Origin of the sequence: Kocuria varians (genome assembly GCF_006539885.1) — a bacterium.
Classification (GTDB): Bacteria; Actinomycetota; Actinomycetes; order Actinomycetales; family Micrococcaceae; genus Kocuria; species Kocuria varians.
Genome location: NZ_BJNW01000023.1, coordinates 1 through 45,582 on the forward strand (window position 1 = coordinate 1; position 45,582 = coordinate 45,582).

The 45,582-nt window shown below is 67.6% G+C and carries 32 protein-coding genes; 13 read left to right on the top strand and 19 right to left on the bottom strand.

Features of this window, described 5'->3' with window-relative positions; all coding sequences use genetic code 11:
• Both KVA01_RS11165 and KVA01_RS11170 read right to left on the bottom strand, forming a co-directional pair.
• Window positions 1–804, bottom strand: an 804-nt coding sequence (locus tag KVA01_RS11165) for a DUF8611 domain-containing protein (RefSeq protein ID WP_174805724.1), incomplete at its 3' end; no start/stop codon positions are given.
• A 336-nt stretch (window positions 805–1,140) separates the two neighbouring features.
• Complete coding sequence (locus KVA01_RS11170; RefSeq protein ID WP_082810281.1) at window positions 1,141–1,410, bottom strand: hypothetical protein; 270 nt, start codon at window positions 1,408–1,410, stop codon at window positions 1,141–1,143.
• A 233-nt stretch (window positions 1,411–1,643) separates the two neighbouring features.
• Between KVA01_RS11170 and hutU the strand changes: the two genes are divergently transcribed.
• From hutU to KVA01_RS11210, 8 genes are all read left to right on the top strand, one after another.
• Window positions 1,644–3,362, top strand: a complete 1,719-nt coding sequence (hutU, locus tag KVA01_RS11175) for a urocanate hydratase (protein WP_068468411.1) — start codon at window positions 1,644–1,646, stop codon at window positions 3,360–3,362.
• 113 nt (window positions 3,363–3,475) lie between these two features.
• A complete protein-coding gene (gene hutI, locus KVA01_RS11180) occupies window positions 3,476–4,639 on the top strand; it encodes an imidazolonepropionase (protein WP_068468578.1) in 1,164 nt (387 codons plus the stop codon).
• Window positions 4,640–4,730: 91 nt separating this feature from the next.
• On the top strand, window positions 4,731–6,050 hold the full coding sequence (locus tag KVA01_RS11185; RefSeq protein ID WP_141270324.1) for a YjiH family protein: 1,320 nt from the start codon (window positions 4,731–4,733) through the stop codon (window positions 6,048–6,050).
• 73 nt (window positions 6,051–6,123) lie between these two features.
• On the top strand, window positions 6,124–7,677 hold the full coding sequence (hutH, locus tag KVA01_RS11190; protein WP_068468415.1) for a histidine ammonia-lyase: 1,554 nt from the start codon (window positions 6,124–6,126) through the stop codon (window positions 7,675–7,677).
• Between the two features lie 270 nt (window positions 7,678–7,947).
• Window positions 7,948–8,241: an FmdB family zinc ribbon protein gene (locus KVA01_RS11195; RefSeq protein ID WP_068468416.1), complete on the top strand. Its 294-nt coding sequence runs from the start codon at window positions 7,948–7,950 to the stop codon at window positions 8,239–8,241.
• Between the two features lie 68 nt (window positions 8,242–8,309).
• Window positions 8,310–9,566 (top strand): formamidase, encoded by a 1,257-nt coding sequence (gene fmdA, locus KVA01_RS11200; protein ID WP_141270326.1) that lies wholly within the window; start codon window positions 8,310–8,312, stop codon window positions 9,564–9,566.
• A 571-nt stretch (window positions 9,567–10,137) separates the two neighbouring features.
• Window positions 10,138–10,467, top strand: a complete 330-nt coding sequence (locus tag KVA01_RS13250; RefSeq protein ID WP_371858586.1) for a RelA/SpoT domain-containing protein — start codon at window positions 10,138–10,140, stop codon at window positions 10,465–10,467.
• Between the two features lie 7 nt (window positions 10,468–10,474).
• Entirely contained in the window at window positions 10,475–11,020 is a 546-nt protein-coding gene (locus KVA01_RS11210) for a hypothetical protein (RefSeq protein WP_141270328.1), read from the top strand.
• 97 nt (window positions 11,021–11,117) lie between these two features.
• On the opposite strand, the gene KVA01_RS11215 is transcribed toward KVA01_RS11210, so the two are convergent.
• Genes KVA01_RS11215 through KVA01_RS11225 form a run of 3 tightly spaced genes read right to left on the bottom strand, consistent with a single transcriptional unit; the run spans window position 11,118 to window position 13,173 of the window.
• Window positions 11,118–11,681, bottom strand: coding sequence for a DUF3349 domain-containing protein (locus tag KVA01_RS11215; RefSeq protein WP_068468420.1), 564 nt, complete (start codon window positions 11,679–11,681; stop codon window positions 11,118–11,120).
• On the bottom strand, window positions 11,678–11,938 hold the full coding sequence (locus tag KVA01_RS11220) for a hypothetical protein (RefSeq protein ID WP_226905803.1): 261 nt from the start codon (window positions 11,936–11,938) through the stop codon (window positions 11,678–11,680). The genes KVA01_RS11215 and KVA01_RS11220 overlap by 4 nt, the downstream gene beginning before the upstream one ends.
• Window positions 11,939–11,949: 11 nt before the next feature.
• Window positions 11,950–13,173 carry an inorganic phosphate transporter gene (locus tag KVA01_RS11225; RefSeq protein WP_068468422.1) on the bottom strand — a complete coding sequence of 408 codons (1,224 nt, stop codon included), beginning with the start codon at window positions 13,171–13,173 and terminating at the stop codon, window positions 11,950–11,952.
• A gap of 138 nt (window positions 13,174–13,311) precedes the next feature.
• Here KVA01_RS11225 and KVA01_RS11230 point away from each other — a divergent pair, with 138 nt between their 5' ends.
• The gene (locus KVA01_RS11230; protein ID WP_141270330.1) at window positions 13,312–14,877 is read left to right on the top strand and encodes an MFS transporter; all 1,566 of its coding nucleotides are present in this window, start codon (window positions 13,312–13,314) and stop codon (window positions 14,875–14,877) included.
• Window positions 14,878–15,055: 178 nt separating this feature from the next.
• On the opposite strand, the gene KVA01_RS13180 is transcribed toward KVA01_RS11230, so the two are convergent.
• From KVA01_RS13180 to KVA01_RS11245, 3 genes are all read right to left on the bottom strand, one after another.
• The gene (locus tag KVA01_RS13180) at window positions 15,056–16,510 is read right to left on the bottom strand and encodes a YeeE/YedE thiosulfate transporter family protein (protein WP_068468426.1); all 1,455 of its coding nucleotides are present in this window, start codon (window positions 16,508–16,510) and stop codon (window positions 15,056–15,058) included.
• 192 nt (window positions 16,511–16,702) lie between these two features.
• Window positions 16,703–17,116 (bottom strand): hypothetical protein, encoded by a 414-nt coding sequence (locus KVA01_RS11240; RefSeq protein WP_068468428.1) that lies wholly within the window; start codon window positions 17,114–17,116, stop codon window positions 16,703–16,705.
• The gene (locus KVA01_RS11245) at window positions 17,117–18,067 is read right to left on the bottom strand and encodes an NAD(P)H-binding protein (protein WP_231860594.1); all 951 of its coding nucleotides are present in this window, start codon (window positions 18,065–18,067) and stop codon (window positions 17,117–17,119) included.
• Between the two features lie 187 nt (window positions 18,068–18,254).
• Here KVA01_RS11245 and KVA01_RS11250 point away from each other — a divergent pair, with 187 nt between their 5' ends.
• Window positions 18,255–18,491 (top strand): hypothetical protein, encoded by a 237-nt coding sequence (locus KVA01_RS11250; protein ID WP_055085169.1) that lies wholly within the window; start codon window positions 18,255–18,257, stop codon window positions 18,489–18,491.
• 93 nt (window positions 18,492–18,584) lie between these two features.
• Here the strand turns inward: KVA01_RS11250 and KVA01_RS12655 are convergent, their stop codons facing one another.
• The 3 genes from KVA01_RS12655 to KVA01_RS11260 all read right to left on the bottom strand — a co-directional run bounded on the left by KVA01_RS12655 (window position 18,585) and on the right by KVA01_RS11260 (window position 22,215).
• Window positions 18,585–18,746, bottom strand: a complete 162-nt coding sequence (locus tag KVA01_RS12655; RefSeq protein ID WP_164497787.1) for a hypothetical protein — start codon at window positions 18,744–18,746, stop codon at window positions 18,585–18,587.
• 84 nt (window positions 18,747–18,830) lie between these two features.
• The gene (locus tag KVA01_RS11255; protein WP_233438868.1) at window positions 18,831–20,987 is read right to left on the bottom strand and encodes a bifunctional anthranilate synthase component I family protein/class IV aminotransferase; all 2,157 of its coding nucleotides are present in this window, start codon (window positions 20,985–20,987) and stop codon (window positions 18,831–18,833) included.
• 208 nt (window positions 20,988–21,195) lie between these two features.
• Entirely contained in the window at window positions 21,196–22,215 is a 1,020-nt protein-coding gene (locus tag KVA01_RS11260) for an NADP-dependent oxidoreductase (protein WP_141270332.1), read from the bottom strand.
• Window positions 22,216–22,420: 205 nt separating this feature from the next.
• Between KVA01_RS11260 and KVA01_RS11265 the strand changes: the two genes are divergently transcribed.
• From KVA01_RS11265 to KVA01_RS11275, 3 genes are all read left to right on the top strand, one after another.
• Window positions 22,421–23,593, top strand: a complete 1,173-nt coding sequence (locus KVA01_RS11265; protein ID WP_141270334.1) for an MFS transporter — start codon at window positions 22,421–22,423, stop codon at window positions 23,591–23,593.
• A 2-nt stretch (window positions 23,594–23,595) separates the two neighbouring features.
• Window positions 23,596–26,112, top strand: a complete 2,517-nt coding sequence (locus tag KVA01_RS11270; RefSeq protein WP_141270336.1) for a glycoside hydrolase family 3 protein — start codon at window positions 23,596–23,598, stop codon at window positions 26,110–26,112.
• A 64-nt stretch (window positions 26,113–26,176) separates the two neighbouring features.
• Complete coding sequence (locus tag KVA01_RS11275) at window positions 26,177–26,809, top strand: TetR/AcrR family transcriptional regulator (RefSeq protein WP_141270338.1); 633 nt, start codon at window positions 26,177–26,179, stop codon at window positions 26,807–26,809.
• Window positions 26,810–26,952: 143 nt separating this feature from the next.
• Here KVA01_RS11275 and ykgO read toward each other — a convergent pair whose 3' ends face one another.
• The 8 genes from ykgO to KVA01_RS12660 all read right to left on the bottom strand — a co-directional run.
• Complete coding sequence (ykgO, locus tag KVA01_RS11280) at window positions 26,953–27,075, bottom strand: type B 50S ribosomal protein L36 (protein ID WP_039100650.1); 123 nt, start codon at window positions 27,073–27,075, stop codon at window positions 26,953–26,955.
• Between the two features lie 159 nt (window positions 27,076–27,234).
• Window positions 27,235–27,846 carry a YdhK family protein gene (locus KVA01_RS11285; RefSeq protein ID WP_141270341.1) on the bottom strand — a complete coding sequence of 204 codons (612 nt, stop codon included), beginning with the start codon at window positions 27,844–27,846 and terminating at the stop codon, window positions 27,235–27,237.
• Window positions 27,847–27,876: 30 nt separating this feature from the next.
• Window positions 27,877–28,518, bottom strand: coding sequence for a DUF4396 domain-containing protein (locus KVA01_RS11290; protein ID WP_174805726.1), 642 nt, complete (start codon window positions 28,516–28,518; stop codon window positions 27,877–27,879).
• Between the two features lie 33 nt (window positions 28,519–28,551).
• Entirely contained in the window at window positions 28,552–35,328 is a 6,777-nt protein-coding gene (gene proA, locus KVA01_RS11295) for an anti-phage protein ProA (protein WP_141270343.1), read from the bottom strand.
• Window positions 35,329–35,381: 53 nt separating this feature from the next.
• Window positions 35,382–36,467 carry a restriction endonuclease gene (locus tag KVA01_RS11300; RefSeq protein WP_068468440.1) on the bottom strand — a complete coding sequence of 362 codons (1,086 nt, stop codon included), beginning with the start codon at window positions 36,465–36,467 and terminating at the stop codon, window positions 35,382–35,384.
• A complete protein-coding gene (locus KVA01_RS11305) occupies window positions 36,464–38,791 on the bottom strand; it encodes a 3'-5' exonuclease (RefSeq protein ID WP_068468442.1) in 2,328 nt (775 codons plus the stop codon). The genes KVA01_RS11300 and KVA01_RS11305 overlap by 4 nt, the downstream gene beginning before the upstream one ends.
• 4 nt (window positions 38,792–38,795) lie before the next feature.
• Entirely contained in the window at window positions 38,796–45,293 is a 6,498-nt protein-coding gene (locus KVA01_RS11310; protein WP_141270345.1) for a DEAD/DEAH box helicase, read from the bottom strand.
• Window positions 45,290–45,582, bottom strand: a 293-nt coding sequence (locus KVA01_RS12660; RefSeq protein WP_170221160.1) for a hypothetical protein, incomplete at its 5' end; no start/stop codon positions are given. The genes KVA01_RS12660 and KVA01_RS11310, both read right to left, overlap by 4 nt.

The window sequence follows — 45,582 nt, forward strand, 5'->3', positions numbered from 1 at the left end:
AGCAACATCGTCATTTGGGTCAGCTGTATAAGTGACAGGAAGTCCGCCCTTCTTGACAAAACGCACCTCCACACTAAGCCCCTCCCCCGAGCTCATTGATGAAACTCTGGACAATTTGGGAAAGACTTGACCCCGCTCCTTGCCTTCTCGAACGCCTCGGACAATGCGATTTACGTCTGACTCGCTAATTTCCACCGCATCGGGGTCTGAGAGCGCTTCAGTGGCTAGCAGAGTGCGGATTCTTCCTTTAGCCTCTGCCGTGGCTTTCCTGCCAGGCTTTAGAAGCTGGGCGATCCGCTCATATTCTTGATCTACTAGAATATCCAAATCCTGTGGGGGCTCGGCACTGAGAGGCAAAACGCGAACGAGTACATAATCAGCTAGTCTAAATTTCCACACGCGATGCAATAGGTCATCAAACAGAGTAACGGCTGCCCGCGCATGAAGATACAGCATTCCCTCTTCGACTATCTGATGCCAATGTTGCTCCCCGTCGCGTAGGTTGTCAAGTACTCGGATTGTACCGGCTTCTTCATTTGTTAGTTTAATGGAGCTATTTTGTATGCACCGCTTGACAGAGGCTTCCATGCCAATCGCCATGCGTTTTTTCTTATCAAAGACTGTTTTATCCCCGCTGGCAAGCAACGCGGATTTCAACAACATTTCAAAAGCGTGCTGCAGATGAAGGAGTATGCGAGTTACACGCGCGTCGTCGTCCAGGCCGTTGAAAGCGACGACTCCCGTACGTAGAGAAGCAACAGCTTTGGCGCGAAGGGTGCGCACATCATAGGACTCTTTGGGCATGGTTGGATATTACCTATGATCGGGCCCGAGCGAGTCTGAAGAGACGTGATGCGCCCGTAGCTTGGAGTAAGAAAGGTGATGACACGGCAACGATTTTGCGGGGCGGTCAAGCAAGAGGCTCAGCAAGCACCCTGCACCGTGGGAGCCTTGCGCTTGAGCTGGCCAGCTCCATAAAACATCTTGCAATAAAGAGCAAAGCGTGCACCTGATGGACCTTGAAGCACTTATAAGAGATAGACGCAGTATGGACTCCAAGCGGGCGATCTGCAACCTAACCATGCCACGACACGCCCCAGATATAGAAGTCATGACGTTGCTGGCCCTCGATTACCTCATTCAGGCTACATGTCGCGTGTACCGTTGCCGAGCTGCCTCACCGGTCGTTCCAACGAAGGCTCCAATTGCAGCCCATGACATGCCCGCGTGACGAGCCGCCCGCACGGCGTCGATGACGTGACGTTCCGCAGCGGACTGTTCGGCAATGGCCGCACGCAGAGCCGTGATCGCATCTACGTCCAGCTCGTCCTCGGGTCGCGGCTCGTACTGCTCGAAGCGCGCCGCCAGCTCATCGGCGTGAGCAAGAATTTCCTCGACGGTACGGGGCATAGCTATCGCCTCCGAAATCGACAGCGGATTAACGCAGGAACACCCAGTTCCACCTGCAAGTCATCTTGCACCTCGACACGGCACCAAGGAACTGCCACGACGCCCCCTGTCTGGCATCCCAGACACTACCCCCTCCAGAACCCGTGACCCTCATCACCCCCCGTGGTCCCATGGACTCATTCACCGTCCCCGGCCTCCCACGCCCAGGACTGAACCGCACCAGGAGGACCCTCATGGCACTGCCCAACGCCCGCCCCGTCCGCGCTCCCCGCGGAACCGAGATCAGCGCCAAGAGCTGGCAGACCGAGGCTCCCCTGCGCATGCTGATGAACAACCTGGACCCGGAGGTCGCGGAGCGCCCTGACGACCTGGTGGTCTACGGCGGCACGGGCCGCGCGGTCCGCAGCTGGGAGGCGTTCGACGCCATCGTGAAGACCCTCAAGGAGCTGGAGGACGACGAGACCCTGCTGGTCCAGTCCGGCAAGCCCGTGGGCGTGTTCCGCACCCACCAGTGGGCCCCGCGCGTGCTGATCGCCAACTCCAACCTGGTGGGCGACTGGGCCACGTGGCCCGAGTTCCGCAAGCTCGAGGACGAGGGCCTCATGATGTACGGCCAGATGACCGCCGGGTCCTGGATCTACATCGCCACGCAGGGCATCCTGCAGGGCACCTACGAGACGTTCTACGCCGTCGCCCGCAAGCTCTATGAGGAGGGCCGCCTGCAGGAGCCCACGCTCGCCGGCACCCTGACCATCACGGGCGGCTGCGGCGGCATGGGCGGCGCCCAGCCGCTGGCCGTGACGCTCAACGGCGGCGCGTGCCTGGTGGTGGACGTGGACGAGTCGCGGCTGCGGCGTCGTCAGTCCAAGCGCTACCTGGACGAGGTCGAGACGGACCTGGACACCGCGCTCGCCAAGGTCAACGCCGCGAAGGCCGAGTGCCGCGCACTTTCGGTGGGCTACGTGGGCAACGCCGCGGACGTGTTCCCGGAGCTGCTGCGCCGCCACCGCGCCGGTGAGATCACCGTCGACGTCGTCACCGACCAGACCTCCGCGCACGACCCCCTGTCCTACCTGCCCACCGAGTTCACCGTGGAGCAGTGGGACGCGGAGGCCAAGGCCGATCCCGTGGGCTTCACCAAGAAGGCCCGCGAGGCCATGGCCGCCCAGGTCCAGGCGATGGTCGAGTTCCAGGACGAGGGCGCCGAGGTCTTCGACTACGGCAACTCGATCCGCGACGAGGCCCGCCACGCCGGCTACACCCGCGCGTTCGAGTTCCCCGGCTTCGTCCCGGCGTACATCCGCCCGCTGTTCTGCGAGGGCCTCGGCCCGTTCCGCTGGGTCGCGCTCTCCGGCGACCCCAAGGACATCGAGGTCACGGACGCCGCCATCAAGGAGCTCTTCCCGGACAACAAGCACCTGCACGAGTGGATCGACGCCGCCCAGGAGCACGTGGAGTTCGAGGGCCTGCCCGCCCGCATCTGCTGGCTGGGCTACGGGGAGCGCCAGAAGGCCGGCCTGCTCTTCAACAAGCTCGTGGCCGAGGGCAAGGTCTCCGCGCCCATCGTGATCGGCCGTGACCACCTGGACTCCGGTTCGGTGGCCTCCCCGTACCGCGAGACCGAGTCCATGAAGGACGGTTCGGACGCGATCGCGGACTGGCCGCTGCTCAATGCCCTGACGGCGGCGTCGTCGGGCGCCACCTGGGTCTCCATCCACCACGGCGGCGGCGTGGGCATCGGCCGTTCCATCCACGCGGGCCAGGTCTCCGTGGCGGACGGCACGGACCTCGCGGCGGAGAAGCTCGAGCGCCTGCTGACCAACGACCCCGGCATGGGCGTGATCCGCCACGCGGACGCCGGCTACGAGCGCGCCATCGAGGTCGCAGACGAGCGCGGGGTCAACATCCCCATGCACAACGACCTCGCGACCACCCGCCAGGCGGACCAGTGACCGGGCCCGCCCCCGCAGGCCGGGACGACGACGCCGCACGCAGCCACCACGCCGGCGGTCACCCGGGCGCGCAGGCGCCCCGGGCGGCGTCGTCCGCTGACGGGTCCGAGCTCATCACCGGGATCGGCGAGCTGCACACCGTGGACCCCGCGCGGGGTGAGGACTCCGTGCTCACGGACGCGGCCGTCGTCGTCGAGGACGGCGTGGTCGCGTGGGTGGGCCCGGCCGCCGAGGCTCCTGCCGCGGACCGCGCGGTGGACGTCGAGGGGCGCGCCGCGCTGCCCGGCTGGGTGGACTCCCACACGCACCTGGTGTTCGCCGGGGACCGCTCCGCCGAGTTCGCCGCCCGCATGGCCGGGCAGGACTACGCCGCCGGCGGGATCGGCGTGACCACGCGGGCGACCCGTGAGACGGACGACGAGACCCTGCGCGGGCTCGTCGCCGGTCGGGTCGCGGACGCCGTGGCCGGGGGCACCACCTACCTGGAGACCAAGACGGGCTACGGCCTGGACGTGGAGCAGGAGCTGCGCGCCGCGCGGATCGCCGCCGACGCCGCGGACGAGGTCACCTTCCTGGGCGCCCACCTGGTGCCCGAGGGCATCGACGCCGAGGCGTACGTGGACCTCGTGTGCGGGCCCATGCTCGACGCCGTGCGGCCGTACGTGCAGTGGGCGGACGTGTTCTGCGAGCGCGGGGCGTTCACCCCCGAGCAGTCGCGCAGGGTGCTGGAGGCCTGCCGGGACGCCGGTCTGGGGCTGCGCGTGCACGGCAACCAGCTCGGTCCGGGCGAGGGCGTGGCCCTGGCCGTGGAGCTGGGCGCGGCGTCCGTGGACCACTGCAACTTCCTCTCGGAGGAGGACGTGGCGGCGCTGGCGGCGTCGGACACCGTGGCCACCGTGCTGCCGGCGTGCGACCTCTCCACGCGCGCCCCGCTGGCCCCGGCCCGCGAGCTCGTGGACGCCGGTGCGACCGTGGCGATCGCCTCCAACTGCAACCCGGGGACGAGCTACACCACGGCCATGAACTTCTGCGTGGCCACCGCGGTGCTGCAGATGAGGCTGACGGTCGAGGAGGCCATCCGCGCCGCAACGCTCGGCGGCGCGAAGGCCCTGCGCCGCGACGTCTCCACCCCGGGACGCCCCGCCGTGGGACACCTGGCCGTGGGGGCCCGCGCGGACCTGCACGTCCTGGACGCCCCCTCCGCGATGCACCTGGCCTACCGCCCCGGCATGCCCCTCACGTGGGGCGTGTGGCGGGCGGGCCGCCGGGAGGTCTGACGCACACCCTCCGTGCCCGGCAGAACGTGCCGGGCGCGGAGGCCCCACCGGCGCCCGCGCCCCGACGACCCACCAACCACGAGGACACGACATGAGCAGACTGCAGGCAACCGTGCCCACCAGACGCGGTGACGTGCTGCGCTTCGTGCTGTACAGCGCGGTGGGCATCTTCATGTTCTTCGTGCCCATCACCCTGGGGGGCCTCAGCACCATTCCCCTGGACCACATCGTCACGTGGCTGCGGAACAACCTCACCGAGGTGGTGCCGTTCTACGCACTGGCCCTGATCGTGGCCGGCACGGTGGTTCCTTTCGTCACCGGGCGGTGGCGCGCCTCGCCGGTCAAGATGGCGTTCGCGCTCCTCAACGTCCTGGGGCTCGTGGTCGGCTTCGCCATGGTGTTCCACGTGGGCCCGGACTGGCTGATGGCCAAGGACATGGGTCCGTTCCTATTCAACTCGCTGGTGATCCCGGTGGGCCTGATCGTCCCCATCGGCGCGGTCTTCCTGGCCCTGCTGATCGGCTACGGCCTCATGGAGTTCATCGGGGTGTTCCTGCAGCCGGTGATGCGCCCCGTGTGGCGGACCCCGGGCCGCTCGGCCATCGACGCCGTGGCCTCCTTCGTGGGCAGCTACTCGCTCGGCCTGCTGCTCACCGACCGCGTGTACCGGGAGGGCCGCTACACCTCCCGCGAGGCCGCCATCATCGCCACAGGGTTCTCCACGGTCTCCGCGAGCTTCATGGTGATCGTGGCCAAGGCGCTGGACCTCATGGACCACTGGCTGCTCTACTTCTGGCTCGCCCTGGTGGTGACGTTCGCGGTCACCGCCATCACCGTGCGCATCCCGCCGCTGAGCCGCATGCCGGACGAGCCCTACCCCGGGGTGGAGCACCAGCCGGAGACCCTCGTCACCGGGCACCGCTTCCACCACGCGTGGTCGGACGCCCGCGAGGCCCTTCACGCCGCCCCCGGGCTCGGTCGCAACATCTGGGAGAACCTGCGCGACGGCCTCCGGATGGCCACGTCCATCCTGCCGTCGATCCTCTCCACCGGCCTGCTCGGCCTGGTGATCGCGCGCTACACCCCGATCTTCGACTGGATCGGATACATCTTCGTGCCGTTCGCGTGGGTCGTGGGACTGCCCGAACCGCTCCTGGCCGGCAAGGCCTCGGCCACCGGTATCGCGGAGATGTTCCTCCCTGCGGCCCAGGTGGCCGGGCAGGACTCGCTCACCCTGCGTCTGGTGATCGCCATCGTGTGCGTGTCCGCCATCATCTTCTTCTCCGCGCTCGTCCCGTCCATCCTGGCCACGGAGATCCCGGTGACCATCCGGTCCCTGGTGGTCATCTGGTTCGAGCGCGTGGCCCTCACCATCCTCATCGCCACTCCCCTGGTGAAGCTGCTGACCTAGCAGCGCGATCCAGCACCATCACGCTCGAGACCCGCCAGGGCGCTCGCACCACCGAACGGAAGGAACCCTTCTCATGACCACCGCCGCTCCCGCCACCGTGTGGCTCTCCGACCACGGGACCACCGTGGGGGACGTCATCGCCGTCGCCCGGGACAACGCCCCCGTGCAGCTCACCGAGGAGGCGCGTGCCCACGTGGCCCGCGTGCGCCGCCACATCGACGAGCTCGCCGCCTCAGAGATCCCCGCCTACGGCATCTCCACCGGCTTCGGCGCGCTGGCCAACAAGCACATCCCGCAGGAGAAGCGCACCCTGCTGCAGAAGTCCCTCGTGCGCTCCCACGCGGCGGGCACCGGCCCGGTGGTGGAGCGCGAGGTGGTGCGCGCCCTGATGTTCCTGCGCGCCAAGACCCTGGCCTCCGGGCACACGGGCATCCGGGTGGAGACCCTCGAGACCATGCTCGCCGTGCTCAACGCGGGCATCACCCCCGTGGTCCACGAGTTCGGCTCGCTGGGCTGCTCCGGTGACCTGGCGCCGCTCGCCCACTGCGCGCTCGTCCTCATGGGCGAGGGCCGCGCCGTCGGACCGGACGGCACCGAACGCCCCGTACCCGAGCTGCTCGCCGAGGCCGGGATCGAGCCCGTGACCCTCGCCGAGAAGGAGGGCCTGGCGCTGATCAACGGCACGGACGGCATGCTGGGCCAGCTCATCATGGCGCTCGCGGACCTCAAGGACCTGCTGACCGCCGCGGACATCACCGCCGCGTTCTCCGTGGAGGGCCTGCTGGGCACGGACCGCGTGTTCGTGCCGGAGCTGCACGAGCCGCTGCGCCCGCACCCGGGCCAGGCGGACGCCGCCGCGAACATGCTCAAGGTGCTGGAGGGTTCCGGGATCGTGGCCTCCCACCGCGTGGACGACGACCGCGTGCAGGACGCCTACTCCCTGCGCTGCGCACCCCAGGTGGCCGGCGGCAGCCGCGACACCGCGAACTACGCGCTCTCCGTGGCCCAGCACGAGCTGGCCGCCGCGGTGGACAACCCCGTGGTCCTCGACGACGGCACCGTGAGCTCCAACGGCAACTTCCACGGCGCCCCGGTGGCGTACGTGCTGGACTTCCTGGCGATCCCCATCGCGGACCTGGCGTCCATGTCCGAGCGCCGCACCGACCGCATGCTGGACCCGGCCCGCTCCAACGGCCTGCCCCCGTTCCTCGCGGAGGACCCGGGCACGGACTCGGGCCTGATGATCGCGCAGTACACGCAGGCCGGCCTGGTCTCGGACATGAAGCGCCTGGCCGTTCCCGCCTCCGTGGACTCGATCCCCAGCTCCGCGATGCAGGAGGACCACGTGTCCATGGGCTGGCACGCCGCCCGCAAGCTGGGCAAGTCCGTGCAGGACCTCACCCGCGTGCTCGCGATCGAGCTGCTGAGCTCCACCCGCGCGATCGCCCTGCGCGCGCCCCTGCAGCCGGGCGCCGCCGCTGCCGCCGTGCTGGCCGACCTGAACGGCACCGTGGGCGCCCCCGGCCCGGACCGCTTCATGGCCCCGGAGATCGAGGCCGCCGAGCAGTACGTGGCCTCGGGCCGCCTCGTGCGCACCGTGGAGTCCGTGACGGGCCCCCTGCGCTGATCGGTAGGCACGGCAGGACGACGCCGCTCTGGCACCGTCCTGCCGTGCGTTCCGCGCACTTGCGGGGCCGGGGACGACGCCGCCGCCGCGGGTCCCACGCCCGGGCCACCCGGCGTCGTCGTCCCGTGAATCCCAGGTGTAGAAGTACCCGCCCGGCGGCACGTTGTCGTGGCAGATCTACACCTCAGAGTGCGGGGGACAGGCGGCAGCGCCCCCTGTCCTCCGCACGTCGCCGGTTGTATCGTGGCTCACACGCGAAGGGAGCGGCACATGCCCGTCTACGAGTTCCGGTGCGAGGCCTGCGGGCCGTTCGACGCCCACCACGCCATGGCGCAGGTCCCCCGCTCCGAGCGGTGCCCCGCGTGCGGCGCGGACGCCCGGCGCGTGTTCTCCGCCGTGGGACTGTCCCGCGCGAACTCTCCCCGGGCACGCGCCGTCGACGCCGCGGCCCGCACGGCGGAGGCGCCCGACGTCGTCCGCTCCGTGCCCCGCCAGGGCGGTGCCCCGCGCACGTCCACCGGGGTGAGTCGAGACCCGCGGCACCTGAAGCTGCCGCGCCCGTAAGTGTCCCCGCAGCACCCGCCCGGCCGCGCGGGAACCACCCGCGGGGCCCACCAGAAAGGCTCCGGACCATGCCAGAAGTGATTTTCCCGCTCGACTCGAGCAAACCCTTCACGGACCAGAAGCTCACGGGCCACAACCGCTGGCACCCGGACATTCCCGCCGTGGCCACGCTCAAGCGCGGGGAGAGCTACCGGATCGACTGCCGCGAGTGGTTCGACGGTGCGATCGTCAACGACGACTCCGCGGACGACATCCGGGACGCTCCCCTCAACAAGGTGCACGCGCTGTCCGGGCCGTTCCGGATCGAGGGTGCGGAGCCGGGGGACCTGCTCATCGTGGACATCCTGGATGTGGGGCCCATCCCGCAGGAGGAGGGTCCGCTCGCCGGTCAGGGCTGGGGCTACACCGGCATCTTCGCGCAGAAGAACGGCGGCAGCTTCCTGGTGGACCAGTTCCCGGACGCGTACAAGGCCGTGTGGGACTTCCGGGGCGGCGAGTGCACGTCCCGGCACATTCCCGGCGTGAAGTTCACGGGCATGGTGCACCCGGGCCTGATGGGCACCGCACCGTCCGCGGAGCTGCTGAAGAAGTGGAACAAGCGCGAGGGCGACCTGATCGCCACGGATCCGCACCGCGTGCCCCCGCTGGCCCTTCCGCCCGAGCCGGACTCCGCGATCCTGGGCTCCCTCACCGGCACGGAGTTCGACCGCGTGGCCGGGGAGGCCGCCCGCACCGCGCCCCCGCGCGAGAACGGCGGCAACCAGGACATCAAGAACTTCACCCAGGGCTCCCGCGTGTTCTACCCCGTCTACGTCTCCGGCGGGCACCTGTCCATGGGCGACCTGCACTTCTCCCAGGGCGACGGCGAGATCACGTTCTGCGGCGGCATCGAGATGAGCGGGTTCATCGACATCCACGTGGACGTCATCAAGGGCGGCATGGACGCGTACGGCGTCACCGAGAACGCGATCTTCATGCCCGGGCGCAACGGGCCCGTGTACTCCGAGTGGCTCGCGTTCTCCGGAACGTCCGTGACCCTGGAGGGCGAGCAGCGCTACCTCGACTCCCAGCTGGCCTACCAGCGGGCGATCCTGCACGCGATCGACTACCTCGCCAAGTTCGGGTGGTCCAAGGAGCAGGCGTACCTGCTGCTCGGTGCGGCGCCCATCGAGGGGCGGTTCTCCGGGGTCGTGGACATCCCCAACTCGTGCGCCACGGTGTACCTGCCCACGGAGATCTTCGACGTGGACATCCGCCCCTCCGCGAACGGACCCGCACAGGTGGACCCGGGCATGGGCGCACCGCGGGCGATGAATCCGGGCTAACCCCGCTCCGCCTCCCAGCGTGAGGGGCCCGACGGCGCTCGTGGGCGCCGTCGGGCCCCTTGCCGTCCCCGTCAGTTCCGGGAAGATGAGAGCGTAAGTGACCAGCCGGTCCCGGCATGGTTGTTGCCCCCAGTCGATGATGGCCGCAGGCGGTGGAAACATACGGGGCCGGCAGTGGTTCACAAGGGCAGCCGTGAAAGGGATCATCACTCACGTAAGGCTTTTAAACGTAGGTACGAGCGAGTGGACCTGCTGGTCACCTCACGGCTTGCACGTGTGCGCAGAGAAAGTGACCCCGTCTAAACTACTAGATCATCTCGAGATCGACGTTGCTAAATTCAGACAGCTCGCTGCCGCGATCACCGTGGAATGTAATGCCGTTCATGACATCCCCCTGCCCCAGCCCAAACCCAGGATTCGAGGCCTGCTGTAGAAGCAGCAATCTGAGCTCGTTGTAGTTATAAAATGTTTAAATCGTTACAAATTTATAGAATGATGAGCTGCGGCTCTTGTAAGAATGCCGCTGGTCAACTATTATTTATTATTCAGTTCATGGATGAGAGCTCTCAGGATGCATGTTCAAAATAAAGTCAAAGATGTCGCCCCCCAGGCCGTTATCGCTCGGCGCCTCAAACGTCTTCCCACCATTCTAGACAAGCTTGAGAGACATCCCGCCATGGACGCCTCCCGAATGCAACACTTAGGAGGCTGCAGAGTGATTGTACCTTCCGTTGGGGAGGTCTACAGAATTCTAGATGAACTCAAGTCTGCTCATAGAGCGAGAAATAAAATTGTAGAAGTTACTGATTATCTAGGCGAGCACCCAAAACAGGACGGCTACCGTAGGGGTACACGTCGTCTACTCCTACGGTGCCACCAAAGAAGAGTATCACGGTCTTAAAATCGAGGTGCAGCTACGAACAGAGCTACAACATGCGTGGGCGACAGCAGTAGAAACAATGGATTTGTTTTCGGGTAGCCGGCTAAAATACGATGATGCCGACGACGCTTTAGTAAAATTTTTTGCGATCGCTAGCTCTCTTATGGCAGACCATGAAAATACTGCTCCTATTCCTGGGGTAGATGGCTCGAAGTATGACATGCGGTGTGAGCTCGAAAGTCTGAACTCTCAGACAAGAGCATTGGCCCGCCTTAACGAGTACTCACAGCTCGTTAAATCGCATTCCAAAGACCCTAACACCAAAGCCGTCATTCTCAAGCTAGATATGGAAACGCAGAATTTGGAAACTACCCCATATTCATCCATGCGCTCTGCGGAAAAGAATTTAGCGGAACTGGAAGCCGATGCGTCGGACTCTATTGATGTTGTACTAGTGCAAGTACAGAAAATACACCAGCTCAGAAGAGCATACCCGAACTACTTTGCCGACACAGAACAATTTAGCAAATTTATTGCAAGTCAGTTAGATTTTGTGAATTCAGGGAGGAGGTAAATCTTGTCTTCAATTTCATCTTAGGTATTCATCAGAATACGTCCTTCTGCCCTCATGGATTTCGGATCCCCCCAACAGATTGGACGTGCTCCGGCCCCTACTCCCCCTCGAACGGCCACCCGTGCGCCGCGAGCATTGCGCGGACGCGCTCCAGCTCCTCGGGCTTGGGCTCGTCCTCCGTGGCACGGTGGATCGCCTCGCGGGCGTCGGCCTCGGACGGCGCCACACCGTGGGCGCGGGCGTCCTGCGCGAGCTGCTCCGCGATGGCGGCCATGTCCTCCTCCGCGAGCTGCGGGCGCAGCACGGCGAGCACGGGCAGGTAGTCCTGGGCGGGCACCCCGTTGGGGTAGTCGGCGCGCAGCCAGCTCATCACCCGGGCCACGTACCCCGGCTGCCGGGGTGCCTCGTCCTGACTGGCCCCCACGAGGGGCCAGCCGGCGCGCGCGAGCTCGGCGGCGACGTCGCCCAGCTGGGTCTCCGAGGCCGCCGCCGGTCCCAGGAGGTCCCCCGCCGGGAGCCCCAGCGTCTCGAGCAGCCGCTCGGTGCGGTGAGGGCCCACCGTGCGGGCCAGCAGCTCCGCGAGCGGGGCGTGCTGCTCGCGCGGGACGCCGTGGGGGTAGGCGGCGCGAATGTGGTCGAGTGCCGCGTCGAAGGTCATCATCCGAACACCGAGATCCCTAGGTAGTGGTCCAAGCTCTTGCGGGTGATCCACAGGACCCCGATCACCACAGCAGCGAGCACGATCGCAAAGCAGAGTACCGCCCCGGCGAGCGCCAGCGGTTTGCGGCGGGCAACGCCGTCCGGGCCGGGCTCGGGGGTGGCCCGGCTCCACAGGGTGATGCCCACCGTGAACAGCGCGGGCAGTCCCGCCCCGAAGCACAGCCCGGCGAGCAGCACGGCGAGGACAGATCGGGCCATCTCGACAATCATCAGCGGGCCACCTCCTGGGCGTCGGCGCGGTCGGAGTCGGCGGGGACCACGGAGTGCGTGTCCTCGTCCCAGTCCGCGTTCACGTTGTGGCGGTCCACCTTCTGGTGCCGGGACCGCGCGAAGATCACGGCGGAGGCCACCACCAGGAGCAGGAAGATCACCACGGCGCCGGGCAGGCCGCCCACGGCGTGGGCGAGCACGAAGCACACGGCGCCCACCACGGCGGCGGCCGGGAGGGTGAGCAGCCAGCCCACCACCATGCGCCCGGCCACGCCCCAGCGCACGTGCGCGCCGGGCTTGCCCACGCCCGAGCCCAGGATGGAGCCCGTGGCCACGTGGGTGGTGGACAGGGCCATGCCGAAGTGGCTGGAGGTGAGGATGATCGCTGCGGAGGACGCCTCCGCGGCCATGCCCTGCGGGGGTTCGATCTCCACGAGGCCCTTGCCGAGGGTGCGGATCACGCGCCAGCCGCCCAGGTAGGTGCCCAGGGCGATCGCCACGGCACACGAGACGATGATCCACGGGGGCAGGCCGTCGTTCTCGATGCCCTGCACGCTCAGGCTTCCGTGGGCGATCAGGGCCAGGGCGATCACACCCATGGTCTTCTGCGCGTCACCGGTGCCGTGGGCCAGGGAGACCAGCGACGCCGTTCCCACCTGTCCCCAGCGGAACCCCCGGTCCCGGTGCGCCTGGGACGCCGCGCGGCCGATGAGGTAGACCAGGGCGGTGCCCACGGCGGCCACGCACCCGGCGATGAACGGCGCCAGCGCGGCCGGGACGAGGATCTTCTGGACCACACCGGCCCAGTTCACGCCGGCCGCGCCCAGGGAGGCGAGCCCGGCCCCGATCAGCCCGCCGAATAGCGCGTGGGAGGAGCTGGAGGGCAGCCCGAACAGCCACGTGGCCAGGTTCCAGAGGATGCCCCCGATCAGCCCGGAGAAGATGAGGGTCAGGGCAATGGTGGGGTCCAGCCCGGAGACGAGCCCGCCGTCCGGGGTCTGGATGAGCAGCACGTCCTTGGTGACCGTGGTGGCCACCTCCACGGACAGGAACGCGCCTACCAGGTTCAGCACCGCGGACAGGGCCACCGCGGTGCGGGGCTTGAGCGCGCCGGTGGCGATGGAGGTGGCCATCGCGTTGCCGGTGTCGTGGAATCCGTTGGTGAAGTCGAAGGCCAGAGCGGTCACGACCACCAGGCCCAGGATCACCAGTTCAGCTGTCATGGTCCCAGGATGACGGCCCCGGGCGCCGCACACCAAACTCGCCCCCAGGACGGCCCAGAGGAGCATGTGACGGGCAACCAGTTCATGCACACGAACAGGAGCGTTGGGCGCGTCTGAACCCGGGAGCATACTCTCCCCATGACCTCTGACTCCCACCACGGACCGGGCTCCGGCGAGACCTGGCACGAGCGCTCCCCGGCCACGGGAACCGGCGAGCTGCCCATCCTCAGCCCGCGTCCGGATCCCCAGACCCACCGGGGCTACGCCCACGGCACGGATCCGCGGCGGTGGCGGATCCTGGCGGTGCTGCTCGTGGCCATCTTCATGTCCCTGGTGGCCGTGAGCATCATCAACGTGGGGCTGCCCTCCATCCAGGAGGGGCTGGGCGCCTCCGAGTCCCAGCTGCAGTGGATCCTCTCCGGCTACGCACTGACCTTCGGGGTGGTCCTGGTGGCGGGTGGCCGCGCCGGGGACGTGTTCGGGCGCGGGTTCCTGTGGATGCTCGGGGTGGCCATCTTCACGCTGTCCTCGATCGCCGCGGGCCTGGCCCCGGATCCCACCATGCTGATCGTGGCGCGCTTCGTGCAGGGGGTGGGCTCCGGGCTGCTCAACCCTCAGGGCGTGGCCATGATCCAGCAGTACTTCAAGGGAGCGGAGCGCGGGAAGGCGTTCGGCATGCTGGGCAGCGCCGTGGGTGTCTCCGTGGCCATCGGCCCGGTCCTGGGAGGTCTGCTGATCCAGACGGGCGGCGCGTCCGAGGGGTGGCGGTGGCTGTTCGTGGTGAACGTCCCCGTGGGCGTCGTCGCGCTTGTGCTCGCGTTCCTGTGGTTCCCCCGCCCGCTGCTGCGCGGGCCCGAGGGCACCACCATCCGCCACGCCCTGCGGGAGATGGACCCCACGGGTTCGGTGCTCCTGGGCATCGCGCTGCTCGCCACCCTGCTCCCGTTCATCGAGGCCGGCTCCCCCGGCACGAGCCCGTGGGTGTGGGCCCTGCTCGCGGTCGCCGCCATGTTCCTGGCCCTGTGGATCGCGTGGGAGAAGCACTTCAAGGCCTCTGGGCACCAGCCCATGGTGGACCTGGACATCTTCAGGGTCAGCAGTTTCCTCAACGGCACCCTGCTGATCTCGTTGTATTTCCTGGGCATCACGAGCGTGTGGGTGCTTGTCACCCTCTACATGCAGAAGGGGCTCGGCCACACCGCGCTGGCCGCCGGCTGCGTGGGCCTGCTCAATGCCTTGGCGAGCGCGGTGGCCTCCAACCTGGCCGGCAGCCGCGTGAACCGGATGGGCCGCAAGATCGTGGTGCTCGGCATGCTCAGCGTGGTCGTGGGCCTGCTGCTGAGCATGGCGGTGATCCTGCTGCACGACTCTTGGCACATCAGCGAGTGGTGGCTCGTGCTCACCCTGGGCTTCGTGGGTTTCGGCCAGGGCGCCGTGGTGAGCCCCAACCAAACACTCACGCTCGCGGAGGTGCCACTCGAGTACGCGGGCAGCGCCGGTGGCGTGATGCAGACCGGCCAGCGCGTGGGCACCGCCGTGGGCATCGCCATGATCACCGCGGTGGCCTACGGTGTGGTCGCCGCCCAGGGCTGGTCCGTGGGCATCGCGGCGGGACTGGGCGTTGTGGTGCTCGTGGTGCTCCTCGCCCTGGCCGTGGCCCTGCGGGACATGCGCCACCGCGCCCGGAAGGACTCTCGCGCCTGAGTCACGGGGCGCACACCACGACGCCTCCGGAGCGCTCGCCCCCCGGTGGGCCCACGCTCCGCACTGTTCCGGTGGTACGACGACGCCGCCGCGCCCTCCCTGCCTCGGCCCCCGGCGTGCGGGGTCCATGGAACGCAGAGGTGGCGCGGCGGTGTCGTGAGCGGGGACTCTGAGTGGATCAGCCCTTCTTGAGGGTGATCTGCCAGCTGGCGTCGCCCTTCTCCACGAAGTCGGTGACCTCGTGGCCGTCCGTGGCCGCCCACTGCGGAATGGCCTCGGTGGCCTGGGTGCAGTCGAAGTCGATCACCAGGTGCTCACCGGTCTGCAGGGTCTGCATGACATCCTTGGCCTCGATCAACGGGAACGGGCACACGGCACCGAGCGAGTCCAGGGCATAGTAGCCGTCCCCCAGGCCTGTGAGCTTCTTCGACGGTGCACCTGCCGGGTCCTTGACCATGAGCGCGGCGGGTGCCGCGGCGAAGCCCGAGAACACGTTCGCACCCGAGGTGCGGGGAGCCCCCGCGGTGGGAGCGGCGTCGATCGAGTTGTCGTCCGGTGCGGTGGCGCCCACCGTGTGGTCCAGGCTCTGAGCAGTGGAGTAGGTGCCGTCTTCGCCGGTGGCGGGCTGCGTAACGGTGGGCTTGAGCCAGATCCTGGTGGCCACGGCCACGCCCAGGGCGATGAACAGCAGCGCGACCCAGCCCTGGAACGTGAACAGGCTGGTCTGGACCATGCCGTTGCCCACTGTGCAGCCACCGGCCAGGGCCGCGCCCACACCCATGAGCAGGCCGCCCGCGATGGATCGCACCGTGGTGGTGGCGTCCGGCACGCGCACGCGGAACTCACCCGTGGACTTGGCGGCGATGAACGAGCCCACCAGGATGCCGAGCACGAGCATCACACCCCAGTCCAGCTTCCCGTCCGCTCCGGTGACCAGGAAGTTCAGCAGGTTGGCGGTGGGGGTGGTGATGCCCAGACCGTCGTTGCGGCCGGTCGCGGCGGACAGCGGCCACGCGATGACGCCGAGCAGACCCACGAGCGCGCCGGCAGTGTAGACGTGCAGGGGCTTCTTCCATGCGGGACGGCCGTTCAGCCGTGCGGGCTTCCCGGTGTTCTTCTCGCGGTTGAGGAAGTGGCGCACCATCACACCGGTGACCGCTGCCAGGACGATCACGAACAGCCACGGGGAGACGCCCAGGGCACTGGGGATGGTGGTGAGCCCGGTGTCCCACTGCTTCATGCCGGAGTTGAAGCCCTTGAGCACGCCGGTCTTCATGGCGGACGCGGACAGCGCGTACATGGCCAGCGCGATCCACGAGCCCACGAGGCCCTCGCCGGAGCGGTACCACGTGCCGGAGGCGCACCCGCCGGCCAGGATGATGCCGATGCCGAACATGAATCCGCCCACGATCACCGCGAGGGGCGCGAAGGAGGGGTAGTTGGGGGAGATGACGCCGGCGGAGGTCAGGGCAGTGAGACCGATGGCGTGCACGGAGATCACCACGAGCAGCGCGGCGAAGGTCCGCCACGACTTCTGCAGGAAGATGTCCCGCAGCATGCCGGTGACGCAGAAGCGGCCGCGCTGCATGACGATGCCCAGCAGCGCGCCGATGACAAGTCCGGTAAGGATCATAGGTGAGTACCAGTTTCCCGCGCACCGGAAAGAGGGCGCATTCGGAGGAAGGGACGATGAGATGAGGGATCGAAAAAGACTCCGTATACTCAACTCCTCACCCGGGGGCAACGTCCAGTTTGTCGTCACAAAGTGTCACACTTCCCGGAAACGCCCCGAAGTACCTACTCGTGAGGTACTAGCGACATTGCGTCACGTTGCCCGGCGCGATACCGCCCGCAGCGCCCCGACGGCACCCTCCCCCGCCCGACTCACGGACATGGGCACCTGCCCGAAAACCTCCCGCGGGATCGGGGTCCGGCACAGCTGCGCGGTCCGCTCCACGTCCCAGTCCACGAGCACGAACCACTCATCGCCCTCCCGCACGACTTCCCGCACGGCGCCCGTGGCGCACAGCTCCTGCCGCTGGGACAGGTAGGCCCAGATGGTGTCCCCCGCCGTCATGGTTCGGTAGCCCGTGCGCAGGCACCACCGATCCGCGGGCTGCGAGCGCCCGATCGCCTCCCACACCGCCGTGGCGTCCTGGCGGGTGCGCCAGTCGGCGGGCATGTGCTGCCCATGAGCGGCCGGGTTGATGGGAAGCAACCAGTGGGTCTCCGCGGCCATTCACGCACCTCGCGATTCGGTCGTGGCGTTCGACGTCGCGCCCCGCCCGGTCCAGGCGTCACACTCGGCGGCATCGCCGGAGGCTCGCCCGGCGTCGGCGTCGCGCTCCTCCGGCGACGACGCTCCCAGCAGCGCGTCGTACCCTTCCCGGAACGTGGGGTAGCGCCACCGGGATCGAGGAACCAGGGAGTGCACGAGCGCCCCGTCGATGATCTTGCCGAGCGGCCCCTCCCCCGCGGGCGAGTCGTCCGGGGGCACCGCGACACCCAGCCGCGCCGCGAGGTGCGTAACGACGTCACCCAGCTGAGCGGCGTCATGATCCACGGCGCACAGCAACCGCGGCGGCTGGGGAGCGTCGAGCACGGTGGAGAGGACCGTGACGAGATCGTCCCGGTGGATCCTGTTGGTCACGCGCCGGTGGGTGACAGGCGTGGCCGTGCGGACCCGCTCGATCAGGGACGCGCGGCCGGGCCCGTAGATCCCCGCGGGGCGCACGATGACCAGGTCCGGGAAGAGATCGGCGGCGAGCTCCTCCGCGGCGAGCAACACATGGGCGGTGGCGCGCTGAGGGTTGGGCGGGGTGGCCTCGGTGACGACCCCACCGTCGGTGCCGCCCAGGACGCCCGTGGAGGACACGAGCACCACGCGCGGCGCGGCGTCGGACGGCAGGGCCAGGTGCAACCCGCGCAGCGCACCCAGGTAGGTGCGTTCGTAGGCGGTCGCGTCGCGGCCGTCGGCGGTGAGGGTGACCACCACGGCGTCGGCCACGGGAAGGACGGCCTCCCCCGGGTCGGTGAGGTCCAGAGAGACCGGCTCGATGGGCTCGGGCAGCGCGTCCGCGCGGCGCCGCACGCCCACCGCGCGCACTCCGCGTTCGGCGAGGCGCAATCCCAGGGCGGTCCCCACGTCCCCGCAGCCGGCCAGGAGCACTGTTGCAGCGGAATCATTCATGGCACCAGCCTGTCATGTCCGCGCGACGGCGCGTGGCCCGGCTCGCTAAGGGAAAGGAACGGTGCCATGACCGGGCAGAACCCGATCCATCACCCCCCTTATTATTTGGCCCTCCGGCATCTACGGTGGAGGTACCCAGCCCTGCTTCACCACCACTTGCTCAGCAGAGCAGAACGGAGATCACACCATGATCATGAAGACCCTGCACGACGCCGGTATCCGCTCTGAGTACGCCTACACCGCAGGCATGGGCTCGATCGCCCTGTCCTTCGTGTCGTGGGGAATCTCGCGTCTCAAGAGCGACGACTCCAAGGCCCAGTCGGACCGCTGGGGCATCTTCGTGGGCCACTGGGCGCCCACCTTCATGAGCGTGGGCCTGGCTCTCGCCCAGTACGAGCAGACCCTCGAGAACAAGAAGAAGTAGCCACCGACCCCGCAGCCACTCGGCGCAGAAGAACCGCCCCGCACCTTATTGGTGCGGGGCGGTTCGCCTGTCAGCGGCTGCCCGGTGCGGTGCTCAGTGCCCGTAGCCCTGGGACTGCTCCTCCGTGCCGGCCTGCTCCTCGAAGAACTCCTGCTGCTCCTGGGTGTTCGCCTGCTCGGCGGCCTTCTGGCGCTGCTCGTCGGTGTCCACCTGGCTGACCGACTCGGTGTTCTCGTCCTGCGGGTTCTTGCCCATGGCTGCGCTCCTTCGCGGTTACGTGGTGCGCCGCCCCGAGCTCCGCGGCCCGGACGACGGCGCCGTGCCCCGAGCATCCTCACCTCACCGGGTCGTGTCAATGGGGGCGATGCCGCCCGTTCGCCACGGGGCGTCCGCGAGCGCGCGCTGCACCCACACCGTCACAGACCCAGGGGCCCACGCACCCACACCGTGGATCTCCCCCACGGGCCGGGCACCCCGCAGGGCGTTGGTCACGAACACCTCCGACGCCCCAGCGATGTCTGCGAGAGTGATGTCCTGTTCACGGACCTCGTACCCGGCGGCCCGCAGGCTCGAGAGCACCCGGGCGCGCATCACCCCGGGCAGGATCCGGCCGTCAACGGGCGGGGTGGTGACCACGCCACCGCGCACCACGAACACATTTGCACGCCCGGTCTCCAGCACCGTGCCGTCCTGGTCCACCAGCAGCGGATCGCACACCGGGGACCACGGACCGGGTGTCGTGTCCAGGGCGCGGCGGTCCGCCCACTTGTGGCGCCCCCACCCGCCGGGCACCACCACCGGGCGCAGCACCCACGGAGCCACGGGAGGGGCCGCGCCGGGAGGGTTCAGCGGGGCGTGGGTCATCTCGAGACACAGACTCCCAGCGTCCAGAACTGCCGTGACCCGCAGCCGGTGCGGGCCATCCAATCCGGCGGCACGCTGGCGGACCTGCTCTGCGAGCGCGCCCGGCAGCTCATGGGAGAAGCACGCCCGCACGCTGCTCCCGAGTCTTGCCAGGTGCTCCACCAGCTGCTCGGGACGCCCCTCGCGAACGAGCATCGTGGTGAAGACCCCCAGGGAGGGGTCGGGGGTCGAGCGGATCACGGGCGCGTCCCGCAGCGAGGTTGCCGCGCGCGACGGTGCCCCATCGCCTCCCACGCACGCCGGGGTCGCCACCTCCGAGGACTCCGCGTGCTCACGCCACTCCCGGGACAGCTCGGGCCCGAAGCGGGCGCCGACCGCATCCAGCAGCGGGGCGGCCTTCACGAGGGTCTCGAACGCCTCCCCGTCCGGGTCCGAGTCAGCGACGATCCCGCCGCCCACACCCAGGCGCACCGTGGCGCCCGAGAACTCGAACGTACGGATGGCCACGTTCATGGCCAGCCCCGCCACGGGACTCGCGTACCCGATCCCACCGGTGTAGACGCCCCGCGCGGTGGTCTCCAGGGCGTTGATGATCTCGGTGGCCCTGACCTTCGGCGCCCCCGTGCACGAACCGGGCGGAAACGTGGAGCGCAGGAGGGCGGCGTCGTCGAGCCCGGGGCGCAGGGTGCCGTGGACGTCCGCGACCAGGTGGTGGACGCCCGTGTGCGGCTCCACGCGCGGCAGCGCCGGACTCAGCACGGAACCGGGGACGCACGCGCGGGAGAGGTCGTTGCGCATGAGGTCCACGATCATCACGTTCTCCGCGCGGTTCTTCGCGGACGCGTGCAGATCGGCGGGATCCGTGTCCGCGGGGGCCGTGCCCTTGATCGGGGAGGTGAGGACGGCGTTCCCCGTGCGGCGCAGGTACAGCTCCGGGGACAGGCTCGCGACCGCTCCCCCGGGCACGCGCAGGAACGCGGCGAAGCGTGGCCGCAGCGCCCGGTGGCCCGCGCAGAACAGGTCCAGCGGGTCGCCGTGGAAAGGGGCCTCCAGCGTTCGGCAGATGTTGGCCTGGAAGATGTCGCCCTCGCGGATGCGCTGCAGGGCGCGCCGCACGGCCCCCGCGTGCGCGGCACCCGTCACGGCGGCCTCGACGGGCCCGCAGCGGTACGGCAGCGCCTCGCCACTCTCGGACGGCGACGACGCCGCGCGGCCTGCGAGCGCCCGCTCCACGATCTCCACCGTGCGGGCAACGCGCGCGGGATCCGTTCCGGGCAGGGCCTCGCAGGCCCAGTGACCGGTGCGCGCATCGTGGACGAGCACGTGGTCGTAGTACGCCAGGTGGTGGTCCGGAAGGCTCCCGGCGCGCGGCGGTGCGGGCGGAAGCGTCTCCAGCCGCTGGGAGAGCTGATATCCCAGGTACCCGATACAGCCGCCGCCGAACGCCTCGCCGCCGTCCACGACGCCCGAGTCCCCGAGCACCTCGAACGGGTCCTCATCGGACCCCACGGTCCGGGCTGGGCGTATGCCGATCACGGCATCCATCCGGTCCGCCCCGTCGATCCAGTCCCCGAAAAGCGCCGCAAGACCGGGCTGGTTCCGCAGGGCCCGCAGCATCCGCTCGGGACTCACCGTCCAGGACAGAGGGGCCCGGGGCGGAGCTGTGCGGGGCAGGGGTGTCCGAGGCTGAGGTGCACGGGGCAACGGGTTCCTTTCGCAGGGCAGGCGCGCGGCGGCGTCGTCCATGGAATACGAAACCGCCGACGGCGGCGACCCGGGGCACGAACGTGCCCCCGAGAAGCCGCCGCCGGGCGGGTGATGCGCGGTGACCCGCAGAGCGTCAGATGCTGACCACCATTTTGCCCGTGTTGGCGCCCTTCATCATGTCCAGGAAGGCATCCACGGCGTGGTCGAGGCCCTCCACCACGGTCTCGTCGTACGCGATCTTGCCAGAGGTGAACCACTCGGTCATGCGGGAGAGGTACTCCTCGGCGATGTCCCAGTGGTCGCCCATGGTGAAGCCCTCGAGCTTGAGGGAGTTCTTGATGAGGTTGGCCATGTTGTCCGGGCCGGGAGTGCGCTCGGTGTTGTTGTACTGGCTGATCGCGCCGCACGCGGCCACGCGACCGTGCCGGTTGAGCACGTCCAGGGCGGCCTCGAGGTGGTCACCGCCCACGTTGTCGTAGTAGACGTCCACGCCGTCCTTGCCCACGGCTTCCGCGAGCTGCTTGCGGATGGGGGCGTCCTTGTAGTTGAGCACGGCGTCGAAGCCGTACTTCTCGGTGAGCAGCTTCGCCTTCTCGTCCGAGCCGGCCGAACCGATCACGTAGGACGCGCCCAGCTGCCGGGCGATCTGGCCCGCGGCGGAGCCCACGGCACCGGCGGCACCGGAGATGAACACGCGGTCCCCCTCCTTGAGCTCCGCGATGCGCGTGAGGCCGGTGTAGGCGGTCATGCCGGTCATCCCCAGGATGCCCAGGTACACGGACAGCGGCGTGCCGGGGATCTCCTGCACGGCGGTGAACTCCTTGGCGGGGCCCTGCGTGAGGTCGCGCCAGCCGTCCTGGTGCAGCACGGGGGTGCCCACGGGCAGGTCCTCGGAACGGGACTCGACCACGCGGCCCACGGCCCCGCCGGTCATCGTCTCGCCCAGCTCGAACGGGGGGACGTAGCTCGGCTCGTCGCGCATGCGCCCGCGCATGTAGGGGTCCACGGAGATGAACTCGTTGCGGACGCGCACCTCGCCGTCCTGCAGGTCGGGCAGCTCCACGGTGACGGTGCGGAAGTCCTCGTGGGTGGGCCAGCCCTCCGGACGGGAGACGAGCTGGATCTGGGTGCTGGTGGAATCGGAAGTAGCCATACCGTCATTGTGGCACGCACGGACGCTTGCCCCCGCAAGGATTCGCGTGGAGCGGAGTCGGCCCGAACCGGGAGTAAATTGGGCACAACCAATCGCCGGAACTCGGCCGGTGTGGCGTCGCCCCTTGTGATCCCGATCACCGCCTGGAATAGTAATATCTCACTATTACGATTCGTCCCGGGCCTTCGCGCAGCTCGCGCTGTACGTGGCCCTGCTGGGACCGGTCATGGTCTCCATGGCCCTGAAGGTCTCCACGCTCACGGACGACCCCACCCAGCGCACGAGCATGGTCGGCGCCGTGCTGGGCGTGGGAGCCATTGCCGCGGTGATCGGCGACGCCCTGTTCGGCCGGCTCTCGGACCGCACGACGTCCCGGTTCGGGCGGCGTCGCCCGTGGCTGATCGGCGGCTCGCTCGTGATGGGCCTCGCGCTCATCGGCATCAGCCAGGCCACGAGCACGCCCATGCTGGCCATCGGATGGTTCGTGGCGCAGCTCGGCGCCAACGCCGCGTTCAGCCCGGACATCGCCACGCTCGCGGACCAGCTGCCCGAGCAGCAGTACGCGAAGGTCTCCGCGACCGTGGGCGTGATGCAGAGCGTGGGCGTCCTGGTGGCCACGTGGTTCGCGTCCCTGTTCGCCTCGAACATGCTGCTGCTCTTCGCCGTCCCGGCGGTCGTGGGCGTGGTGGGGCTGTGCCTCTACGCCGTGATCCTGCCGGATCCGGTCCTCACGCACCGCCCGCCCCGGCTGAGCCTCAAGGAGCTGCTGGGATCGTTCTGGGTCAACCCGCTGCGCCACCGCGACTTCGGCTTCGCGTGGTGGTCCCGGTTCCTCCTCATGCTCTCGAGCTTCATGTTCACCTCCTTGCGCCTGCCGTTCGTCACGGACCGTCTGCACATCACCGCGGCCGACGGCGCCGGCGTCGTCTTCCTGGGCGTGCTTACCTACACGGTCGCGCTCGTCCCGGCCAGCTACCTGGTCGGCTGGTTCTCCGACCGCACCGGGCGCCGCAAGCTGCCCGTGGCCGTGGCCACCGCGCTGTTCGCGCTGGGAACCTACCTGCTGCTGCACGTGGATTCGATCGGCCAGTTCTACATGGTCGAGGCCCTGCTGGGCATCTCGTACGGCATCTACATGAGCGTGGACATGGCGCTCGTGCTGCAGGTGCTGCCCAACCCTGAGGACAACGCCAAGGACCTGGGCGTGTTCAACATGGCCAATGCCATGCCTCAGTCCCTCGCGCCCTTCCTGGGTGCTGCGCTGCTGGCCACGAGCGTCACCGCCTCCGAGCCCAACTACGCCCTGCTCCTGGGCGCCGCGGCCACCGCGGCGCTCGTCGGAGCCATCGCCGTTCTCCCGATCAGGAAAGTGAAGTAGTCATGACGGACACCATCCACGCAGCATCCTCACCGGTCCCGCAGTTCGCGGAGCTGATCGGCAAGCTCACCCTCGAGGAGAAGGTGCACCTGCTCACCGGGGAGACCGCGTTCACGCTGCCCGGCAACGAGAGCATCGGCCTGGCGCCCCTTGCCTTCTCGGACGGGCCCACCGGTGTGCGCGGCCTGAAGTTCGTGGGCGGGGACCCCGTGGCCCTGTTCCCCAACGCGACCCTGATCTCCGGGGCGTGGGACGACGACGTCGCCGAGCAGGTGGGCACCATGCTCGCCAAGGAGGCGCAGCGCCAGCACATCAACGTGGTGCTCGGGCCCACCATCAACCTGCACCGCACGCCGCTGGGCGGGCGCCTGTTCGAGGCGTACTCGGAGGATCCCTACCTGACCGGCCGCGCGGCGTCGTCGTACGTGCGGGGCATGCAGGACCAGGGCGTGTCTGCCTGCCTGAAGCACCTCGTGGCCAACGAGTCGGAGACGCTGCGCAACTTCATGGACTCGCGAGTCTCCCAGGACGCGCTGCGCGAGGTCTACCTGCTGCCTTTCGAGATGGCCGCGGAGGACTCGCACGTGTGGTCCATGATGTGCGCGTACAACGACATCAACGGGGTGGCCGCCAGCGAGAACGACCAGGTCCAGAACCGGATCGTGAAGGGCGAGTGGGAGTGGGACGGGCTCGTCATGAGCGACTGGTTCGCCACCAAGCGCACCGTGGCCTCCGCGAACGGCGGTCTGGATCTCGTGATGCCCGGTCCCGACGGGCCGTGGGGCGAGCGCCTGGTCGCGGCCGTGCGCACCGGCGAGGTCTCCGAGGACACGGTGGATGACCACCTGGCCCGGCTGCTGCTGCTGGCCCAGCGCACCGGGGCCCTCGGGGCGGCGTCGGGCGCGGAGGACCGCGCCGCGCAGATGCCGGCGCCGGACTCCGACGTCCGCAAGCGGCAGCTGCGCGAGATCGCGGTGCGCGGGATGACCGTGGTGAAGAACGACGGCGCCCTGCCGCTGGGTGACGGGCCCGTGGCCCTGATCGGGCGGCACGCCACCCAGACCGTGAACATGGGCGGCGGCTCCGCGCAGGTGAACCCGCCGTACCAGGTGAGCATCGCGGAGGGCATGCGTGACGTGCTCGGCGAGCGCGTCACCGTGCTGGACGGCCCCGGCATCCGCACGCGCGCGGTCCCGGCGTCCCCCGCCTTCACGAGCGATCCGGCCAGCGGCACCCCCGGCATGGAGGTGGCGCTGTTCGCCGCGGACGGCCAGGAGCTCACCCGCTACCACAGCGACTCCCCCGCGATCTCGATCGGCTGGGACGACGACCTCGCCCAGACCCCCACCACCGCCGTGCTGCGCGCGGTGCTCGGCAACGACGCCGGTCCGGTCACCGTGGGTGCCGTGGGCGGCGGTCGCTGGCGGGTGGAGGTCGCCGGGCACGAGATCTCCGCGGACCTCACCTTCGAGGGCACCGATCCGGGCGAGACGATGCTGCGCCCGCCGGCCTTCTCCGAGGTGCTCGAGCTGCCGTCGCACGCGGAGCTCACCGCCACGCTCGCGCTGGATCCCATCGACTGGCGGGAGAAGCTGCTGGGCGATCCCGCCCTGGGTCTCGCGGAGGAGAGCCACCTGCTGGACATGTCCGCCATGGGGCTCACCGCGATCGTGGCCGCTCCGGCGCCGCGGCCGGACGAGGACGTGATCGAGGACGCGGCGAGGGCCGCGCGGGAGGCGGGGACCGCCGTCGTCGTCGTGGGGCTGTCCGAGGAGCAGGAGACCGAGGCCGCGGACAAGACGACGCTCGCGCTGCCCGGTGAGCAGGACGAGCTGGTGCGCCGCGTGGCGGCCGCCGCCGAGCGCACCGTGGTGGTCGTCAACGCCGCCACCCCCGTGCTCATGCCGTGGCTCGCGGACATGAACGCCGTGGTGGTCGTGGGCCTGCCCGGTCAGGAGGGTGGTCACGCGGTGGCCGCCGCGCTGACCGGTGAGCTCGAGCCCACCGGTCGGCTCGTGACCACCTACCCGGCCGCGGACGGCCAGGCGCCCGCGTGGGACGTGACCCCCGGCGAGGACCTGGGGCTCGACTACGCGGACGACGTGTTCGTGGGCTACCGCGGCTACCACGCGGGCCGGGCCGCGGAACCGCTGTTCTGGTTCGGGCACGGCCTGGGCTACGGCAGCTGGGAGTACGGGGACGCGACCGTCTCCGAGTCCCGGTCCGCCGGCATGCTGAGCGTGGCCGTGGACGTGACCAGCACCGGCGAGCGCGACTCGCGCGAGACCGTGCAGGTGTACTTCCAGCCCGCGGAGACCGATCAGCCGATCCGGCTCGTCGGCTTCCAGGGCGCGCAGGTCCCGGCCGGGGCGACGGCGCGCGTGGAGGTCGCGTGCAATCCGCGCCTGTTCCGCCGCTGGGACGAGTCCGCCGGTACGTGGCGCGAGCTGGAGGCGGACGGCGAGCTGGTGGTCGCGCGCGGTCTCGGCGACGTGCGGGCGCGGCTACCGTTGAACTGAGTCCAGAGGACGCGGCGGGTGCTCGTACGGGTGCCCGCCGCGTTCCGTCCAGCGAGGAGAGACCATGCCCACAGGAACCAGCACGACGAGCCGCCCGAGCGGCCGACCCCGCGGCGCGGACACCGCAGCGCGCCGCGAGGACATCCTGAGAGTCGCCGCCGAGCTGTTCTCCGTGGACGGCTACCGCGGCACGTCCATGAGCCGGGTCGCGAAGGCAGCGGGGATCAGCCACACCGGGCTGGTGCACCACTTCCCCACGAAGGACGACCTCCTGGGTGCGGTGATGGACCGCCGGGACGAGCTGGACACCGCCCGGGCGTTCGCGGACGCGGGCGCACGGCCCACCGGGTGGGACTACTTGCACGCGATGGTGCAGATGGTGCGCAACAACGAGGAGCACCCCGGCATGGTGCGGCTGTTCACCACGGTCTCCGGGGAGGCCGTGGATCCGGAGCACCCCGCGAATGCATGGTTGCGGCGCCACCACGAGGCGACCGTGCGCCGTCTCCGCAACGCCTTCCAGCAGGCGGCCGAGGCGGGTCAGCTGGCGCCGGACGCACCCTTGGACGCGATGTGCCGGCTGATCGTGGCCGCCATGGACGGACTGCAGACCCAGTGGCTCACCGGCACCGCGCCCGGCATGGCGGACGAGCTGGCGTGCCTGGTGGAGGCGTTCGAGGCGCGCTGGCGGCGGTGAGGGGGCCGCTTGCGACTCGAGTGGCCCCCGGCGCGACGACGTCGCCGGGTCACCGAAAGCGCGGCCACCGCGGGGCCCGCGGGTAGCGGAGCCCCGCAGTCGCGGGTAGTGATGCCGTTGTGTGAGGTGCGGCGGCGCAGGCCTCAGCCCTGGCGTGCCTTCATGCGCGGGTTCTTCTTGTTGATCACATAGGTCTTCCCACGGCGGCGGACCACCTGGGAGCCGGGGATCTTCTTGAGGGAGCGGAGCGAGTTGCGGACCTTCATGGGGGCCTCCTATTTGCGAACGGTTCTCGCTTGGGGGACTAGCACGGGGGTCAAGCGCCGGTCTGGCAGCGTCCGCCCCACTCCTTCCCCTGCCACGGTGACCCGCGCGCGGCGGGGCGGCAGCGCCGTCGTCGTCGCCCGTCACCGCGCGACCGGACGCTACGTGCGCGGCGTCATCTCGTCCTCCACCACCCACTTGTGGTTTTTCATGGTCATGCCGTCCGCCTGGTAGTCGACCATGTAGACGGTCTGCGTGGTGGAGGAAACCACCGTGCCCTTGGCGCCCTTCATGCCGGGCATGTGGTCCGCCTCGATGGTCACCTCGGTGCCGTCCGCGAGTGGTTCGGACCCGGCATCCTTGAGCTCCTGCTGCACCACCCACTTGTGGTCGGTGACCTTCTCGCCGCCGTCCGTGGGCGTGTAGTCCACCGCGTAGGCGACGGTGTCGTAGGCGCCCACCACGGTGGCCGGCGCGCCCTTCATCCCCGCCATGTGGTCGGTGGTCAGGGTGACCTCGGTACCCACGGGGTAGGTGGGGTTCTTCGCGGCCGTGATGCCCGCGGGGGCGGGGCCGCCGTCCATCGAGTGCATGTGTGCGCCGCCGCTTGCGGAGGCCTCCGCGGTGGGGGTCCCGGAGGCGCCGCTCGGGGACGACGACGTCGCGTGGTTCGTCTCGTACGCGGCGTCGTGGTCGGCGTCGTCGCCCGAGGAGCAGCCGGTGGCGACCGCGAGGAGGGCGATGCCGGCGAGGGCGAGGGGAGTGCGTCGCATGGGAAGTGTCCTTTCGTCAGGTACGGACGGTTACAGCCAGGATCCGAGGGAGGCCACGAAGCCGCCCAGGATGAACGCGGTGATGCCGTAGGCCAAGGGGCGGTTGTCCATGGGGCCGCCGCCGGTGGCGTGGTGCGTGATGGCGTGCCCCTTGCCGCGGCGCAGCAGGGCCTTGTTGACCGGGTAGGCCGCGGCGTAGGCGATCACGAGCGACAGGGCCATGGAGATCCAGAACAGGGAGTCCATCAGGCCCGCGCTCATGGCACCGGGGACGACCCACATGACCAGGTTGTCCACGACCTCCATGGTGAGGATCGAGACGGTGTCCGCGGCAAGGACCAGGCGCAGGGCCTGACCCAGGTCGATGCCCGCACGGATCAGCGGGGTCGCGGACAGGGTGTAGCCGAACACGAATGCCAGCACGATCGCCACGGCGGTGCTCGTGACGTTGCCCCAGCCGAAGATCGTCGCGAGGATCAGGCCCAGGATCTCGCCGATGGAGCAGCCCGTGAGGCAGTGCAGGGTGGCGCTGGCGGCCATGCCGGACATGTCGTGACCGGAGTGGTCCGCGTGGTCGTGTGAGGCGTGGTCGGTGTGGTCGTGGGCATGGCCGGGATGAGCTGAGGGGTGGCCCGAGTGCTCACTCGCGTGAGGGGACGTACCGGTGTTCATGACCCCGACTGTATACCCTCTGGGGGTATGGAGTCAGGGTGCTATCCCATACTGGTCCCCAGTGCGGATGACCGTACCGTGGAGCATCAACCGATCGATCGCCTGCTGATATGCGCCATTGATACGGCTGCCGGTCCGCTTGTAACCCAGGATGCTGTTTGCCCGATAGACAATGTCACTGAAGGACAGGTCTCGACCCGCACGCTGCAGAACGAGGGTCACCACGTTGTCGATCTCCTGCGGTGGGATCACCACGATGTCTCGTGCCGAGGCACCTGTTTCGTCCACGCGCACAATATTCCACGTGGAAGGTTGAGCGTCTCGAGGCCAATAGCAAGCCTCTCCGCCCGTGTGCGTCACGGGTACGTCTGAGGGCACACAGGCAAGGATCTGCTCACGGCGTTTACTGTTCGTCTTTCCCAGGCCGAACCGTGCTGCGACCTTGGATGCCAAGACGCGATCGAGCACGGGCCCTTCCGCCTCGATCACCTCCGCCAACTGTTCAGCAACTTGCCTCTGGCTCATCGGGGACGGTAGAGCATCGAGCACGGTGGGGTTCCCGGCATCGTGGTCGACAGCGGGACGGAACGGTTTCACCTCCACGGCGACGGGGCCCACCGCTTGCTCCGGCTGCTCCTCGACCGGGGTCATCTGCGCCGCTGTATCGAGGGCATGGTGAAACGCATGATCCAGAGCGGACATCACGCGTTCGCGCTGTTCGCCGTCGGGGGCAAAGACTGCACGCGAATCAGCCGCCGTCGCCGAGTCTGCCTCCTCTGGCTCCTCTGGCTCCACCGCTGGTACAGGTACCGGCTCCACCGCAGGTTCCACATTCAGCGCATCCTCCTGGGCGGCAGCCTCCATCCGGTCTTGCACAGCGCGAATGGACTGATCTCTGTCTTGCCACCAGCTTGGCAGCCAGATCTGGATGACGTCCGCCCACCCCATCTGCGTCAGCACCTGCGCCGGGACCGCGTCCCTGTCCGACACGGTCGATCGCCGTGCCCAGGCGGGCCCATCGAGCATGAGCGCGAACCACCGGTCCTCCCCTTCCGGACGAACCGCCAGATCGACCTGGAACTTGGACATACCGAACTCTTCCCGCACCTCGTATCCGAGCGCCCTGAAAGCACCGGCCACGTCCTGTCGGTGAAGTTCCTTCGTCCCTGCCCCGGAGTCCGACAGCGGGGTCTGAGTGTTTTCCCTCGCGAACATCAAGTATTCGCGCAGGTGCTTCATCCCTTCCGAACTCGTGCGCTGCAGGTCGATGTGCTCGGGGTCGAACGAACTGTAGATCACCACTTCGCGGCGAGCCCGCGTGATCGCCACGTTGAGTCTGCGCTGGCCACCCTGAGCTGACAGCGGGCCGAACTGCAGCCGCAATTTCTTCGTCTCCGGGTCTGGAGAGAACGCCAAGGAGAAGAGGATGACATCCCGTTCGTCACCCTGCATGTTCTCCAGGTTCTTGACGATCAAGGCGTCCTCATCCTTGGCCAGGGCCTCCCGGACAGCGGGATTATCCAGGTCCTCCAGAAGGTCTTGGATCAGCGTCTGTTGTTGCTTATTGAAGGTCACCACACCGATCGATGCCTCGGGATCGCGTTCCAACCGGTCGATCACGTCCTCGACAATCAGCTGAGCTTCCACCGGGTTGGTTCGCGTTGCCTGACGGCCGCCCCCATCGAAGTGTCCGTCGACCCGCCGGAGTGTGATTCCGAACCCCGGCCGCTCGATCGGAGGGGCGGGGAAGGTGGAGAGCTCGCCCTGGTAATAGCGCCGATTCGAATATGCAATGAGTGATTCGTCCTGGCTTCGGTAATGCCACGTGAGCATTTTGCGAGCAAGATTCGCGCTCACCGCCTGGGACAAGATCGACTCCTGATCGCTGGCCACCACCGCATCCCCGGCCTCGACGTCGTCGTCCTCGGTGGAACCGGAGGCGAACATCGACGACGGTGGCATCTGCTGGGAGTCCCCCACCACCACCGCCGATCGTGCCCGCCCCAGAGAACCCACGGCGTCCGCGACCTTGATCTGCGAAGCCTCATCGAAAATCACGAGATCAAAATGAACGGCTCCCACCGGCAAATTCTTGGCCACGCTCGAGGGGCTCATCAACATGCACGGGGTGACATCCAGTATGGCGTCCCCAGAGGACTCAATGAGCTGACGAATAGTGCCACCACGCTTGCGGTCCATCTCCTGACGAAGCTGCATCTGCGAAGGGGTGGGGCGCTCCTTGTTGAGCCCGCGCTGCCGCAGAAGTCTCGCGGGGAGCTCCGTCCGTAGTCCGGCGCGCACACGGTCGCTCAGAGACTTATATTCCGAGACGCGCTGCGAACGATCGTCGGGGTCGAACTGCAGGAGGTCGGTCTCGTCCATCCTGTCCGCCAGTTGTTCCCGGACGATCCGCAACCGAAGCCTCGCTGCGAGGTCTTCCGGGCTGAGGCGCCCTTCCGCAAGTGCATCTGCCGCCTCCTCCAGGCCGCACGCCCTTACCTCACGAACCGCTGCCACAGCTCGCTGGTAACGGCGCAGACCAGCTGTTCGATCCCTCTCGGCTTGCTCCCGCCAGCCATCCGCACTGCGATCAATGGCTGCCAGGAGATCATCATCACCGCGCCAGAGGCACAGCGATTCCGAGTCCGCGTTCAACACCGCCGTCATGCTCTGCCACGACTGCATGTATGAGGAGACATCCAGGGCCTGCGCTCCGCTTTCGAATCTCTCGATATCCCGGTCAGCAAATACCCCTCTGACCTGCTTCACGCCCTCCGAACGGCGCAGCATGTCCTCCGGAAGACCCACTTGACGCGGATCTCGAATCGTCCAACCCAGACGCTGGGGGAATAACCGTGCGGCATCCCTGTCGAGCTTTTGGGCCCGCTCCTGGGCCCAACCCAGATGATTCAGAAAAACGCGCGGGTCTGCCACCCGATCCAGGGCGAAGGGTAAGACCAAGGTTTCGAGATACTGCTGGATGTCCCCCAGAGCCCGATTCCGTCCAAAGAGCTTCTTCTGCGCTTCGCGCAGCTGACGTTGCAAGGCTGCGGTGTCCACACCCCATGCCTCGGGGCGCAGGACTGCAGCAAACTCCCCCAGCTCGATGACGAACTGACGGATATCTGCCAACAGCAGATTCATCTCCGCATCCCAGTCCGTCACTCGCTCAGTGACCTCCCGATAGTCAGCCAGAGACATGTGGCGGCCAACTCTCACCTGTTCCAACCACGACGCCAAGACATCCCATGATTCCGGTTCCGGGTAGCGCCGGAAGAGATCCTTGTCCGCCTCCCGCAAGCGGTCGTGGTGCGCGAGAAATTCACGCACGTGCTGCATCACGTTCGGTTCGGAAGTGTCCAGTTCGGCTGCTGCCGAAGGAGGCCCGGCAAGGAGCCAGGGATCGTCCACGAGGCAGTGATCCCCCAACGCCTTGATAGCCTTCTCAGCCCGCGCCGCGACGGTGGACACTCGATCTGCCTCCGACGTATCGCGAATGATGCGCGGCGGGATCTTCACATCGTCCAGCTCTGAGGAGTGGTTCATCCGACCCCAGTACTGCGCCATGCCCAGGTAGTTCTGGTGGGCCTGCCACACGGAAAGTGGGCGGTCAGATACGCCATGAAGCCTCTTGGGGTAGGCCGCCAGAGACTCGATAGAGCGCCGGAAGTCCTGCTTCAGTGCCGTGAACGAGGCGCTGTTCCCCTCACCCTCGGCCTCCCAGGACTCGAGCAGTTGCCTCCTGACATCTGTCACGGACTGCTTACGTCCGTGGAGCTGCAGTGTGAGCGGCGCAAGCCCCACGCGGTCCAACCTGGTGCGGACCACTTCGAGTGCCGCTTGCTTCTCCGCGACAAAGAGAACCTTCTTCCCCTTGTCCAGGCTGTCGGCAATCATGTTGGTGATCGTTTGCGACTTCCCCGTCCCTGGCGGTCCCTCCAGGACAAAGGTCTTCCCAGCGCTGGCCCACACAATGGCTTCCAGCTGGGATCCATCGACCGGAACAGGCAGAACCGCATCCGCCTCCAGGAGTTCGGTCATGGCGGGAACAGGGACAGGATCCTCGAAGTTTTCCAACGGAGTCTCCACCAGATGCTTCACCACGGGGTTCTCCAGGAAGTCTTCCCAGTGCTCCCCCAGGTCCCGCCACATCTCCACGGTGGCGAATTGCAGAATGGCCAGTCGAACGTCTGGCTGCACGTGGAATGATACTTTTTTCAGAGCTAATGCAGAGCGGACTTCCTGCAGTACACGCGGGATGTCGATTCCGTGAGCATCCTCCGGGGGCTCCTCAAGAACCGGGATCCGCAGGTTGAATTCTGCACGGAGCTTCTCGATGAGGCACCAGTTGGGTTCCACCGTGGCCCCCTCATCGATGGAGAGCCGGTAATTCTGCTTTTTACCGCCCTCCAGCCGCACAGGAAGGAGAAAGAGGGGAGCCAGGGCCTGTTGGTCCGTCGGTGTCTTCCACGCAAGAGCACCCAGTGTGACGAACAAGCTGTTCGCCCCAGACTCATCGAGTGCCGTTCGTGCATCTCTCCGGAGCTTGTCTATACGGGTGGAATAGCTAGCCGCCGAGACACTCGCGTAGAGCGTCTTTTCGGATATAAGGATACGGTCTAGAGCGTCATCTCCCAACTCACGCGCCGACCGGTGCCCCGCCGCTGTCTCCAGTTCGGCGATATCGTCCTGGGCCCGAAGGGTGAGGCGCTGACCCGCCGCCAACATGTCTTCGAACGTGGGCAGGGAACGTTCCGCCACGGCCAAAGACATGGCACGGGAGGGGAGCTTCAGCAACGGGTTACGCAGGGACAGGTCCAGCAAGGAATGGCGCCAGGCCCGGATCCGGGCCGGGAGGTTCTTCTCCGCAGACTCCCGGTAGGTCGCCGCTTCGGCCGGTGGCTCCTCCACGGACATCAGGATGGGCGTGGCAGCCGGGCGTTCTTCGACCAGCTCCACCACGTCCCCCACGCTGTCCGTCCGGAACCGCGGAAGGGGCCTGACCCGCCGGTGGGCGGCTGCGATGTCCAGGACGTAGTAGATCTCACCGTCGAAGTGTGCTTCGGTGCCCCGGATCGCTTCTTTCCAGGGGACCACGGTGGAACGCGTGACCAGTGTCATTTCCACGGGAACGAGTAATCCGCTGCGCACCACGTTATCGATCATTCCCCGGTCTGCCAGGGCGAGCTCCGCGAGTTGAATGTCCTGCGTCAGAAAACCGGCAAAGGCGTGCCCCGGGCTTCGGATAATAACGGGGTTCAAGCCCACCTGCTCCAACGCGGCAGCGTAGAGGACACTGAGATCCAGGCAGGTCCCCATGCGGTCCTCGACGACCTCTTCTATCCGCCGAACCTTCTGCCCGGTGTCCTCAAACGAGGCTGGAGGGTTGACGTACGTGAGGCCTAATTCGTGGACAGCGCGATAGACCGATTCCGCGATCAGGGTCGCGCGTTCGGATCCCGACTGGTAGCCCTCCAGCGATGAGGAGCCGGATTTCTCCAGGAGGAGATCACTGGCCCGCTGCATGATGGGCACGAGCGCCTTGCTGTTCGGGGTGACGAACGCAGCCAGCAGCTCGGGGATGGAGCGCGCATACCACTCGTTGCGGGCGAGCAACGTGATCGGATGACTCTGGGTCTGCCGTTCCCCGTCGATCACCACATTGATGCGCAACGTGGTCTGCGTTGCTTCCTCGATGTCAGCAAATTGACGGGCCGGCACGGCCCAGGCGAGGTCCGCACCTTCCCGTTCCTGCAGTTCGTAGTATCGCTTCTCAGGGACCGCCGCCAATTTCATCGGAGCGATGCGCAGGGGATCTGCGGAGATGGCATCCGCCTCATCCCCTAGACTCACGACGATCTCGTCCACGGAATGGGCACTCTTGTCGTCCGTGTGTCCCGCGATGACCTGGACCACGGGACTCACGTTGTTGTGGATCAGGGCGAAGTTGAGAGCTTCGCGATATCGAACATCTACCTTGACCGGGCCGCACGTAAAATGAGCCGTCCGACAGCCCGGCTGGGAGTCCCGATAGTAGATGAGGTCCGTCAGGAGCTGCTCCTCGGGACTGGGAGCGTGCGCATCCAACGCGTCGTCGCCGTCCGACTCCGCGAGTGATGAGTCGCCCGTCGAAGCGTCCGCGCCCAAGCCGTCCGAATCGGGTGACGGTACAGGCTCCCCCGAAATCTCTGGCTCGGTTGTCTCGCGGCCCGAGCTGTTCCCTTCGATGATCGGCGGGGTGGACTCGTCCGGAAGACCTGCGGGCTCCTCCGAGGGGCCCACCACCAGTGCAATCTGTGGTTCACTCAGTGGCTCCTGAGTCTGCATACGTTCTTCTCGCGCCCGCGTCACAGGGGTGACGCCCACCAGGACATCCTCATACGTAAAGGTCTGTCCATCTGCAAGCTCGGCTATCCGCCGTGACGCCTGCTCGGCCCCCACCACATCCATCAACAGCTCCATGGCCTCAAGACCGGCCACCACGGTACTGGAGGAAAGGCTCGTGCTCGCGGAGTTGGCCAGGTTGAGCACGCGCAGCGCTTCAGTGGCCCACCCGATGTCAGTGCGTTCGAAGAGTCCTTCGAACTGCTCAGCATGAAAGATGATGGTCTTGAGGATCACCCTGGGGTCGTCCAGCGCATAGTCTGCGTCGTGGCGACCAAGTCGTTGCAGGTCAGACCGGGAAATCACGTCAATCCATGACTCGGGGTCCCCCGGCACCGGGGCGTGTTCTTCCACCAAAGGACGAAGCGTGTGAGAGAGAACGGCACCGGCCTGCAGGGCCGTTTCGTAGGACAGAGAAGCGCGCATTGGGGGGATCGCTTTCGCAAGATTAAGTTGTTGAGAACGAAACTATCAGTAGTCTAGGAAACCTTCTCGTCCACGACATAGATGCGTTTCAGGGGCAGCTTGTCCCGCCATCTTGCCGGGAGTGACTCGTAGTAGGTCAGCGTGAGGTCCGTGATCTCCTGGCCGCCCAGCAGGCGGAGGTTCTGGCGTTCCCGCTCCAACGCCGCAGCTTCCCCGCTGTAGGCCCCCAGCGTGACGAACAGTCCATGTTCGTCTTTGACCGCCAGCGTTCCCAGCAGGCCCTGGATATCCGGGCGTCCCTTGGTAGCCGTGGTGTGTTTGCATTGCACCTTGATGAGCGGTGGCTCGAGCCCGAGGACGTCTCGATGGGCCACGACATCCACACCCCCATCGGCTGAATAACTGGTCACTCGGGCCTGGTATCCCATGGCTCTGAGCAGATCTGCCACGAAATGCTCGAACTCTTCATGGCTGAGATCTTCGAGCAGCGTGCGGGTGATGAAGTCGTACGTGTTGTCCTGGATCTGCTCTGCCGTGGGCAACGAGGCCGTCGTCGCCTCCAGGTCTTCGAGCTCTCCTTCCCTCGGGGCAACTGCCGCGGTCGTGGGAGAGCTACTCGTGGCGGGGTCCACGCAGGACTCATCCTCGACGCGCGGTCGCTCGAGAAAATCCTCCTCGGAAGGCGAATCCAGGAACTCTCGGAAGAGTTGTTCGTGTCGTTTGACCTTGAACAGCGTCAGTGCGGACCCAATTTCATAGAGGGCCGACTTGGGGAAGATGCCGCGGGGGACACCCGTCTTGAGCCATCGCACGGGACGTCGATGGCGGTGGGATTGTGCACCGGGGTAGTACTCGTATCCACCGATGACCTCTCCGAAGTTGAGGGTTCGGTCCGTCTTGCTGGGGAAAATGACCAGGTCACCCTCCGCCATCTCGAAGGCGAAGCGACGCAAGATCCCGGCCCAGGTTGCGATTGCCCTCTGCTTGGCGTTCGGTTCGCTGACCTGCAAGGCAGTTTTGATACGGTCCGGGTTGTCGCCCATCAGCGCAATGTCTCCCACCTCCCACCCGACGGATACGAACCCCTGGGACAATAATTCGTCCTTGAGTACATCGTTGTGGATACCCCACATGGTCATCGCTGGGCCCCCGTGATCGCCGGCAGGAACGGGCTCGCCTTCTTGCTCCACGACACCGCGAGCATGTCCCGCGCACGGGTAGCCCCCACATACAGCAGTGAGCGCTCTCGGAGGGCGTTGTCCTCGCGGGCCTTGTCGTCGTATTGGTTCCCGGCGAAGAACCGCGGGATGGACGCGTCACTGACCTCGAACAGCAGCACCCGAGAGAACTCGGTGCCCTTGGCGCGGTGCAGGGTCATCACGGCGGGAGTGCCAACGGGGATGTTCTGCGTATCCACGGGCGCCACGGAGACGCCCCTCTCCCCCAGGGCCCGCACCAGGGCATCCCGTTGCTTCTTGGTGCGTGTGAGGATGCCCAGCGTGCTTGCCGCGAGCCCTTCCTCGGCCATCTCGACGGACCAGGTTTTCAGCAGCGCGGCCACACGGTCGTACTCCTGGGCCAGGTCATCGGCGGGCAACAACACCGGGGTGGGGCCGGAGCGGCTGGAGATGTAGCGCTCTGTGCCGTGGTCGGCCTGTTCTCCCTCGACCTCGTCCAGGTTGTAGTCCCCGCCCTCGAGCACCTTGAGCGCCAGGTTCAGGTTCTGCTCGGTGGTGCGGTAGTTCAGGCGGAGCCTGCGGGAGCGGCCCACCACCTTGATCCCGTAGTGGCCCAGCACGATCCGCTGGCCGTAGATGCGCTGATTGGAGTCCTCCGCGATGAACAGATCGTCGGGCCCCTCCGGCACGATTGCTCGGGCGAGCATCCAGCGGGTGGGGGTGAAGTCCTGACCCTCGTCAATCAGCACGTGGTCCACCGTGGACGCATTCTCTGAACCGTCCAGCACCGCGGCGGCCACCGCCGCGGCCTCGTCCCAGTCGATCTGCTGTGCCGCGAGTCCGTCCGCCCGGTAACGCTGCACGGCGGCCCACACGGCTCTGCGCTGGTTGCGTCCCAAACGCGATCCTCGTCCCACACGCGGGGCCCGCAGATAGTCCTTCTCCTCGGTGATCCGGGCGGGCAGGATCACCTCCTGGTACTCGGAATGGAAGAAGGCCGGCACGGCCAGCTCCGAGGGGAGCTCCTGGCCCGCGGCCTCAATGGCTTCGTCCCAGGAACTCGTGCCGTACGCACCCGCGTTACGCGGTTCCGGGGACTGTCGCACGCCCCAGCCCAGCACTCGCTCCATGGCCTCGGGAAGAACGTCCGTGCCGTTCGCCTCCGCGAGTACTCGCCGTGCCACCTGGTCCAGGGTCATCACGCTGATGCCGGGCTGCCCCACCTGCGCAGCCATCCGCACACCGGGATCCAACGCGCGGATCTGCTGCCCGATCATGTCCACCAGGTTGCGTGTGTAGGACACCACCAGGATGCGCGCCTCGGGGTTCTCCCGCGCGAGCCGCACCGCGCGGTGAACGAGCACCACGGTCTTACCGGTGCCCGCGCCGCCGGAGAGCCGGAACGGTCCCGAGGTCTTCTTGTCCACGTATTCCTGCTGATCGGGGTGCAGGAAGAGCCGCCAGGCCTCGAAGTCGCCGCTGGCCAGTGCCTTCTCCAAGGCGGCGTCGTCCTCGATGAGGTGGAAACGGGACGCTGCGCGCGGTGTCGTCATCGCGCGGACCACGGCATCGGTCTCGGAGGGCACTCCCACCTCGGTACCACCGGTCGGCGCGTCGTCCGCGGCGGTGTACCGGGTCCGGACCTCGTCCAGGGGCGTGCCCGTGGCCAGGTCCAGCAGGGCGTCCTCCTGCCAGCCGCCCACGCGCTCCAGGAATCGCACGAGTTCGTCCTCCGACGCGGCGGCCACCGCGACCTCTGCCACTGGCTCGTCCACACCCAACTGGGCCGCGAGATTCCCCGCCTCGTAGCCACCCAGCGGATTGGTCTCGTTCGCCTCGGACGACGACGCCGCCTGCTCGTCCTGCTGCCTCGCCATCAGTTCCGCGGCGCGGGCCTCCACGATCGCCTTGAGCTCGGAGTCCGTGTAGTGCCCCTCGCCGGATCCGGTGGCGGGCTCCACGTGCCGGATCTCCGCGGCGCCGTTGATGGGGTTCACGCGGGCGTATGCCTTTGCGGCCACCGTGTAGGCATCGTCGTGGGCATACACGCCGTACAACAGCCAGAGATCCGCGAGGTCGAACAGCACCATGCGGTGGAACTGATCCACGCGGGCGGTCCGCACTCGCGGGTCTGCGCTGTTCTGGATGGGCTCGATATGCAGGCCGTTGCTGGTGCTGTCCCGCATGAGCTTCTCCATGGTCGCGTTGACCTTGCCAGAGATGGATCTGTCGTAGCTCGAGACGAATCCGCGGTCCAGGATGAGCTGCTTGTGAGGGGCCGTCATGGCGTCACCGTCTTTCCGCCGGGGCGCCGCCCCGGCCTTGCAGGAGGTTCTGGACAGTGGCGACGTCCGGACCGGTCACGGTCCAGCCCGCGGGCGCCACCTCTCGGAAGTCCGTCACGAGGTCCGCGTCGGAGAGCCACGCAATCCGCAGTCCTGGCCACGCCAGGTCCACCGGGTAGCCCTCGACCTCTTCGCCGATCTCCGGAACGGGAAGGTCTAACCGGCCCGCAAGCCTCAGGATGGTGGCCTCTTCCGGGGTCATGGCTTCCTCCACCAGCTCCTGCCACTGTGCCGTCAGTTCCACGGGCTGTTGGGCGTGCGTCACGTCCATGAACCCCGCCGTGGTCTGCCGGGCAGGCGCGGGCTCCTCGGACGTGTGGGACAAGAACTCCAGCCAGGAATCGGAGACGTCCTCGGGTTCCTCGCGGGCAATCTGCGTCAGCGAAGACCTCGTCTCCACCACCGTGACGGATCCGGGCTGCACCTCCTGCCGCAGGTTGGCCAGCGCGAGCCATTGCCGCCACGACTCGGCGAAGTACGGGGATGCCACCGCGTCATCGCGATCATCAAGGACCACCGCGAGCCTGTTCACGGGGGACGTGACGTCGCCCAACATCACGAGCGGCCCTTCCCTGCGGACGAAGCCCCGGGTCGTGGGCTGGCGCCGAGGGACAGGCGGCGTGTCCCCGGCAGGCGTGTCCAGGATGTCGACCGCTTGTGCGCCCAGTGCCTCCGGGCTCACCGAGGACTGCACGCCGTTGAAGAGCAGGAGGTTGAGCTGTTGGGACACGGTGCGTTGACGTGTGAACGGGTCCCGCAGGGTGCCCTTGATGAGGCTCAGCAGCTGGTCCATCGGGTTGGCGTTCAGGTAGGCGAGGTCATCCCCGCTCAGCGCCCCGCGGGACTGCACAGCCCGGAGGATCCTGGGGTCCCACATGTTCGCGAGCACCGACTCCACGGGCTCGCCGCGTTGAACGGCCTCGTACGCGTCGAGATCCCTGTTCGTCACCGCGTAGACCAAGTAGCCCTGTTCGCGCAGACCGCGGCGCTTCGCGGCGTCGTCGCCCACCCTGTTGTGGGCCGTGGACGCGTGATACTCGCGACCGTCCAGATAGATGGCGGCACCCTTGATGCCCTGTGTGGCCGGCCAGCTGAGCAGGAAGTCGGGTTGGGTGTCCATCAGCTGCACCTGGGATGCGAAGGAATAGCGGACGTCCCTCAGGAACACGGAGAACCCCGCCCCGCCATCACTGACCGTGTCCGTGATGTCCGCACCGGGCAACAGGCCGACGGCCGCGCGGAACAGGCGTCGGAAGCGGTGTTCGATCGACGATTCGAAATCGTCCCCCGCGGGGGCGCTGCCTTCCTCAACCCGCCAGGACATCTCCGCGCCGGGCGCAGGGGAACCCAGGACGGTGCGCAGAATCTCCACCGCCCGCCGCCGGTCCAGGCTCTCTCGGTGGGAGGCCCGCACGTGGGGCATGAGGCATCGGAAGCACGCGCTCTTGCCCTCGTCCTGGCACGGGCACTGCGTCAGGTAATCGTGGGCCTGTCGCAGCAGCTGCCACAGCGACTCCGGGGAGGCGAGTTCCGCGAGGTACCCGGTGCCACCCGGGACGGAATCGTAGAGCAGGAGCGAGTCCGCATTGTTGCGGGAGACGTCCGGGACCACTTCCATCCCCAGGTGGCTGATTTCCCCTCCGAAGCGTTCCCGCAGCCCCACCATGAGCGCGGCGTAGAAGCTCCACAGCGAGCGCCCCGAGCTGTCATCCGTGATGGACGGCGGGAGACTGATCATGATCGTCTCGGTCGTCAGCTCTCGGGACAGCACCACGGAGACGGACTCCGGGTTCTCCATGCGACGCTGGGTGCACCACCCCTGATGTTCCTGGGCCTTGTTCTCTCCCAGGGTGGTGTCCAGGTGACCGCATTCACGGCAGATCACGAACCCGCCGATGCGTTGTGTACGCCCGGCCAGGGTGGCCTCCCGAGCCCCTTCGCGCGGCTTGCCCACATTGAGCCGGGTCAGGCGGGAGCCGCGGCGGAAGGTGATGCCCACACCGGTCCCGGCCACGGACCACTGGGCCCGGGTGTCCGCCGCGGTGAAGTCCGGGATGGTCAGGGTGTCGTAGCTGGTGCTCGCCCGGTCTTCCGAGGCGTCCGTGATCTTGGCGCGGTTGAGCTCCATGGTGGAGGACACCTTGATCAGTTCCACCACGTGCAGGTGCTGGCCCTCGTCCGCGATGCCCGGCCGGTGGCACGTGGGGCACGAGTCCAGCCGTTCGGAGGCGTCGAACGTGGTGCTGTGACCGCAGTCCGGGCAGAAGGCCACGCGCCGCACGCCGTCACCGTTGCTACCCACGTCCACGGAGTCGATTTCCAGTTCGTGGCCCCCCGCGTAGAAATGGTTCCCGGGGGCCAACTCGGTCAGGGCGGTGAATCCGGAGCGTTCGTACTCTGCCGGGATGTGCTTCCAGTTGTCGTGCTCGTCTCGGTAGGTGAGGGTCGCTTCCAAGCTCACGGCGTCGTCGTACAGCGTGAAATTGGGCAGCACGCCAAAGCGTTCGAGCACGCTGATCCAGTGCTCGTGACTGAGCTGCGAGGACTCCGCCCGCAGACGCGCTTGGCTTCCGGAGAGCCGCCGTTCCTCACGCTTGCGCGCCTCGTCGTCCTCCACGGCACCGAGCTTCTGCTCCTGCTCGTCCAGCAGTTGCTGTTGGCCTTCCAGCTCGGTGGTGAGCTGTCTGTCCTCCTCCGCGGTGATGACCACCGTACCTTCGGCGATCTCTCGGAGTCGTTTCTCCACGGCCTGGCGACGGTGCGTGAGTTCGTTCTTCTCGTGCCACCAGTGCTGCACGGAGGACTTCACGGACTTCTCCAGACCGCTGGGCTCCTCACCCCCGGGCCACGTGGCCCACGCCCGCAGTGCCGCCGCGGCGTCCCGGGTCATGCCCCGGCGGGGGTCATCGCTCACGTGGAACGCGGAGAGGAACTCGTCCAGCCGCTGCTGCGCGTGCTCCTTGGCGTCCGCGAGCAAGACCCCCAGGAAGGTCTGAGGCCCGCTGGACTTCATCACGGAGGCGGCGCGGGCGGGGTCCGGGGCGCCGTCGTCCCCGGCCATCCGGTCCATGAGGAACGCCGTGTACTGCCTGTGTAGGATCTCCTCCGCGGAGAGATAGGCCGCCGGGGGCCGCACGGCGCCATTGAGCATGAACTCGGGTTCGATGAACGCCGAGCCCTTCCCTCGCGTGGTCATGAACGCGAGGTCCAGCGAGTTGCCGGTCAAGCGCCCCGCGCGGCCCACCCGCTGCAAATAGGAGGCCACGGTGTCCGGGATGGACGCGAGGATCACGGTGGAGAGATCGCCGATGTCGATACCCATCTCCAACGTGGGGGTCGCCACCAGCACGTTGGGCGCACCCGGGGTGGCCTCGCTGTTCTTGAACTCGTTCTCGTATTCCAGCCGCGTCTCCGCTTGCAGCAAAGAGGTGTGCTCCCGGGCGATCACGCGCCGCATGTCCCCGCGATACAGGCTGCGGTAGTAGCTGCCGCGCAGCTGATCCCGCCGGAGGTGTCCCTTGCACTGGTACGCGGTGCACGGGCCGCCGTCCATCGCGGTCAGGGTCTCGGGCAGGCCCGTGACCATCTCCCCGCATGCTGGGCAGCGCAGGATCTCCGCGGGCTGCGGGGCCAGGGCCATCATGAGTTTTTCGGGCCGCAACCCGTAGCTCTCGGAGGTGGTGGTCCCGCGTTCGGTCACCCCCACGGTGTCCGTGAGTCCGGCATCGCTGAGCGCGGTAAAGAGCGGCTTCATGAGGTGTCCCGCGCTGCGTTTGTCCACTCCCAGGCACCGGGAGGTCCAGTCCACGTACCAGCTGGACGAGTTGCTGGAATCCGTGAATCCGGTCTTGGGCTTGAGGCGCCCCGTGGCGGGGAACGCGGGAGAGCGCCGTCCCGGTGGGAACGCGGGCATCACGTCCTTGGGTCTGCGACCACCCCAGATGTTGTAGCGCATCCCGCCCTTCGCGCGGTACGGCCGCAGCCACTCGTGAGCGATCGCGCCGTCCGTCCGGAGGCGCTCGAGCACTCCGCGCACCCACACGCTCGTGAGCGGCTGGGCGGGTCCGTCGACGGCGACGTCGAGCGTCATCTGCCGCCCGGCACGCTCGAGGACGTCCTCCGCCACGGCGCGCATTTGGTCGTCCGGCGCGTCCACGGACGCGGCCGCGGTGCCGGTCGCGGCCAGCGTCCGGCCGTAGGACTCCACGAGGCCGGCCTCGAGTTCCAGGTCGAACTCGAGGCGCGTGGCCACCAGGTCCGCCGCCCGACGACGCCGCCGCGCCGTCTCCGTGTCATCCCAGAATCCGCGCACGGGCGGGTTTTGGGCAATCGTGGGGTGCAGCAATCGGTAGCGGTCCTCGGGGGTGTGGGCGTTCGCCATCATGCGTTCGACCACATCCTCGACGGGAGCGGGCTCCTCGGTGAGGGCCGATTCAATGGCTGAGCGCAGGGCGAGCGAGTAGGACCGTGCTTCCACGAATCCCGCTCGGTGCGCGGCGTCCTGCACCGAGTCCGTGAACACGAGGGACTTCTTCTCGCTGGGGTCCAATCTCGCCGTGCCGAACAGGCTGGACAGGGCCACGGACAGCAGCGTGGCGGTGCGGGATCCCACAAAGCGAATGCCATTGGGCACCCGGCACGAGGGGCACGTGTCCTCGTTGGAAAGGGCGTCCGCTTCCAATCCCACGTGCATGAGCACGGGAAGGGTGTCCACGTCCCCCGCGTCCTCCGGGGGCAGGGTGTCCTCGATGCTGCGACGCTCGGGGTCCAGGAAACGCACCCTCTCGTTGTCACCGGGTTCTGCGCCGGGGAGGGAGATCAACGCGCGGAAGCGCCCCGTGTGGCGCACGTGCGCTTCACGAATGGCCTGGGGTTTGATCACCAGGTCGTTGGTACCGGTGAGGGCGATGCCCCACCCGGTACGGCCACAGAGACGGCAGTAAATGGCGGGGAGGAAGCTGCCGTCATGGATGGTGCGATCATCGCTCCACGAGAACGCCACCGCGGGCGAGGCCGCGCGGTCCACGCGAGAAACCTCTCGCGTCCAGAGGTGGACCTCCACGTTGGGGAAGCTGTTGCGCTGGGCTCCCGAGCGCACGTGGGACAGCGCCCCGCACAGGGCCTCGATGAAGCGTGCCCCTGTGGTATCCGGATCCAGATGGGGCACCAGGGCAACGCTGAGGTCACGCACCGGCGTGGCCTTGGCGGTGCGTGAGAGCAGATCGCTCACCAGGGGATGAGCGAGGAAGAGATCGCGCGCGGTCGCGGGATCTACCGCGACACCGGCGGAGACACCGTCGGACCCCTGCCACAGGACGCCGAGCACTCTGTGGGTCAGCTCCTCGGGATCGGGCAACACCCCGCCCTGCGTGACCGGGAGGACCTCGAACACCGTTTCCAGCTGCCCCAGGGTGGGGTGTTCCTGAGGCCGCCACGCCGAGCGATCCACGCGGGCGAGGGCCTCGTCCCGCAGCAACTCCTGGGTGACCCGTCGCTCGGTCACCACAGATTCGGGTGTGAAATCCGTGCCAAAGATGGTGCTCGCGAACTCGGCCACGGGGGCTATGTCGCTCTCGTCCCCCAGGGTTGCGGACGTGGCCACCGGGATCATGGCCATGCGCTGCGGTGCCAGCCGATCCAGCACCAGGCGCAAGCGGCGGATCAGCATGGCCACATCGGTACCCTGCGCGCCGTTGTAGGTGTGGAACTCGTCCAGCACCAGGTAGCGCAGGGATTCGGCGGACTGCTCCCACAGCGGACGATCCGCCGACCGCAACAGCAGCTGATCCAGCATCTTGTAGTTGGTGAGGATGATGTCCGGGGCCACCGACCGAATCGTGTGGCGGTCCTCGATCAGCCCCTCCGCGGACATGGCTGTGCGCGGGGCGCCCGAGTGCTCACCGGTGTAGAGCGCCGCAGTCACTCCCTGGAGCGCCGGGTTCTCGTGGATCATGCGCGCCAGGCGCCCGGCCTGGTCATTGGCCAGGGCATTCATGGGGTACAGGATGATCGCCTTGATGCCGTGCAGTCCCTGCTTCCGGGCGCGTACGGCGTAATCCAGCAGGGGGTAGAGGAACGCCTCGGTCTTGCCGGAGCCCGTCCCCGTGGTCACAATGGTGGGTTCCGGCAGACGCAACCCCTGCCGGTCCTGCGCCCCCGGAACAGACGGGTCCGTGGTCAGTCTGCGAAACGCCTCTGCCTGGTGCGCGTAGGGCTGGAACCATTCCGGGAGCACGTCCAGCGGCGATGTAGCGGTGTCCGTGTGGAACGGTAACCGCGTCCGGAGGAACGGCCCCCGGAAGATGCCCTCGTCCTTGTCGCTCAGGAACGAGCTGAATGCTTCCCGCGCGTACTGGTCCGAGAACTCGATGGCCGTGGTCACGTATTCCACCAGGGCCGACTGCACGGCCTCGGCCTGCAGCGAGGGCAGCAGTTCACTCATGCGCCGTTGACTCCTTCGTAGACACCCGGCCGATACACACCCTGCTCCATCCACTCGGCAAATACGGCGTACGCCTCGCGCATGTCCGCCTCCCGGTCCAGGATGCGGAACGGTTCGGGAGCAGTGATCTGACGGCCCTCCGCGGTCACGTACGTGCGGTCCTCGATGTTCAGGCCGTATTCGGGGCGCCCGGCCTTGTTCCACGCGGTGCGTACCGCGGACGGGATGAGACGGCCGGTGGAGTCGTAGACCTTGCCGCGCTTGTCTTCGCCCCGTTCGTAGGTATAGA

What these genes read in the sequence shown, in the direction of transcription:
- KVA01_RS11170 (WP_082810281.1), bottom strand. Translation starts at nt 1,410, where the DNA reads ATGCCCCGTACCGTCGAGGAAATTCTTGCTCACGCCGATGAGCTGGCG.
- hutU (WP_068468411.1), top strand. Translation starts at nt 1,644, where the DNA reads ATGGCACTGCCCAACGCCCGCCCCGTCCGCGCTCCCCGCGGAACCGAG.
- KVA01_RS11185 (WP_141270324.1), top strand. Translation starts at nt 4,731, where the DNA reads ATGAGCAGACTGCAGGCAACCGTGCCCACCAGACGCGGTGACGTGCTG.
- hutH (WP_068468415.1), top strand. Translation starts at nt 6,124, where the DNA reads ATGACCACCGCCGCTCCCGCCACCGTGTGGCTCTCCGACCACGGGACC.
- KVA01_RS11195 (WP_068468416.1), top strand. Translation starts at nt 7,948, where the DNA reads ATGCCCGTCTACGAGTTCCGGTGCGAGGCCTGCGGGCCGTTCGACGCC.
- fmdA (WP_141270326.1), top strand. Translation starts at nt 8,310, where the DNA reads ATGCCAGAAGTGATTTTCCCGCTCGACTCGAGCAAACCCTTCACGGAC.
- KVA01_RS13250 (WP_371858586.1), top strand. Translation starts at nt 10,138, where the DNA reads ATGCATGTTCAAAATAAAGTCAAAGATGTCGCCCCCCAGGCCGTTATC.
- KVA01_RS11215 (WP_068468420.1), bottom strand. Translation starts at nt 11,681, where the DNA reads ATGATGACCTTCGACGCGGCACTCGACCACATTCGCGCCGCCTACCCC.
- KVA01_RS11220 (WP_226905803.1), bottom strand. Translation starts at nt 11,938, where the DNA reads ATGGCCCGATCTGTCCTCGCCGTGCTGCTCGCCGGGCTGTGCTTCGGG.
- KVA01_RS11225 (WP_068468422.1), bottom strand. Translation starts at nt 13,173, where the DNA reads ATGACAGCTGAACTGGTGATCCTGGGCCTGGTGGTCGTGACCGCTCTG.
- KVA01_RS11230 (WP_141270330.1), top strand. Translation starts at nt 13,312, where the DNA reads ATGACCTCTGACTCCCACCACGGACCGGGCTCCGGCGAGACCTGGCAC.
- KVA01_RS13180 (WP_068468426.1), bottom strand. Translation starts at nt 16,510, where the DNA reads ATGATCCTTACCGGACTTGTCATCGGCGCGCTGCTGGGCATCGTCATG.
- KVA01_RS11240 (WP_068468428.1), bottom strand. Translation starts at nt 17,116, where the DNA reads ATGGCCGCGGAGACCCACTGGTTGCTTCCCATCAACCCGGCCGCTCAT.
- KVA01_RS11245 (WP_231860594.1), bottom strand. Translation starts at nt 18,067, where the DNA reads ATGAATGATTCCGCTGCAACAGTGCTCCTGGCCGGCTGCGGGGACGTG.
- KVA01_RS11250 (WP_055085169.1), top strand. Translation starts at nt 18,255, where the DNA reads ATGATCATGAAGACCCTGCACGACGCCGGTATCCGCTCTGAGTACGCC.
- KVA01_RS12655 (WP_164497787.1), bottom strand. Translation starts at nt 18,746, where the DNA reads ATGGGCAAGAACCCGCAGGACGAGAACACCGAGTCGGTCAGCCAGGTG.
- KVA01_RS11260 (WP_141270332.1), bottom strand. Translation starts at nt 22,215, where the DNA reads ATGGCTACTTCCGATTCCACCAGCACCCAGATCCAGCTCGTCTCCCGT.
- KVA01_RS11270 (WP_141270336.1), top strand. Translation starts at nt 23,596, where the DNA reads ATGACGGACACCATCCACGCAGCATCCTCACCGGTCCCGCAGTTCGCG.
- KVA01_RS11275 (WP_141270338.1), top strand. Translation starts at nt 26,177, where the DNA reads ATGCCCACAGGAACCAGCACGACGAGCCGCCCGAGCGGCCGACCCCGC.
- ykgO (WP_039100650.1), bottom strand. Translation starts at nt 27,075, where the DNA reads ATGAAGGTCCGCAACTCGCTCCGCTCCCTCAAGAAGATCCCCGGCTCC.
- KVA01_RS11285 (WP_141270341.1), bottom strand. Translation starts at nt 27,846, where the DNA reads ATGCGACGCACTCCCCTCGCCCTCGCCGGCATCGCCCTCCTCGCGGTC.
- KVA01_RS11290 (WP_174805726.1), bottom strand. Translation starts at nt 28,518, where the DNA reads ATGAACACCGGTACGTCCCCTCACGCGAGTGAGCACTCGGGCCACCCC.
- proA (WP_141270343.1), bottom strand. Translation starts at nt 35,328, where the DNA reads ATGCGCGCTTCTCTGTCCTACGAAACGGCCCTGCAGGCCGGTGCCGTT.
- KVA01_RS11300 (WP_068468440.1), bottom strand. Translation starts at nt 36,467, where the DNA reads ATGACCATGTGGGGTATCCACAACGATGTACTCAAGGACGAATTATTG.
- KVA01_RS11305 (WP_068468442.1), bottom strand. Translation starts at nt 38,791, where the DNA reads ATGACGGCCCCTCACAAGCAGCTCATCCTGGACCGCGGATTCGTCTCG.
- KVA01_RS11310 (WP_141270345.1), bottom strand. Translation starts at nt 45,293, where the DNA reads ATGAGTGAACTGCTGCCCTCGCTGCAGGCCGAGGCCGTGCAGTCGGCC.